This window comes from Rhodococcus sp. NPDC079359 (assembly GCF_040702585.1).
In the GTDB taxonomy this organism is placed as follows: domain Bacteria; phylum Actinomycetota; class Actinomycetes; order Mycobacteriales; family Mycobacteriaceae; genus Rhodococcoides.
In genome coordinates, this window is the sequence record NZ_JBFBLH010000011.1 from 1 (window position 1) to 55,519 (window position 55,519).

Sequence of the window (55,519 nt, forward strand, 5' to 3'; positions counted from 1 at the left end):
CACTACGCGATGGCCCACCCACAACACGGGTACGACACGCCCGAGCTGCGGCTACGCCGCCTCACCGAATGTCCACCACCCCACGGGACTTACCCCGTACCGGCGAACTGGTTACCGACATCGTCAGTTACGAGCGGTCCGAACTTGCAACGATGAACGTTGACGGCTCCGATCAGATTCGGCTGACTCCGCAATCGATCACAGCGCAGGACGCGAGCTTTGGCGGAGGAAGGCCCTGACGGCATGTTGCTTGCGCGACGCGGACCGGCACTAGGGCTGTTGTCGGCTTTCCGTTTGGGACACTGTTCTCGTGAACGATGCGGACCTCGAACAGCGGAGATGAAACACTCCTGCCCGACTTCAGCGCCGCGGAGGTCGAGCGGCTCCTGAATGCAACCGGTCCATGGTCCGTGACTAGCCAATGGGAGCGGCTGTCACGGTTTCTGACAGCGAATCTGAAGGTCGAGAATTTCGGTGTCTCCGACAAAGCGATCACAGAAGCCGAGCTCGCGATGTGCCCGTTGACCGAAGAAGTACGGGAACTCTACCGATGTGTCGAACGAGTTGATGACCGCCGGGGCATGCTGCTCTTTCCTCCCAGTTTCGAGCTGTTGCCCGTTTCGCAGGCCACCGATCTGGCGGTCGATAAGCGCGATGCTCGAAGACTTGACCCTCTCGCTCGGTGGCCGACGTTGGTGTATCGACCAGAATGAAAAGTATGGCGCAATACTGGAGCGAGTATCCGTTGTCCGAGGTAGACGAACGGGTGCCTAGCGAGCTACCCGCGGGGCGCTACGTCAGCGTCATATCGAACGGTCACGGCGCGTTGACCGCGTGGGTTGCTGGACCGGGCCGGTGCTACCGCACGCCCTATCCAGCATCCGCTCATCCGCCAGTGCGGGTCACTCGCGGTGACCCGAGCAAAGAACCCGAGGAAGTCTGGTTCGAGCCCTTCACCGAGTCGGACCTTCGGATGGTGAACGACGACGTCAACTCCTACCTCGCAGACGCCGGCGTTCGCCTGCAGCCACAGGGATACAAATGGCACGTGCTGGTGCCTGAGAACATCCGCGACGGTCGTGAGTTGGACAACGCGATGCGAGAGAAGAACCAGTGGATCGAGCCAGCAGAGGTCCTGAAGGCAATACAACGGTTGTACGAATCAGTGGTGGGCCAAGCGCCGCCGCCATCGTGACAGCGCCGGCTGTGTCTGCATCGGTTGGTCTTGTGCTGGTCAACGGCCTACCGAGTCTGCTGGTGACCGTGCTGCACAACGGCAATCTGCGATCACAACCACAGGGCTGAAACCGTTACGACGCGAATACCTTGCCCGGGTTCAGGATTCCGTGGGGATCGAGCGCCTTTTTCACCGCGCGGTGCAGGTCCAACACCACCGGATCGAGTTCTTGCACCAGACCGTCCATCTTGAGCAGTCCGACTCCATGCTCGCCGGTGACGGTGCCACCGAGTTCCAATGCCGCGTCGATGATTTCGGCGAAGGCGGCCTGAGCCCGCTCCCGAGCCGGGAGGTCGTCGTGCGGCGTGATGAGCAATGGGTGCAGGTTTCCGTCGCCTGCGTGGGCGATGTTGGCGATCGTCGTCTCGTAGCGCAGGCCGATCTGCTCGATACGCGAGAGCATCTCGGGCACATGCTTCTTCGGCACGCACACGTCCTCGGTCAACACCGGACCCAGGCGTTCCATCGCCGGATACGCCAACCGTCGGGCAGCGAACAGCGCGTCGGCCTCCTCCTGATCCGTCGAGACCGCGGACCACGTGGCCCCGGCCTCCTCGAAGCACGAGAGCATCTTCTCGGCTTCCTGGTCTCCGATGAGTCCGGGATCGTCGATCCGTCCGAGCAACACCACATTCGCCTCCACCGACAGCCCCATGTTCTTCCAGGCGTCGACGGCGATAAGGCACTGCTTGTCGATCAGCTCCAGCGCGGACGGCGTCAATCCGGCGGCGGCCACCGCTGCGACGGCACGCCCGGCGTCGACGATCGAATCGAAGTAGCCGGCGACGGTCCGCTGCGGATCCTGGAGCGGACGGAGCTTGAGCGTCACCTCCGTGATGATGCCGAGCGTGCCTTCCGATCCGACCATCAGGCCCGCAAGATCGTATCCGGCAACACCTTTGGCGGTCTTACGTCCGAGCCTCACCAGCTCTCCGGTTCCGGTGACCACCTGCATGCCCATGACGTAATCGCGGGTGACGCCGTACTTCACGCAGCACAATCCGCCGGCATTGGTGGCGACGTTGCCGCCGATGGTCGACCACGGCGCGCTGGCCGGATCCGGGGGATACCAGAGACCCTGTTCGGCGACCGCTGCCCGCAAGTGGTCGTTGACCACCCCCGGTTCGACGACGGCGTAGCGCTCGAGCGGGTCGATCTCCTTGATCGCGTCCATGCCGTCGAGGGCGAGCACGACGCATCCCTCGGTGGCATTCGCACCACCGGACAGTCCGGTGCCCGCCCCGCGAGTGACAATGGGCGCGCCGTGAGCGAGGCATGCGCGAACGACGGCCTGCACTTCCTCAGCGGTGCGGGGCCGAACGACCGCGATCGGGACCGAATACGGTGCCCACTCTGCCTCGTCGTGCTGGTACGACGCGATGACGTCGGGATCGACAACGATCCGATCCGTGGGGAGCGAGTTCGACAACCGATCGACGAGCGACATGTCTCGACTGTAGCTATGCGATGTCCGATAGCGTCGGGTCATGGCAGTCGACTTCTCGTGGTCTCAGTTTCTGTGGATTGTCTTCGTTTTCGTCGGTGTTCCGTCGACGTTCTGGGCTCTTGTTCTGTGGGCCATCTTCTCGAAGCGCCGAGAGACTGCGGGGACCGGCCCGCTTGGCTTGTGGGCCACCGGATCGACTGCTGCCGCATCGGGTTTCGTAGCGTGTGCGGGCTGGTTGAGCTGGTCTGCCGATCAACGGGGCGAGTTCCGCGGACCGGGTCTCCCAGCTCCCAACGCGTTCCCGTCATGGCAGGTGGCGGCGTGCGGTGCGACGGTGGTGTTGCTGTGCCTGCTGGCCGCGCACCTGTCACGATGGCCGAAGACCGGCGGACACGTTGCTGCGTTGGGCCTGACGGCGGGCTTCTCGACGGCGTTCTGCATCGAAGCGAGCACCGATGTCACCGGGCAGTCGGGCGTGGGTGTCATTCTGTGCATGCTCGGCTGGGGATTCAGCTTGACCCTGCTGATCCTCATTCGAAACGCGGTCGTTGGGCGGAAACAGCCTGCACGCGAGCCGTGAACGACGTCAGATCTCGATACCCGTTGCCTCGACCACGCTGGCCCACAGGGCATCTCGCACGCGAGGTGAATCACCCCGCCACGACGGGTAGTGCGTCGGACGCGGGGCTCGGTCGTGCCAGAACGTGCCGGTACTGGTCAACGCCTGGTCGGATGCGACGAGCCAGACGATGGTGTCGGCCCCGTTGTCGGCACTGCGCAGAATCGGCTTCATCACCGAACCGAACAGTGGCATCGATCCGGTGACGCCGGGTGTCGCCGCCCAGCCGGGATGCATGCTGTGCACCACCGGATCGTCTTCGAGTGAGAACCGCTCGGCCAGTTGCTCGGTTACCACCACCTGCATGCGCTTGGTCCTGGCGTACGCCGTCATACCGGAGTATTTGCCGTTCTCGTACTCGAAGTCGGCGGACTGCAGCGGCACCGGGTACATGCCGCCGCTGGAGACGAACACGACCCGCGATCCGGCGTCGAACAGCTCGCGCAGTCCCACCGTCAGCGCGACCGGTCCCAGAACGTGGGTGGCGAAAGCAGATTCGTGACCTTGCGCGGACAGGTGCCGCCCGTCCGGCATGACCCCGGCGCAGTGCACGAGCGCGTGCACCGCGGTGAGTTCCGACGCCAATGCCGCGATCAATTCGGCAACGGAATCGAGATTGCTGATATCGCACTCGCGCACCACGAGCGAGGCGTCGGGCACCTCGGCTCGGATGGCGGCGGCCGCGGACTCCAGCCGATCGGCCGACCTGCCGACCAGGTGCACCCGTGCCCCCAACCTGGCCAGTTCCTTCGCCGTAGCTGCGCCCAAGCCGGACGACGCGCCGGTCACCACCATGTCTATGGGGGAGGGGAACGGCGTCGGATCCGCGGCCCAGAATCGGCGACGCACCGTGGCACCGATGCGGGAGTATCCGGGAACGACTGCTCTGTCGAGGATCGTGTCCAGCGTGCGGGTCAGCAATGACATGGGCCTCTGATACCCCGCGGTAACCGGATGTATGCGCGGCCGCACGCTGGGGTCGATGCCAGAATGTGTCCATGGTTCACCCCGCCGTCTCCGACGACACCCGAGGCATCCTCGCCGAACTTCCCGCCCACCGACGCGAGACGTTCGAGTTGCGTCTCGAGCAGTGGTTTCCCGATCTGCACGACGCGGTCACCGCCGTATACCCCGATCCCGATGCCGTGGCGGCCACCCTCGTGGAGATCGCTGCGCGCGCCTATGCCGCCCGCCCGGAGGATCTGCACCGGCTCGATCAACGCCGTTTGCTCGAACCGGACTGGTTTCAGCAGCCGGACATGTTCGGTTACGCCTGTTACGTCGACCGGTACGGCCGAACCCTGCGCGGGGTGGGGGAGCGGCTCGACCATCTGACCGATCTGGGTGTCACCTACCTGCACCTGATGCCGCTGCTGCAACCGCGGCCCGGCGACAACGACGGCGGCTACGCGGTGATGGACTACCGAGCGGTGCGCGAGGATCTCGGTACCAACGAAGACTTACGGGCACTCGCGGAGACGCTACGCGGCCGCGGCATCAGTCTAGTGGTCGATCTGGTGCTCAATCACGTTGCTCGCGAACACGAATGGGCAGAGAAGGCGCGCGCAGGCGATCCGAAGTATCGAGACTACTTCCTGATCTATCCCGATCGCACCACCCCGGACTCGTACGAGCGCACTCTCCCCGAGGTGTTTCCCGATTTCGCGCCCGGCAGCTTCACCTTCGACGACACCCTCGGCGAGTGGGTGTGGACGACGTTCAACGAATGGCAGTGGGATCTGAACTGGGCCAATCCCGCTGTGCTGCAGGAGTTCGCGAGTATCGTGCTGCACCTGGCAAACCTCGGGGTGGAAGTGCTGCGCCTCGATGCGATCGCATTCCTGTGGAAGCGGCTGGGAACCAACTGCCAGAACCAGCCCGAGGTGCACGCGGTCACCCAGGCCTTGCGCGCTACTGCTCGACTCGCTGCTCCGGCCACGTTGTTCAAGGCCGAGGCGATCGTCGGACCCCGGGATCTGTTGCCGTACCTGGGTCAGGGGCGGCACACCGGACGAGTCTCGGACATCGCCTACCACAACTCGCTGATGGTGCAGGTGTGGTCGATGTTGGCAACGGGCAGTACAGCATTGGCGCGACACGCGTTGGCGTCGTTGCCCCCGACGCCGCCGAGTGGCACCTGGGTGACCTACGTTCGCTGCCACGACGACATCGGCTGGGCCATCGACGACGGCGACGCGGCGTCTCTCGGACTCTCGGGCGCAGGGCATCGCCATTTCCTGGCCGACTGGTACTCCGGGGAATTCGACGGCTCCTGGGCCGAAGGCCTTGTATTCCAGTACAATCCGGACACCGGCGACCGCCGGATCAGCGGAACCGCAGCAGCGCTGACCGGTCTGGGCCCGTCCCGCCCGGATCCCGACGGCGCGTTCGGACGAATCTTCCTGGCGCACGCCGTCATTGCCGGATGGGGCGGAATTCCTGTCGTCTGGAGCGGCGACGAGCTCGGGTCCCCGGGCGATCCGAACTGGGCCGAGGAACCAGCTCATGCCGAGGACAACCGGTGGGTGCACCGACCCCGCGTGACCGACGCCGATCGCGCCGGCCGATTCCAGCAGGGGAGCGACGCGCAACGAGTGTTCGACGGGATCGCGCGGATCGCGAAGGTTCGCGCCGGACTACCGATGTTGCACGCCGAGGCACCGGTGGACGTACAGAGTGAGTCGGACGACGGTCTGCTCGTGGTGCGCAGACGGCATCCCAGCGGCACCCTCGTCGCCCTCTACAACGTCACCGCCGAACACCGGCCGTTCCCGCACGCGCAGCTGATCGAACTCGGAATTCCGGCCCCGGTCGAGGTTCTCTCGCAGCACGATCTGCAGGTCGACGACGCCGGTTCGGTGTGGTTGCCGCCGTATGCGGCGTGGTGGATCGTCGACAGCCCGCTGCGTTAGGAGAGGCGGAGCCGTGACCGGGCTGTTACCCTCCCCGAGACGGTCGGATGGATACGAACAAGGGGACAATGTTCATGCTGCATGGTCGGATACGAAGTCTGGTGCTCGCTGTAGTGGCGGTGTTGGTCGCCACGATGGCAACGGTGCTGATGGGGACCGGTGTGGCGAAGGCCGACTCCGAGCTCGTCTACGTCTACTCGCCGTCGATGGACAAGAACATTCCGGTCAAGGTGCTCAAAGCTGCGGGTGGGGGCCCGGCACCCACCCTGTATCTGCTCGACGGCCTGCGCGCGCCCGAGAACGACAACGGCTGGCTCATCGAGACCGACGTCGAGAGCTTCTTCGCCGACAAGCACGTCAACGTGGCCATCCCGTTCGGCGGCGGCGGCACCTTCTACTCCGACTGGCAGCGTGACGACCCCAAGCTCGGACGCGTGAAGTGGGAAACCTTCCTCACCCAGGAGCTGCCTCCGTTCATGGCCGATCGCTTCGGCAGCGACAACGTCAACAACGCGGTGGCCGGACTGTCGATGAGCGGAACCTCGGCGCTCAACCTGGCCGCCCATCACCCCGACTTCTACAAGGCCGTCGCCTCGTTCAGCGGCTACCCGACCGCCAGCAGCCCCGGATTCGCGCAGGGCATTGCCGTCGCCGTCGGCGAGATGGGCGGCAACGCTCGCAACATGTGGGGTACCTGGCCGTCTGCGGACTGGATCCGCAACGATCCGTCCCTCAACGTCGGTGCGCTGCGCAACACGGCAGTCTTCGTCTCCTCGGGAAGTGGCTCACCGGCCACGGACCCTGTGTTCAACCCGGCCAGCAGCAGCTTCGACCCGGTCAGGTTCGCGCAGATGGTGCCGCTCGAAACAGCCGCAGGCATGAGCAGCCGGGCATTCGTCCCGCTGCTGCAGGCTGTCGGTGGTCGACCCAACGTCAAGATCACCGGTACCGGTGTGCACTGGTGGAACCACTGGGAGCAGCACCTGCACGACGCATGGTTCGAGACAATCGCCCCTGCCGTCGGAGGCTGACAGCTACTCTTTCCGCCATGACGCCACCGCGGATCACCGTCGACTACACGGTGCTCGATTGCCCGGATCCAGCAGCGCTTGCCCGCTTCTACAGCACAATTCTCGGCTGGGAGCATGCCGGCGACGACGGGGACTGGGTGGTGGTGCACGGCCCGGGCGAACTGCGGCTCGCCTTCCAGAAGGCGCCGGACTTCACCCCCATCGACTGGCCGAGCGAGGGCATCAAGATTCACCTCGATCTGGTGGTGGACGACATGGAACAGGCCAGGGACTTCGTCGTCGACGCCGGGGCCGAACTCATCGACCACGCGCAGCCCTCGTTCTGGGTGTACCGCGATCCCGCGGGGCACATCTTCTGCCTGTGCAAAAGAAAATGAAGGAACCGTCATGGTCAGCGAAACCCACCCGGTACTCGTCGAGCGATCGGCCCTCGTCCGGGCGGACGCCGCCACCGTGCACGCTCTGATCGACAACTTTCACCATTGGAAGCAATGGTCGCCCTACGAGGGACTCGACCCTGGTTTGCAGCGCACCTACACCGGTCCCGACGCCGGAGTGGGGGCGTCGTACTCGTGGTCGGGTAACCGCAAGGCCGGCGCGGGGACGATGACCATCACCGAGTCGATTCCCGAAGAACTGATCGTGCTCGACCTCGCGTTCACCAAGCCGTTCAAGAATCGGAACGTCACGGCGTTCCTGCTCGAGCCCGTCGCCGACGGGACCCGGGTGACCTGGCGTATGTCGGGAAAACAGAACAAGCTCTTCGCTCTGATCGGAAAAGTGTTCTCGATGGACAAGCTCGTCGGACCGGATTTCGAGAAGGGGCTCAGGCAGCTCGCCGTTGTGGCCCAGAAGGGCTGAGTCGGTTCTCCCGTAGATCCGCCTGCTCGCCGAGCCAGCGGGCGAGAACCTGGCAGCCGGTGAGGCCGTCTGCATAATCCTCGCGCGCATACGCGATGTGTCGGCCACCGCCGGGGTTCGACCACTCGAATCGACGCCAGCGCATCGACTGCGGCAGATACCCGCCCAATTCTGCGGCCGCGGTGCGGAGGCGTCGAACATCCTTCGCCCACTGCGAGGGTCGAAGGCGCGTCCGGGTCGCGTTTTGGAAGCTGTTGCTGCGCAGTAGTTTCAGTAGTTCACGCAGCCAGATTTTCGGGGTGCGAAACGACATCCATCGGGTCAGGTCGGCAACGTCGCGGATGAGACTGTCGTCGCTTGCGTTGCAGATCATGTCCGAGGCGAGGCCGATCCACCGGACCGGAATCGACTCGGGCAGAGCCGGACCCGCACCGGCGACGCCACGTCCGGTGCAGCCGTCGACGGCACCCACCGGCTGCTGAGGATCCGACACCAGACCAGCGGCAACGATGCGGCTGCCGTCGATCGTCCCGTCGTGGACGAGACCGAGGACCTCGCGCACCACCGTCGCTCCCTGGGAGTATCCGATCAGCGCAATCGGCCCGGCAGTGCTCTCGAGTGTGCGGCGTAGACGCCGGACACCGATGTCTGCGCTGTGCCGAAAGCAGAGTCCACCGAGCGCGACCGGACCGTACGACGCCGGATAGCCGACCCAGCGGCCGACGAAGCGGTCGTCGAGCTCGCGGGTGACGCAGGCCAGCAGGCCCGTCACTCGCGTCCGGTGGTCGGACGGATGTGATTCACCGGTACCTCCGACGGCGAGTACGGTGACCGTTTCGTGGCTCATGGCTGTCAGTCTGGTCGGGGAACCTGAGCCCGACGCCCGACAAATGCTGAGAACTGTCTGGCAGTTCGGTCCCGGTCAGGTCAGAGCAGTGCGGACCTTGTCGAGGGCGTCGCGAAGGAGTGCCTCGTACAGATCCGGGTCGGGTACGGCTGCGCTGTTCGACGTGATTCCGATGGTGACGGTATCGCCGATGCCGTGGACTCCGTGGGTCAGGCTCATGGCGGGGGACAGGGCCGGAAAACCTGCGGTGAATCGGACGCGGCCGCCGCCGAGCGTCAGGTCTGCAGCACCGCGCGAAACACTGGACACGACGGTGTTCCCGGTGACCATCGGAGGGGCTGCGGTCGGATCGAACTGTGCGACGCCCCATTCGGCCAGAAACGCGGGCACGTGTGCTTCGACGTCGTCCTGTGATGCGCGGGCTGCCTGCGACAGCGGATGATTCGCGCGAGCTCGGCGCGCAGCCAGATCGGCGGCGACGAGCTGACTGCGAGTACGGATGTCCGGTTCGGCGGGAAACAGTCCGACGCCGACGTTGCCGAAATTGTTTCGCGCGGCGGCTCGCTCATCCCTGGCGACGGTGACCTCGGCGGCCAGATCCGGACCGTCGCCGAGAAGCCGTTGCAGTGCAACGGATACTGCAGTCAGCACGAACGTGGTGACGGTGGTCCCGCCGGACTGCAGCTCGGTTTTCGGAAGCACGATGGTCCGCACCGACGTCCGGCCGGTGGGCGGCACGTCGAGGGCGGTCGGAGCGCGCGAATGTGCGGGCGGGGGAATGTCGCCCGAATCGGTACCTCGCCCGAGGCTCAGCGCGTCGCGTCGGGCGCGGACACCGCCGCGAACCATCTGCGCCAGTCGAAGCGGAAGAGTTGCGGCGGCAACGATTGTGGATGCCGACTCGAACACCGCGCGAGGCTCTGCTCGGACGCAGGCAGGCGGGAGCGGATGCGTGCCGAACAGCTCTCGAGCAGTGCGAGCGGCCAGTGTTCCGTCGGCCGCCGCGTGCGAAAGCTGCAGCACAGCAACGAGGGCCGTGCCGCCGGGAGCGTCGACGATGTTCGGATACAGGTGCAGGTGCCACACGGACACTCGGGGGTCGACCTGACGTGCGAACGATGCGGCGATCGCATCGAGGCACTCCGACCACGTGCTCGTTTTTCGGTGCACGGAGATCGCGTCGGAGCGCGGGCCCGCCTCGGTCCAACGGGGATAGTCGAGGCCGCACGCGACGTCGCTGATGCGTCGACTCAGGACCTCGATGCGGCTGCTGCGCTCGTGCAATCGGGCCACCTCGGAATCGAGGTCTCCCGATTCGCTGGCGAAGCAGTACAGCAGAAACTGGTCACTCGGAATCTTCGATGCCATCCAGTACGCACGCGCGTCGGTCGGATGCAGGCGGGTCGATCCGGGGCGGCTGTGGGCGGCTCGAACGCGGGGCACTCGTCGAGCCTATGCGTCCCTGCGTGAACCGGAAATCCACAGACTGGCCGGTCCCATTCTGTGAACTGTCACCAGGATGGGCCGAGGACTTCTTCGATTGCCTGGAGGTCTACCGGCATCATGGGCGCTAGCCTGATCCAATGCATCGACCAGCACTGTGGCCGCGACGCCGCGGCGGCACCCAACGGCGGGTGTCGTGACGCCCAGAGTTGCCTCGGGTTATCGGGCTGGACTGCGTTCCTCGACCAATGCCGCCGCATCGGCCGACTTCGTCACCGACATCTCCTACACCGAGTACGGCTCCGCCGCCTGCACCCTCGGGGTCGCGGCGGACAACACCGTGTTCGTCGCGCCCGCGTTCACCGTAGACGGCATCGGGGTACTGCGCTCGTCCGATTTCGGAAAGTCATGGCGCGCATCGGTTCCCGAGGGCGTGCAACAGAGTCGGAATCGTCCGTATCTGTATTTCGACGACGTCGACGAGCGTCTGTTTCTCCACGCCGGACGATTCGACGCGGTACCGCCCCATCAGTTGCGAACGGGCTTCACCCTGGGAGTCAGTGACGATCGGGGCGAAACCTGGCGCACGCGCACAGTGGCATCGAAAGCCAGGATGGATGCCAAAGTCTTTGCCGGTCCGAGCAATTCACGGACCGGAAGGGTTACGTACCTGTCCGCGCCCACGCCGTTCGCAGTACGTGTGAGGCCACTGATCAACGTCACCCGTCAGGTCATCTGGCGGTCCTTCGACGGCGGGGTGAAGTGGGAGGTAGCCGGTGGTTTCGACATCGATTCGAAGAACATCCCCGGATTGCCGAGTCGGGAGTACGTCGCGTTCGGTAAGGGTGTCGTCGGTCCGGACGGCACCGTCTACATCGGTGGCCGCTACGGTCGACGGTTCGCTGTGGCGGTCAGTCGCGACGAGGGCCTGACGTGGGACGTACGGATGGTCCCGGGATCGGCGCTGGCGAAGTACCACAACGCAGTGCATTTTCTGCTGCTCGGTTCGCGCTATCTGCTGCCGGAGTCGATGGCCGTCGACGACGACGGAAACGTGTACGCGGTGTGGCCGGACCGCGACGGATTGCTGCATGCTGCCTGGTCCTCGGACGGCGCGGTGAATTGGTCGAGGCCGGTGGTGGTGTCGGCACCGGGAGTGCGCGACGCCCGCTTCGGCGCGATCACCGCCACCGGGTCCGGGCGGGTGGGCATCGCATACTACGGACGCGAGAAGGGGCGTGCCTTCCACGGCTTCATCGCGCAGTGCCGCGACTTCCGTACCAGCAGCCCGGTGTTCGTCGGCGGTAAGTACAACGAACCCGATGCACCGCTGTTTCCCTACGGATTCTGCAGTGGCGTTGCGGGTTTCGGTTTGGGCCGTTCACTCAACGAGATAGTCCGCGTGCATTTCGCCCCCAACGGTGACCTCGTGACCGGGGCCGCGATGCAGATGCGGGGACGAAACAGGCAACGCCCCTGGGCGGCGCGCTCGCAACACACCGAGATGCAGGCGGTCCTGGGACGGCTGGGTCGAATCGTCAGGGCATAGACGAAGGGCCCTGCAGCAGAGCGCTGCAGGGCCCTTCGTGGTCTTGCTTACCTACTAGGCGACGTTGATCATGCCGACTGTGGGGAAGAAGAAGCAGCTCTTGTCCGAACCGTCAAGGGCCTTGTGGTTCACCGTGCCGAACACCGCGGCCAGAACGGTTCCCGATCCGGTTTCGACGGGTACGGCGCGGGCACCGGCGGCAGGCAGCGAGTCGATCGCTCCGATGACGAACGGCCGAACGATGTCCTTCGCGGCGTCGGGCACACCGGAATTGGTGAGGATCGAATCGGCGAGAGTGGTTGCCAGGCCGCCGAAGTCGGCGAATCCGCCCTGCAGGGTGTTGACGTTGAACCAGGCGACCTGCATCCCGGTCTTGTTCTCGGAATCGTTCACGATTCCGGCCGGGACGAACGCGAACATCGTCTCGCCCTTGTCGACTGCATTGAGCTCGGGAATCTGGATGGACGGCAGGAACGGCAACGTGGGGATGGCGGGCGCGGTCAGCTGCGGCCACGGTCCTGCCGCTCCGCCTGCGACACCGGGAACGATGCCGAGGGGCGAGCTCGCCGTTGCGGAGCAGTTGATGGCTGCGGTGGGGTAGAAGAACGGCGTGATGCCGAAGTCGGTGAGGGCTTTGTTGGCTGCGTTCAGTGCGGCGAAGGGATCGACGTTCGCATCCTCGGCGACCGGGGTGCGTGAGTCGGCGATCGCGGTCGCGGCGTCGAGCGAGGCACCACCCTGTCCCTGCAGTGCGGCGATCGCCTGCGCCAGCGGATCGGCCGGTGCCGGATCCGCTGCGGCAGTGGCGGGAACAGCGAGCAATGCCGCGCAGGAGAGCGCGAGCGCGCCCGCCAGACGGCTGAGGCGACGAGACATGTGTGACTCCTGTGACTGATGTGGCTTATGTTGCGGTTGCGCTGATATCACCACACATCATCTCGACGTCACAAGCTCAGAAAGATTCCGTTGTTCAATCGAGACGGTCCCAACGAGCCGGGGTGTGACTGCCGTCACCCCACGTCGATGCCGAAGTCGCGCACGATTCCCTCCAGCCCCGAGGCGTAGCCCTGGCCGATGGCGCGAAATTTCCATTCGGCCCCGCGTCGGTACAGCTCGCCGAACACCATCGCGGTTTCGGTTGAGGCGTCTTCGCTGAGGTCGAAACGGGCGAGTTCGCGCCCATCGGACTTGTCGACCACGCGAATGAAGGCGTTGACGACCTGACCGAAGTTCTGGCCCAGGGCGTCGGCGTTGTGAATGGACACGGGGAAGACGATGGAGTCCACTTCCGGGGTCAGGGCAGCCAGGTCGACATCGATGCTCTCGTCGTCACCTTCGCCCTCGCCGGTCCGGTTGTCGCCGGTGTGCTCGATGGCACCGTCGGGGGAGCGCAGGTTGTTGTAGAAGACGAAGTAGCTGTCGCTCAGTGCCTTCTTCGTGGTGCGAAGTCCGATGGCGCTGGCGTCGAGATCGAAGTCACCGCCGGTGGTGGCGCGGACATCCCAGCCGAGTCCCACGCTCACAGCCGTCAGATTAGGTGCTTCTTTGGTCAGCGAGACATTTCCACCCTTGGCAAGCGTTACGCCCATGTCCATCCACTCCTCAGCGCGTTCGTCCGTGCGTCGTCCCCTCCACCATATTCATGTTCGTTATCTGGGTGCGCGAGGTGCTCGTGTGAAGCTGGAGGGGAACGGGGTGGGTGTGAGCAGTGGGGCTGGCGGTACCGATGGGATTGTGGTGGGATACGACAAACGATGGAAGATAGCAGTGGTTGTGCGATTTCTCGGGTAGGCGCGCCGCCGCGATCGAACGACGATGGAGATTTTTGTGCAGGTTTCGCGACGTGAACTGTTCAAGTACGCCGCCGCGGGGTCCGCGGCCGCCGTCGGATTGGTTGCGTTGGGCTCTGCGACCGCGCACGCCGACGCTGGGCTCGGCACACTCGTCGACTATTCGGGTGGGGTGCCATCGGCATCCGCGATCAAGAATGCCGGTCACCTCGGAGCTGTCCGCTACGTTTCCGATCGGCGACCGGATGCGAACTGGATGATCGGGAAGCCGATGCGCAAGTCCGAGGCCGATGCCTTGACATCCGCAGGCCTGGAAGTGGTCTCGAACTATCAATTCGGCAAGGGGACCACGTCCGACTGGCGTGGCGGGTACGCAGCGGGCGTGAAGCACGCAGAGCGAGGCCTCGAGCTCCACCTCGCCGCCGGAGGTCCGGCAGACCGCCCGATCTACGCGTCGATCGACGACAACCCCACCGCAGTGGAGTTCGCAACCCTGATCGCGCCGTACATCCTGGGCTGGCAATCGGTGATCGGAGCCGAGAACACGGGAATCTACGCCAATTCACCGACCATCGAATTGGCCTCGGTCGCCGCCCTCGGCCGGTGGTATTGGCAGCACAATTGGGGAACGCCGAAGGGCTTCGTTCATCCCGACGCGCACATTCATCAGATCCGAATCGACAAGGATTTCGTAGGCGGAGTCAAAGTCGACATCAACAATATTCTGAAGGCCGATTACGGGCAGTGGTCGAAATCTGCCGCTGACATTCTCTGAAATACCAACGATGTAATTCATCCGACAATCTCCGAATGCAGCACGGCATTCGGAGAACCCGTGCACATTCTTTCCGAATTCACCCCACAAACAGTTCGCCCCCGGCTTCTCACGGAAGCCGGGGGCGAACTGCGTCAGTAGTGCAGATACGAGCTACGGGACGTAGACCGTACCGATGGTGGGCAGGAAGGTGCAGCTGCGCGGTGCTGCCGCCGGGTCTTCCTTCGACTGCGTGGTGATCGAACCGGAGACGACCGAGAGAACGCGTCCGGGTCCGGTGTCGGCGATCGCGGACAGCGTCGCCGGACCGTCGGTGTTGATCATGGATGCGCCGGTGAGATCCTGGGTGCCCGAGCGACGGTTGTCGATGTTGAGCCAGGTCACCGTCAGGGGAGCTGCCTGCTCGGCGGCGATCGGGGCGGTGCCGAGAGCAGTGAAGACGAAGCCGGCCTGGCCTGCGCCGGGTCCGGGAGGCGGCAGGGTGGCTGGGCCGGGTACGGCCAAGGCGGTTCCGACGGAATCGGCGGTGTCGGAGATGCATCCCACGCCGAGCGTCGGGTACAGGAACTGGGCGATGACGGGTCCGTCGGCCGGCAGTTCCGGTCCGCCGCCGCCGGAGCCGTCCAGGAACGTGATGACCCGTTCGAGCAGGGACTTGACCTGGTCCGGCAGCTGCGCCGTCTCGAGCAGCGCGCGGGCCTGCCCCAGCAGGTCGGCGGCCGGGGCGGCACCCACGTCGGCAGGTCCGGCTGCGGCACCGACGATGGCCGGTGCGAACGCGGCGAGTGCCTCCACCTCGGCCAGGTTGGGCATCGGCTCACCGGGGGCGGGAAGGAACTGAGCAATCAGAGCAGCGGGATCGGCCGGTGCTGCGGGCAGATCTGCCGGTGCCATCGGCACCAACGGCTGTGCGGATGCGCTGGTCGGCACGACTAGTGCGGCGGCTGCGGCTACGGCGAAAGCTGTAACTACGCGACGCGTTCCGCGGGTACGAAGCACGGTGATATTCCCCATTCTGATCATGACGCGGGCCCACGGCGACAGCCGGTGCTCGAGGGGTCACTCTATGTAGCGCAATCCCCGATGTACAGCTGTTGTCGATAGAGCCCTCCCCCGTCGCATCTATGCCAGGGCAGTCTATTGGTCACACGCTGCGAATTCTCCGCAGACGCACACGATAACCTGTTACTGAAGTTGTCAGTGTGAAAGGTGATGCAAATGTTACTCGGGCACATCTGTGGTTGGGGCGTATGAGCTGAGCCCTATAAGCTCGACGATCGATACACGGCATCGATACCGAACGGAACCGCACGCACAGTGAACCGACTTGTTCGGCTGGCCCCCGTTCTGCTCGCGGTCTCGGTGATCAGCCGATTCGTCTGGGCCTTCGCGACGCCCAACGGAATGAACCTCGTGGACCTCCACGTCTACGTCGACGGCTCCGCGACACTTCTCGGCGGCAATCTGTACGACTACACGTACTCGGTGCAGACCCCGGACTTCCCGCTCCCGTTCACGTACCCGCCTTTCGCCGCGCTCGTGTTCTTTCCGCTGCACTATCTGCCGTTCACGCTGGTCGGAGTGCTCTGGCAGGCCGCGACCATGATCGCGCTGTTCGCCGTGGTGAAGCTGACGCTGTCGATGGTTCTCGGCGACGAGCGCGCCGCCGAGCCGCGCTGGGTGCGTATCGCGATGCTGTGGACCGCGCTGGGTCTGTGGTCCGAACCCGTGCGAACGACGCTGGACTACGGCCAGGTCAACGTGTTCCTGGTGCTGCTGGCGATTGTCGCGGTACGCAGCAGCAAGTGGTGGGTGGCAGGCGGGCTGGTCGGGTTCGCTGCCGGAATCAAGCTGACCCCGGCCATCACCGGCCTGTACTTCCTGGCCACTCGGCGGTGGAAGGCAGCGGCGTTCTCGGCAGTGGCCTTCGCCCTCACCGTCGCGGTCAGCTACGCGGCACTCGGACACCAGGCGGCCACCTACTTCACCACGCTGCTCGGCGATGCCGACCGAATCGGCCCCGTCGGCTCGGTCTGGAATCAGTCCCTGCGGGGCGCGCTCAGCCGGATCGCGGGGGAGGACGTCGGGCAGGGGCCGGTGTGGATCGCCGCCGCCGTACTCGCGACAGGACTTGCGATCGCGGCATGGCGGGCGATCGGACGCGAGGACCATCTGGGCACGCTGGTGATCGTGCAGCTCCTCGGTCTGCTGATCTCGCCCATCTCGTGGTCCCATCACTGGATCTGGGTGATCCCGATGGTGATCTGGCTGGTGCACGGGCCGCTACGCGACGTCGCCGGGTCGAAGATCGTCGCGGGCTACTGGTTGGTGACGGTCACCGTGGGGGTCCCGTGGCTGCTCAGTTTCTTCCAGGAATCGATCTGGACCATTCCCCGTCCCGGCCTCGAGGCGTGGGCCGGTGCCGTGGACGTCGTCGGAGCTGCCCTGTTCCTGGGCTGGGTCGTCTATGCCGGACGACTCAAGAAATCGCGACCAGTGAGTCGATCCGACGCGCCAGATCCACATCCTTCTGTGTGAGGCCGCCGGCGCTGTGCGTCGAGAGCGTGAACGTGAGCGTCCGCCATCTGATGTCGATGTCGGGGTGATGGTCCGCCTCTTCCGCGGCCTCGGCCACGCGGTTCACCGCCTCGATCGCCGCTGGAAACGACACCAGTTCGACGGTGCGCGTCAGCGATTTCCCGTCCACGGTCCATTCGGCGAGTCGGGCGTCCTCGATGTCACGGTCGGTCAGCAGTTCGGTCATAGAAAGATGGTGGCATGTCCGGTACCCCCGCCGCTGTGGTTGTCGCAGCCGCATTGACGCACCAGGGCAGGCTGCTGCTCGCCCAACGAACTCGTCCGCCCGAGCTGGCCGGCCGGTGGGAACTGCCCGGCGGCAAGGTGGAGCCGGGGGAGTCGGAGGACGCTGCCCTGGTGCGCGAGCTGCGTGAGGAACTGGGCGTGGAGTGCTCGATCGGCGCGGCGCTCTCCGGCGACGTCGACCTGCCCGGCGGTCTCGTGCTCCGCGCCTACCGGGCCTGCCTCATCTCGGGAGTTCCTGCAGCACTTGAACATTCGGCTCTACGGTGGGTGGACGCAGAAACCTTGCCGACGATGGATCTGGTCGATGCCGACCGACTCTGGATGCCCGAGTTGCAGGACATTCTGCTCACTTCGCCCGGGCGGTCTTCAGACCTTTCTTGAGGTCTTTCTTGGTCGCCCCCGCGGATTCCAGCTTCTTCATTCGCATGATCACGACGGGGCATTTGATGCAACGAACCTTCTTGCGGCAGCATTTTTTCTTGGGCTTCATCCCCGAGACATCTGCGGCCTTTATCTTGCCCATGAGCACCAAGACTAATGGGTGGCGCAGGTCACAGACCTGAGGGTGGCGCGGGGCACTGCCGGACTACGGGTAAACTCGATCAGTCGCGAGAACCTCGCGGTGCAGCGCGCTTCTCTAGCGACATAAGCCCGCTAGCGAACAAGAGCCCGCATTCGACTCCAGGAGAATTTTTCGCGTGAGCGCCCCAAGCAGTGCAGACAACATCGACAGCACCACCACTTTCCGCAACGTCGCCATCGTTGCACACGTCGACCACGGCAAGACCACCCTGGTCGACGCCATGCTTCGACAGTCAGGCGCGTTCGAGGAACGTGCCGAAGCGATCGACCGCGTCATGGACTCGGGTGACCTCGAAAAAGAAAAAGGCATCACGATCCTGGCCAAGAACACGGCCGTCCACAAGCGCAATGCCGACGGCACCATCACCGTCATCAACGTGATCGACACCCCCGGCCACGCCGACTTCGGCGGAGAGGTCGAGCGCGGCCTGTCCATGGTCGACGGTGTCGTCCTCCTCGTCGACGCATCCGAGGGCCCGCTTCCGCAGACCCGCTTCGTGCTCCGCAAGGCGCTCGCCGCCTCGCTGCCGGTGATCCTGGTCGTGAACAAGACCGACCGTCCCGACGCGCGTATCGAAGAGGTCGTCTCGGAGAGCCACGATCTGCTCCTCGACCTCGCGTCCGACCTGGACGACGAGGCATCCGAAGCCGCCGAGCTGGCGCTGGACCTTCCGGTTCTCTACGCCTCCGGCCGTGAAGGCAAGGCATCGAAGGTTCAGCCCGAGAACGGCCACGCCCCCGACGCCGAGAACCTCGACGAGCTCTTCGAGGTTCTGCTCAGCTACGTCCCCGCGCCCAAGGGCAACGTCGACGCTCCGCTGCAAGCGCACGTCACCAACCTCGACGCGTCGGCCTTCCTCGGCCGTCTCGCCCTGGTCCGTATCCACAACGGACAGCTCTCCAAGGGCCAGACCGTGAGCTGGATGCGTGAGGTCGACGGCGAGCCCGTCGTCCAGAAGGCCAAGATCACCGAGCTGCTCAACACCATCGGCGTCGAGCGCGTGCCCGGCGAGAAGGGTGTTGCAGGAGACATCGTCGCCGTCGCAGGCTTCCCGGACATCATGATCGGCGACACCCTCGCCGACCTCGAGAACCCGGTTGCCCTGCCGCGCATCACCGTCGACCAGCCGGCCATCTCGGTCACCATCGGCACCAACACGAGCCCGCTCGTCGGACGCGTCAGCGGCCACAAGCTGACCTCGCGCATGGTCAAGAGCCGTCTGGACCAGGAGCTCATCGGTAACGTCTCGCTCAAGGTCCTCGACATCGGTCGCCCCGATGCCTGGGAGGTCCAGGGTCGTGGCGAGCTCGCACTCGCCATCCTCGTCGAGCAGATGCGTCGTGAGGGCTTCGAGCTCACCGTCGGCAAGCCCCAGGTGGTCACCCAGACGGTCGACGGCAAACTGCACGAGCCCTTCGAAGAGCTCATGGTCGACACACCGGAGGAGTACCTCGGTGCCGTCACTCAGCTGCTCGCCGCACGCAAGGGCAAGATGGTCCAGATGACGAACCACGGCGCAGGCTGGGTTCGCATGGAATTCATCGTTCCTTCGCGTGGCCTGATCGGTTTCCGCACCGAGTTCCTCACGGACACTCGCGGTACCGGTATCGCCAACGCCGTCTTCCACGGGTACGCACCGTGGGCCGGTGAGATCCGCGCGCGCCACACCGGCTCGCTCGTGTCGGACCGTCACGGCACCGTCACTCCGTTCGCGATGATCCAGCTGGCCGATCGCGGCACGTTCTTCGTCGAGCCGGGCGCAGACACCTACGAGGGCATGGTCGTGGGCATCAACCCGCGTCAGGAAGACCTCGACATCAACGTCACCCGCGAGAAGAAGCTGACCAACATGCGTCAGTCCTCCGCAGACGTCATGGAGACCCTGGCCAAGCCCAAGAAGCTGGACCTGGAAATGGCCATGGAGTTCTGTGCAGGCGACGAGTGCGTCGAGGTGACCCCCGAGGTCGTCCGCGTCCGCAAGGTGCACCTCGATTCCAACGAGCGCGCTCGTGAGCGTTCGCGGAGCAAGACCCGCGACAAGGCTGCTCTGTAAGACTCACTTCGTGCGGCAGAAGCGACGTGTCACCCTTGTGGGGCGCGTCGCTTCTGTCGCACAAGGTAGCCGACTACGAAGGAGATCCTCGTTGCGCAAGGTGCTGATGCCGACGGTTCTGGTTTCTGCCATCGCTTTGGTACTCACCGCGTGCACTGCGGATCCCCCGCCCCCGATCGAGAGCATCGAGACCACGGTCAGCACCACGATGGTGCCGGCGAAGACCGGTGACCCGGTCGTCGTCGCCATCGACGATGTCGGCATCGGCTTCAACCCCCATCTTCTGGCAGATCAGTCGCCTGCCACTGCCGCGGTCGGTTCACTGGTACTGCCCAGCCCGTTCCGTCCCTCGCGCGACCCGGACACCGGGGTGACGACCTGGGAACCGGACCTGTCGTTGTTGATCTCGGCCGAGGTGACGTCGCAATCGCCGTTCACCATTCGCTATCAGCTGCGCAACGAAGCCCAGTGGTCCGACAGCGCGCCGATCGCCGCCGAGGATTTCCGCTACCTGTGGCAGCAGATGACCACTCAACCCGGTGTCGTCGATCCGGCGGGGTACGCCTTGATCGACGACGTCGCATCCTCGGGCGGTGGCAAGACGGTCGACGTGACGCTCTCGTCGCCGTACCCGGCCTGGCAGCGACTGTTCGCCGATCTGGTGCCCTCGCATCTGCTCAAGGACTCACCCGGCGGTTTTCAAGGCGGCCTGACGGACAATGTGCCGGTCTCCGGTTCTCGGTTCAACATCAAGACCGTCGACCGGGGTCGGGACGAGATTCTGCTCGAACGCAACGACCGATTCTGGGGCGAGCCCGCATCACCCGACCAGATCCTGATCCGCCGCGGGGGCACCTCCGCGCAGCTGGCCGATTCACTGCGGTCCAGTGACGCTCAGATCGCCCAGGTTCGTGGCGACTCGGCCCTGCGAGCCCAACTCTCGGCGATTCCCGGCGTGCGGACCGACACCATCCGACAATCCCGCGTGCTGTCGATGACGGTCAACGGGCGAGCGCCGAACATGTCGAATTCGGTTGTGCGACAGGGGATATTGGGTCTACTCGACCCCGATCTACTGGCGACGGTCGGAGCCGGCGGTGGCGCGACGGATCGCCGGGCTGCAGCGCAGCTGTCCTCGCCGTCCGACCCCGGATACACCGCGACGGCACCGGCCCCCATCGGCAGAACAGCTGCTCTCCAACTGCTCGAACGGGCCGGGTTCGTACCGACACCCGATGCCGTGGTCACATCGACCCCGAACCCGAGCGCACCGACCACCGCCGCTCCGACGACGAGTCCCGACCCGACCTCCACGAGCGCTCCGGGCCCGAGTGTCACCAAGCTTGCGGACCCGACCGGCACAGCGTTGCGGTTCGTGATCGGTGCCGTCGAGAACGACGACATCGCGCTCGCGGTCGCCGGAACGGCCGCAGACGAACTCGTCGGCGCAGGCATCGATGCGACCGTGACCCCACTTCCCGCCGACGAGCTGTACTCGACGGCGTTGATAGACGGAACCGTCGATGCGGTGGTCGGATGGACCAGCGCGGGAGTCGACCCCGCCACGGCCCTCGCCTCCCGGTTCGGTTGCGTCGACGAGCCGGCCGACAGCGGCGGCGACGGCGTCGAGATACCGCGAAATCTGTCCGGCCTGTGTGTTCCGGAACTGCAACCGACGATCGACAGGGCACTGGTGAGCGGTCTCGAGTCCTCCGTGGCCACCAACGACATCGAGCCGAGGCTGTGGTCGCTGGCGTCGACGCTGCCGATCATGCAGGACGCATCCGTGGTGGCCGCCGTACCCGGCATCACCGGCGTCTCGCTGACCGGCCCGGTCGAGGTCGGGATCTTCGCCGACGCGCCGCAGTGGATGCGGACGCCCCGGTGACTCGCATCGATCGCCCCGCCGTCATCGTGTTCGACGTGAACGAGACGTTGTCCGACATGTCCACGATGCCGGCACGGTTCGCCGACGTGGGCGCTCCGCCGCACTTGTTCGCGACGTGGTTCGCGGGCCTGCTCCGGGACGGATTCGCGTTGGCAGCAGCGGATGCTGCCCAGCCCTTCGCCGTCATCGGTTCCGGTTCACTTCGTACGCTGCTGTTCGACACCGCCTCGAACCCGGATCTGGACGCCGCGGTGGACCACATCATGGGTGGTTTCGCGGAGCTCGACGTTCATTCCGATGTCGTCGAGGGAGTGACCGCCCTGGCAGCACTCGGCATCCGGCTGATCACTCTGAGCAACGGTTCGGTCCAGGTGGCACAGACCCTGCTGGACAAGGCCGGAGTGCGCGAGAGTTTCGAGTCGTTGCTGTCGGTGGAGGCCGCCGGTCGATGGAAGCCGCACGCGGACTCCTACCGCTACGCACTCGAGCAGTGCGGCGCGAAGCCGGAGGACGTCATGCTCGTCGCGGTTCATCCCTGGGACATCGACGGCGCGCACCGTGCAGGCTTGGCGACCGCCTGGATCCATCGCGACGGCGGGCCCTACCCGGATTACCTTGCTGCGCCCGACGTGACGGCACGATCGCTACCGCATCTGGCGCAGCTGCTCGGCCGATGACAGCAGTGATGCCGATGCCGGCAGTGATACGGACGACAGAACGAACGGCGAGTAACCAGCGATGACAGGGCAGGCAATGACGGATCAGGCGATGACGGAGCCACAGCGGTTGCTCCTGGTGCACGCGCATCCGGACGACGAAACCATCACCACCGGCGGCACCATCGCGCATTACGTCCGCGCCGGGGCCGAGGTCACGGTGCTCACCTGCTCGCTCGGCGAGGAGGGAGAAGTGATCGGTGAGACGTGGGCCGATCTGGTGGTCGATCGCGCTGATCAGCTCGGCGGCTACCGGATCCTGGAATTGCACCGCGCGCTCGCTGCCCTGGGCTGCAACCCGCCGCGCTTTCTCGGCGGCGCCGGACGCTGGCGGGACTCCGGGATGGCGGGGACGTCGGCGGCTCGCAAACCGCGCGCATTCGTCAACGCGGACCGTGACGAGGCCCTCGGAGCGCTCGTGACGGTCATACGTGAGCTCCGGCCGCAGGTCGTCGTCGGATACGACCCCGAGGGCGGGTACGGCCACCCCGATCACCAGCAGGTGCACTCGCTGGTGACCGAGGCCGTCGAGGTCTGCGGAACCGAGGTCTACCCCGATGCCGGAGCGACGTGGGAGGTGTCGAAGTTCTACTGGACCGTCACCGGACACGATCAACTGCAGTCGGGTCTCGCCGCGATCGACGAGCTTCCGGCCGGATGGCGACTGCCGGTCGACGGTGAGCTGCCCAGCGTCCCCGAAAGCACGATCACCACCAGCATCGACATTCGGGGCGTGCTCGACGCCAAGCGAGAAGCACTGCGCGCACATGCGACTCAGGTGACCGTCGCGCCGTCGGGCAACGAGTACGCACTGTCCAACGACATCGCCCAGCCGATATTGCTCGACGAGCAGTACGTGCTCGTGCGGGGCGAGCCCGGCGGCGATGCGACGGGCAGGGAGACGGACCTTTTCGCAGGCGTACTAGGCTGTGCTTCGCATCACTGAATGACCACAGGGTCGATCTCACCACAGCAGGGGCGGAACACACATGTACAACTGGGTAGTGCAGGACGCCATCGTCGCGTTCGTCGATTCTCTCAAGCCGCAGTTCGGCGCACAGGCAGATCTGTACCAGTACGTTCTGGGTCAGATCGCCATGGGTGCGAGCAATCTGCTCACCTCTCTCGGGTACCCGCCGGTTTCCTGAGTGCCGGCGCACTGAAACAACCAGGGTCAAGGCAGTATTGGGCGCATGATCTCGAAAGCTGCATCCAATACTGTCGCCCTGGTGTCCTGGGCGACGGTCGCAGTGCTGGTGTTCGACGGCTTTCTGTCCGGAATTCTGTCGGTCTTCTTTCTCCCGACCTACCTCGGTTCGGTGCAATTCCCCGTCAGTGCACTGCTCGGCGGAGTTGCCAACGTCGCGTTGATCCTGGCGGCGCGCAAGGTCGCCGAGCGGCCGCTCTGGGTGGCGTCACCCTTGATCGGATGGTTCGCCGCGGTTCTGCTGTGCATGTTCGGCGGGCCCGGCGGCGACGTTCTCCTGCTCGCCGATTGGCGCACCATGCTGCTGATCGTTGCCGGAGCGGGCCCCGCGGGAGTGCTGCTGTTCATGTTCCGGATGAAGGCGATCACAGCAAGCGTGCATGCCGACCCGCATCCCGCAGTACGTCCTCGATCATCGTCGGAGTCAACAGTCCGGTGAAGGTGTTTCGCTGGCTGACGTGATAGCTGGCGAACACGGTGATCGAGCCCAGATCGAGCTTGGCTCCATGGCCGAACTTCGGTGCAGGCCTTGGTATCTCCCATCCATTGGCCGCCAGTATGGGCAACAGGGACTGCCAGCCGAAGGCGCCGAGAACGAGCACCGACCGTAGCGTCGGGCGCAGCAACCGCAATTCGTCGTCCAGCCAGGGCCTGCATGCATCTCGCTCGGCGGGAGTCGGCTTGTTCTGCGGTGGAGCGCAGTGCACCGGCGCGGCAATCCGAACTCCGTTGAGCGTCAACCCGTCTCCGATATGTGTCGCGGTGGGTTGGTTGGCCAAACCGACCGCATGCATCGCGCGATAGAGAACGTCTCCGCTTCGGTCTCCGGTGAACATCCGACCGGTGCGGTTGCCACCGTGCGCTGCCGGGGCGAGCCCGACGATCAGCATGGCCGCGTCGGCGGGTCCGAAGCTGGGAACCGCTCTACCCCAATATGTTTCGTTCGCAAAAGCGGCTCGCTTCTCGAGCGCGACCTGCTCGCGCCATTGCACGAGACGCGGGCAGGCGCGGCATTCCGACACTGCGAGGTCGAGTTCCTCGATGCTCTGCGGCCGCGTCATGTCAGGTTCGGTGCAGCCAGATGTCTCCGGCTCCAGGGGTGACGGCGTCGATCATCGCCCACGCGTTCTCGATGGGGATGTCGATCACCTCGTAGTGACCTACGCCGGCCGGAGTAGCGGCGACGATGGTGGCCACCCCGGCGCGACGCTGGAAGAACGTCTGCCGCACCGTCCAGCCGATGATGCCTGCGGCCTCGAGGCTGTGCCGACTCCTGTCGAGCGAGCCGTGTCGGGTGATGAGCCAACCGGGCAGTACCGCGTGGCCGAGGCCACGGAAGCGATCGTGCGCGAGCCCGAAGGCGGCGAGGAACAACACCCCGAGCGCGATCCAGGCGAGTATCGGGATGGGCGCGCCGAAGTACTGCGCGATTCCCAGGCCGGCCGCGATGACCAACACCGGCAGCACCGCCCGGGTGTAGCGGCGACGCCGCGCCGCGGGTCCGTGTTGCAGCAGGGGGCGGTCGGCACCGCCGTGCAAACCGGCGTCGCCGAGGACCGTGGTCATCATCCGTAGTGCCTCGGCGCGCGGGGCCTGGGGGAGCAGCAGGGACGATTCCTTCTTCTCGGCGCTGACGCCGGTCATGATGGCGTCGAGCCTGGCGCCTTTCACCGCGCGCAGCAGCAGTGGTTCGGACAGTGACGTGCCGCGCAGCCGCTTGCGATCGAGTGTCGACTGGCGGGTCCGCAGCAGTCCATGACTGACGTGCAGCGTGCGCCCCTGATCGGTGACCGTCAGATTGGCGTAGGTCAACAGGTAGCGAACGCACGCGAAGATGCTCGACACGACCAGTAGCGCAATCAGAGCCACGACCACGAACAACGCGATTCCCAGTTGCTCTGCGGAATCGATGCTGTTGGAGACCACCGAAGATTCGGCCAATGTTCGCCCGAGTCCGTACTGGAACAGCACACCGACGGCCGCGGCGATGGTGACGATGCCGGTGATGGAGAACGGCGCGAACCGTACCCACGAGAACTGCCAGTGAGCGATCTCCACTTCGGGTTCCGATGCCGCCGTTGGCATCCCGTCGGACGTCGGTATCTGTCCCGAGACCCGCTGCAGCAGATCCCCACGAAGCGCAGGCACCAGTGACGTGTCGAGTGCGTTGAGCTCGAAGGCCTCGCCGTTGCCTGCTTGTCGGCCGGTGCCGATACGCAGGATGGACAGCCCGAGCACCCGGTGCAGAACGTTCGCCTCCACGTCGACCGACCGAATCCTGTTGCGCGGAATGGACAGAACTTTCTTCTGCAGCACCCCGCTGCGCAGCTGCACGTGCACCGGACCGATCCGGTAACTGGTGGTGAACCACCGCAGGATCGCGAACACCACGACGACCACGAGAATGCCGAGACTCCAGTAGTGGTTGCCGCTCTGGCTGCCGACGAAGAACGAGATCAGCAATACGGGCAGGAGCTTGATGCCCTCGTTCACCGGATGTACCAACAACATTCGCTTGTCCAGGCGCAGCCACGGCTGCTCCTCCTCGACGGCCAGCAGTTCTGCCTGATCCTGCGGGTCCCCGACGGTCACGTTGCGTCTCCGACGGTACGGCCGGCGATGTCGGTGAGTCGCGCGACCGTCTTGTCCGCGACTTCCTGGTCGAGCGCCGTGATCTTCACCGCGCCGGCAGAGGACGCCGTCGTGACCGTGACCGTGGCCAACCCCAGCAGGCGATCGAGAGGTCCACGCTCGGTGTCGACGGTCTGTACCCGCGAGATCGGTGCGATGCGTCGCTCCTGGCTCAGCCAGCCGGTGCGGGTGTAGACCGCGGTGTCGCTGATCTCCCAGCGATGCACGCGATACCGCCACTGGGGCACGATCGCGATGTGCAGCACAGCGAGCACCACCGAGGCGACGAGGACGGCCACATGCGGCCAGGTCGTCCAATTCGAGTCGACGATGGCCCACACGATCTGGGCGACGAAGATCGGTACCCACAGCAGACCGGCACTCAGAGCCCAGAGCAGACGTGCGCGCGGAGACGGTTGCCACTGTGGATCGGTCATCGTTGTCACGGTTGCAAACCTAGCCGTCTGTTCGTGCCGCGGTCGTGACGACGCGGTGCACGAACCGCAACTTCTCGTGCACGGGTTGCGCAATGGTGAATGGATAGAGGTCGCCCTTGCCCATCGACCTGTTGACCCTGTTGAACACTCCCGACAGGATCTGCCAGTCCTCGAGGATGTCGTCGATGTCCGCGTCGTGATAGCTCGTTCGAGGAGCGACATCGTCTCGCATTGCCCAGGCCGCCAGGTCGGCGCGCAACACCACTCCGGACTCGGCGGCTGTGGCCAGTGTGTCGGTGATGTGCAGGTAGTGCGCAAAGCATTCCGCGAAGTCCTCCCACGGATGCATCGTGGCGTACTCCGAGATGAAACTCTGCTGCCAGTCCTCGGGTGCACCGAACTTGTAATGACGTGCGATCGAATCCGAGTAACTTGCGCGTTCATCGCCGAACAGCACTCGACAGTCGTCGATGAGCGGACCGTTCTCGACGAGGATGTTCTCGTAGTAGTGGCCGACCTCGTGCCGCAGATGACCCAGCATGGTCCGATACGGTTCACGAAGCCGCACCCTCAGGGCCTCGCGATGTGCGTCGAGTGACTCCGCCAGGTCGATGGTGATGACACCGTTGGCATGACCGATGGTGATCTGCTGACCGGAGGTCCGGGAAGACAGTAGGTCGAAAGCGAGCCCGCCGTCACGTTGTCGGTACGAATCGACGGGTAGGCCCAGATCCAGCAACTGGAAGAGAAGCTGACGCAGGGAAGCGGATGCGTCGGCCAGCTTTTCCAGTGCGATCGTGTCGTCGCTCTCGGGCCTGCGGCGAATGAGGCGGCCCGCCGCACACTGCCCGCTGCCGGAGTCCTCGGGAACCAGCCAGTTGCAGTGCCACGACCAATTGACGCAACGGTGCCAGCGAACTCCGTCGACGACGATCTCGTCGCCCGGGATCGCGACCAAGGTTCTGGACGGGAGATGAAGGCCGAGCAGGATCGAGCACGATGGGCAGCTCTGCGACTCGAAAGGGGCGAGTCGGCCGCAGGCCGGGCAGGCGAAAGCGCGCATGAACAGGAGCTTCCCACGATGGCGTGCGCTTTCCCGTCCGTACGAACGGCGGCATCCCGAGTCGTTACCGAATGGCGACGCACGGATCGGCGAAGGACTACCGACCCCTGCGGTGGCACGTGCGTACCAGGAAGGCGCATGATCGACTGGTGACTTCGTTGCCTGACACCGCTCCAGCTGCTTCTGCCATGCGCCGCGTACTGCGTCGTGCCCGGGACGGAGTCTCGTTGAACGTCGACGAGGCGACGGTTCTGCTGCATGCGCGTGGGGACGATCTGGTAGATCTGATGGCGTCGGCTGCGCGGGTTCGTGATGCGGGGCTCGAGTCGGCCGGGCGTCCGAAGACGGTGTCGTACTCGCGAAAGGTGTTCGTACCCATCACCCGGTTGTGCCGCGACAAGTGCCACTACTGCACGTTCGTCACGGTCCCGGGCAAGCTCAATGCTTCCGGGCACGGGATGTTCATGGATCCCGACGAGATCATCGACGTCGCCCGCAAGGGTGCCGCGCTGGGCTGCAAGGAGGCGCTGTTCACTCTCGGCGACCGGCCGGAGGAGCGGTGGCCGGAGGCCAAGGCGTGGCTCGACTCCCGCGGCTACGATTCCACGCTCGACTACGTGCGTGCGATGTCGATCAGGGTGCTCGAGGAGACAGGTTTGCTGCCGCACCTCAATCCCGGTGTGATGTCGTGGCAGGAACTCTCGCGCCTCAAGCCGGTCGCTCCGTCGATGGGGATGATGCTCGAGACCACGTCGCGTCGGTTGTTCGAGGAGAAGGGGCAGGCGCACTACGGCAGTCCGGACAAGGATCCCGAGGTTCGTCTGCGCACGCTGACCGACGCGGGACGGCTCAACATTCCGTTCACGACGGGAATCCTGGTGGGAATCGGCGAGACGCTGCGCGACCGCGCCGAGTCGATCATGGCAATTCGCAAGGTGCACAAGTCTTTCGGGCACGTGCAGGAAATCATCGTGCAGAACTTCCTGGCCAAGTCCGATACCGCGATGCGGTCCGTTCCCGACGCCGGTCTCGAGGAATTCCTGGCGACGATCGCGGTGACGCGCATGGTGGTCGGCCCGTCGATGCGAATCCAGGCTCCGCCGAACCTGGTGGCAGTGGAGGAGACCGCAGCGTTGCTGGGCGCAGGCGTCGACGATTGGGGCGGGGTCTCGCCGCTGACCCCCGATCACGTCAATCCCGAGCGGCCGTGGCCGAACCTCGACACCCTGGCGGAACTGTCGGACAAGGCGGGCTACCGCTTGGTGGAACGTGTTGCAGCGCAGCCGCAGTACGTCCTCGCCGGTGCTCCGTGGATCGATCCGCGGATCTCGGCGCACGTTCGGGCGCTGGCCGATCCCGAGACCGGCATGGCGCGCGAGAACGTGAACCCGACGGGTCTGCCGTGGCAGGAGCCGGACGAGGAATGGGAGTCCTCGGGCCGTGTCGACCTGAACACCGAGATCGACACCCAGGGGCGTAATACCGAAACGCGTTCAGATCTGGCGAATGCGTTCGGTGACTGGGATTCGATCCGCGAGCAGGTGCGTGATCTCGCCGGCCTCGAACGGGTGGACCGGGACCTGGTCTCGGCGTTGACAGCTGCGGAGAAGGACCCGGCCGGGTTGTCCGACGAGCAGTACCTCGCGCTCGCGACCGCCGAGGGCCCGGGCATGGACGCCGTCGCTGCCCTCGCCGACGATCTGCGCAAGCAGGTCAACGGAGACACCGTCACCTACGTGGTGAACCGGAACATCAACTTCACCAACATCTGCTACACCGGCTGCCGCTTCTGCGCGTTCGCTCAGCGCAAGGGTGACGCCGACGCATTCACGTTGTCCACCACCGAGGTCGCCGATCGGGCATGGGAAGCGCACGTCGTCGGGGCCACCGAGGTGTGCATGCAGGGCGGGATCGACCCCGAACTGCCGGTGACGGGTTACGCCGACCTGGTCCGCGCGGTCAAGGCCAAGGTGCCGTCGATGCACGTGCACGCCTTCTCTCCGATGGAGATCGTCAACGGGGCATCGCGGGGCGGTCAGTCGATCCGTGAGTGGCTGACCGAGCTCCGGGCCGCCGGGCTGGACTCGATCCCGGGAACGGCTGCGGAAATTCTCGACGACGAGGTCCGCTGGGTACTCACCAAGGGCAAGCTGCCCGCGGCCGAGTGGATCGAAGTGATCACCACCGCGCACGAGGTGGGCCTGCGGTCGAGCTCGACGATGATGTACGGCCACGTCGACAATCCGTCGCACTGGGTCGGTCACCTGAACGTGCTCAAGAAGATCCAGGACAAGACCGGTGGGTTCACCGAGTTCGTGCCGCTGCCGTTCGTGCACCAGTCCTCGCCGCTGTACCTGGCCGGGGCCTCGCGACCCGGCCCGACCAACCGGGACAACCGCGCCGTGCATGCTCTTGCCCGGATCATGCTGCACGGCCGAATCGACAATATTCAGACCTCATGGGTGAAATTGGGAATCACGGGTACACAGGCGATGCTGAACGGGGGCGCGAACGATCTGGGCGGGACCCTGATGGAGGAGACGATCTCACGCATGGCGGGTTCGCAGAACGGTTCGGAGAAGACCGTTGCGGAACTGCACGAGATCGCCGACGGCATCGGACGACCGGTTCGTCAGCGCACCACCACGTACGGCCCGGCTCCGGCGGTGTCCGTTGCCGGCCTGATCTGACCCTCGGGGTCACTCTCGAAATGGAGCTTGTCTGACATGGACGACCGTCGCGTCGCCGCGGTGCTGAGCAGTGCCGTCGCCATCATTCATCCCGTGCTCGACATCCTCGCGACACGCGACCCGATAGGGCTCAAGGGCAGGACGTTCCGCGAGTCCTCCGCGGATGATTCGACCCTCGACAACGTCATCGATTTCCTGGCGAAAGCCTTCGACACCACCGACTTCCCGGGCACCGCAGGCTGGGAGAAGCTCGGCAGTGACGCTCGGTCGCAGTGGTGGGTCAATCGCATCGGAGCTCTCAACACCGTTGCCGTCGCGTTTCCCGGCGTGTTCGGCATCCTGGTCAACCGCCTGCCGATCCAGGATCTGCTCGGGTTCGCCAACCAGGCGATGGTGCTGGTCGCCGTGGCCCGCGAATCAGGGGTGACCGACCGCGAGACGCATGTGGCGCTACTCGGCTCGGTGTTGTGCAAGCGCGACCTGACGTCCCTGGCCGACAGTGCTCCGGCGAAGAAGGAAGAGTCCCCCAAGTCGGGTCCGTTCGCGCTGCTGCGCGGCATGTGGCAGATCGCCAACGTGCTGCGCGACGTCGCAGGCGAGTTGGAGAAGCGTCCGCATCCTCGCGGCATCTACCGCGTGCTCGGTGCCATCCCGGTCGTCGGTGGCGTCGCCGGCTACTTCGGCGAGCGCGGCGCGCTCTCGCGCGCCGCCAAGCAGGGACGCAAGTGGCTCGCGGCCCACAAGAAGGCCTCGGCGCTCGGTGCAGACTCACCGGCAAAGCAGCTGCGGCGATAGCCAACCGGGGCAGGTGAGGCCACCCTGGTCGGTTTGCCCCATGTTCGGACCGCGATACTAGGATGCTCAGGGCGCGCGAGCGCCCACGATCGATACAGGAGGGGAGAGCAGCAGTGACCTACTCGATTGCAGAACCGTGCGTAGATGTACTGGACAAAGCGTGCATCGAAGAGTGCCCGGTGGATTGCATCTACGAGGGTAACCGAATGCTGTACATCCACCCCGACGAATGCGTCGACTGCGGAGCCTGCGAGCCCGTGTGCCCCGTCGAGGCCATTTTTTACGAGGACGACGTGCCCGAGCAGTGGAGCGCATACGTCGGTGCCAACGTCGACTTCTTCGACGACCTGGGATCTCCGGGCGGCGCTGCGAAGCTCGGCAAGACCGACTACGACCCGCCGTTCATCAAGGCTCTGCCTCCCATGGGCGAGAACTGACGCCTTGGCACGCAGAGCGGTGGCAGCGGCGCTGCCCGATTTTCCATGGGACTCGCTGACCGCTGCCAAGGACAAGGCGTCGGCGCACCCGGGCGGCATCGTCAACCTGTCGGTGGGTACACCGGTGGATCCGGTTGCGCAGGTGATCCGCACGGCCTTGAATTCCGTTGCGGGCGAGCCCGGTTACCCCACCACGGTCGGTACCGCCGCATTGCGCGAGGCCGCGGTGGCCGCGCTCGAGCGTCGGTATTCGATCACCGGTCTCTCGCCCGACGCGGTGCTCCCGGCCATCGGCACCAAGGAAATGATCGCCTGGCTGCCGACGCTGCTCGGCCTGGGAGCTGACGACCTGGTTGTCATCCCCGAATTGGCTTACCCCACTTACGAAGTGGGGGCACTGCTGGCGGGTGCGCGAATTCTGCGGGCCGACGGGTTGTCGCGTTTGGGCCCCGAGCGGGCGTCGCTGATCTTCGTCAATTCACCGTCCAACCCGTCCGGCAAGGTGCTCGGAGTCGAGCATCTCCGCAAAGTCGTCGACTGGGCCCGCGAGCGTGACGCCATCGTCGTGTCGGACGAGTGCTACTTGGGTCTGACCTGGGAAGCCGAAGCGGTCTCTGTGCTGGATCCGCGCGTGTGCGACGGCGATCACACCAATCTGCTTGCGGTGCACTCGCTTTCGAAGACCTCGAACCTGGCCAGCTACCGCGCCGGCTTCGTCACCGGCGACGCATCCCTGGTTGCCGAGCTGCTCGAGGTACGCAAGCACGCCGGCATGATGGTGCCGCTGCCGATCCAGGCCGCCATGACCGCCGCACTCGCCGACGACGAGCACGAGAGCATTCAGCGCGAGCGGTACCGATCACGCAGGACTGTATTGAAGGAAGCCGTCGAAGCAGCCGGATTCACCGTCGACCACTCCGAGGCCGGGCTGTACCTGTGGGCTACGCGGGGTGAACCGTGCCGCGACACCGTCGACTGGCTCGCCGAACGCGGCATCCTCGCTGCCCCGGGAGAGTTCTACGGACCGAACGGTGGACAGCACGTGCGCATCGCACTCACGGCCACGGACGAACGCATCGAGGCTGCGGCGGCTCGCCTGCGCGGGTAGTCGGGTTTCTCTGGTGCGCTGAGCGTCCACTATTCGACTTCGCGAGCGGGATTCCGTCGCTGGACGTGAATTGTGGACACTCACGTCAGTTGGCTGGCGTACGACCGCGCGAATCCTCGTCTCGGCTGACGTTGGTGCGCTGAGTGTCCACAATTTCCCACGGCTGACGGGATCCCGCCTGCCGACGTGAATTGTGGACACTCACGTCAGTTGGACCCAGCTCGGACCGGGTGTTCTCATGTACCCATGACCCTCAGCCTGCTGCTCAGCTTCGCCGGTGTGTGCTTTCTGCTGGCGATTCTGCCCGGGCCCGATTCGTTTCTGGTGCTGCGGTACAGCATCGGCGGTCTCAAGCCCGGGATCGCGGCGGCGATGGGCGTCGCGATCGGTGGACTGTTCTGGGCCGTGCTGGTAGCCGTCGGGCTGGCGGCGATCGTCGAGCAATCCGCGACGGCGTATCGCGTCGTCAAGATCCTCGGTGGGCTGTATCTGCTGTACCTGGGCGTGAAGGCTTTCGGGGCGCGACGCAAGAACAAGGTGGCCGGTGAGCCGCTGGTGCCTGTCGCTGCGTCTGCGTGGTCGGCGTTCGGTGCGGGTGTTCTTTCGTGCGCGCTCAATCCCAAGGTCGGACTGTTCTACCTTGCGGTGGTGCCGCAGTTCCTGACCGTGGTCACCTTCGCCGGTGCCATGACGCTCGGGCTGGTCGAGGTGGTTGTCGCCGCGCTGGTGATGGGAGTGTTCTCCGTTCTCGCCTCACGTGCGGTGGCTTTGCTGAGCAGGCCCGCGGTGACCGACTGGCTGGACCGAATCAGCGCTGGATTCCTGGTTGCGCTCGGCGTCGGAACTGTCGGGTCCGCCGCCTAGCGGAGCGCGCCGATCACGGCTCGAGTACCGGCTCGATCCCATCCCAGCCGCCGCGTCGGATGCGCAGGATGTAGACCAGTTCGTTGCTGCCGAACGCCTCGACGGTGGTGAAGCGTTTGGGTTCGGTGTTGACCTCGGGATTGCGTGCGTGCGCTTCCTCGTAGAGCTGAGTGGCTCGAAGATCGGCCAACTCCACCCGGGTCCAGAAGTCGTCGGACTGCACCGAGTAGACCAGCCTGGGCGCGCCGTCGGTGACGTGCGCGATGTCGATGTCGTCATCGTCGGAATCGGAGTCCTCGAGGTCCAGGTCGAGGTCGTCCTCGGAATCGGTGTCCTGCTCGGCGTCGGTTCCGATCAGATAGACACCCGCCTGCAGGTCACCGGCGGCGACCGTCATGTACTCGGCGTAGTCGCCGGTGTCGATTCCGTCCACGTCCATGTATGTACGGTAGCCATGTGCTGCTTCGTTCACTGAACCCACTCGCCGTTGCGCGGGGAGACGATATTCCCGACGCCATCACCATCGACGGTGTCTCGCTTTCCCGTGCCGACATCCTGGGTGCGGCGACCTCGGTTGCCGAACGCATCTCGCGAGCCGACCGCCTCGCGATCTACGCGACGCCGTCGGTCAAGACGGTGCTCGCGGTCGTGGGCGCGCTGATCGCCGGAGTCACCGTGGTGCCGGTTCCGCCGGACGCAGGGATCGCCGAACGCGAGCACATCCTTCGCGACTCGGGTGCCCAGGCATGGCTCGGTGAGGCACCGTCGGACACCTCCGGGCTGGAGGTCCTGCCGGTGCGTCAGCACGCACGCTCGTGGCACAGCTACGCCGAACCGCAGCCGTCCTCGGTCGCGTTCGTCCTCTACACCTCCGGTACCACCGGCCCACCCAAAGGCGTACTGATCTCGCGCAGTGCCATCGCCGCCGGCCTGGACGCGTTGGCGCAGGCGTGGGCATGGACTTCGAGAGACACTGTGGTGCACGGACTTCCGTTGTTCCACGTCCACGGTCTCATCCTCGGTGTCCTCGGCCCACTGCGTGTGGGCAGCCCGCTGATCCACACCGGTAAGCCGACGCCGGAGCTCTACGCGGCCGCGCGTGGATCCTTGTACTTCGGAGTGCCGACCGTGTGGTCGCGCATCGCCGCGGACGAGACGTCCGCCCGCGCCCTGGCCCACGCCCGACTGCTGGTGTCCGGCAGTGCGCCGCTCCCGGTTCCGGTGTTCGAGAAGCTGCGTGAACTCACCGGGCAGGCGCCGATCGAGCGATACGGCATGAGCGAAACCCTCATCACCATCAGCACCCGCGCCGACGGGGAGCGGCGCGCTGGCTCGGTGGGACTGCCGGTCGCGGGCGTCGAGACACGGTTGCGCGGTGAGAAGGGCGAAATCCTGCCGCACGACGGCGAATCCATCGGCGCGCTGCAGATCCGCTGCCCCATGCTGTTCGACGGTTACCTGAACAACCCCGACGCGACAGCGAAGACCTTCACCGAGGACGGCTGGTTCGATACCGGAGACGTCGCCCTCATCGAGCCGGACGGCTTCCACCGCATCGTCGGGCGAGCGTCGACGGACCTGATCAAATCCGGCGGCTATCGCGTCGGCGCGGGGGAGATCGAGACCGTGTTGCTGGGCCACCCGAGCGTCGACGAGGTGGCCGTGGTCGGTATGCCCGACGCCGATCTCGGTCAGCGCATCGTGGCGTTTGTCGTCGGTACCGATGTGGAGGATCGGGTGCTGATCGATCTGGTGGCCACCGAGCTGTCGATTCACAAGCGGCCCCGCGAGATTCGAGTGGTCGACTCCCTCCCGCGCAATGCCATGGGCAAAGTTCAGAAGAAGCTGCTCGGCTGACATCCTCTTGACGACCTAGGTTAGGCATGCCTACTATTCCGGGTCATGACCGCACCTGCGCCTGCATTCGCTATCGGGGAAACCCAGTTCGAGACAAACACGATCGAGGCGGCGACGCGTCGTGAGTTCCTCATCGGCAGCGTCGCGCTTGCGGCCTTGCTGGCCGGATGCGGGAGCGGTGAGGAGCAGCCGTCGGGCGACGGGACTGCAGGGGACGGCTATCCCCGTACGATCGTCGACGATGCCGGTGAGTCCGTCGTGATCGACCGTCGGCCGCAGCGGGTGGCGTGTGTGGCCAACCTGTGGGACCTCGACACGGTGCTCGCGCTGGGCGTCGTTCCCGTGCAGTTCGGGGTGCGCGAGGGCTTCGCCGAGATGATCGGCGCACCGAACAGGTCCTGGGAGTGGCACGAGAACGCCCTCATCGAACTCGGCGGGTCGAGTGAGCGGATCTCCCTCGGCGAGTCGATCGACACCGAGCGCATCGCCGCAGCCGAACCGGATCTCATCATCGGAGACGACGGGGTGGCCGATTCTCGTTCTCAGCTCGAATCGCTCGCCTCCGTTGTCCAGATCGCGTCGTTCGACTGGCGGCGCAACCTCGAGATGATCGGCGACGCACTCGATCGGCGAGATCGCGCCGACGAACTCATCGCGGACACCGAGGCGCGAATGTCCGCCGCGCTCGACGGGCTCGACGTCGGCGGTGCCACGGTCGGTTTGATCGCCGCCTACGACACGTCGATGTTCTACGGGCTGGGGCACGAGTCCATCCCCGCCGTGGATCTGTTCCGACGAGCCGGGTTCACGACGGTCGCCGCTCTGTCCGACGGAGCGACCGCGGACGCCCCGCGCCCCGAGTTCTCCACTGAGAACGCCGACGTTCTCGCCGATGCCGACGTACTCGTCGTGTTCGACTTCGGCTCGGCCGGGATCGTCGATACCGGACTGTTCACCTCGTTGCCGAGCGTCGCGGCGGGCCGGGTGGTGGTGCTCGAGCAAGGCGAAGTGGCTCAAGGCTTCTCGACGTTGAGCCCGCTCAATCTCGACATCTGCATCGATGTGGTCCGCCGCGCAGCCGAACTGCTCTGATGAACGCCGTCGTCAGCGGGGGTGTGAGGTGGCCGTTAGCCTCGAAAGTATGACGACACTCGACGGTGCACGCATTCTCGTATTCGGTGCCAGTGGCGGTCTCGGCGGACCGATCGTCGAGCAGCTCGCGCAGGCCGGTGCTCGGTTGACCGTGAGCGGCCGGAGCATCGAGTCGGACCATCACACGGTCGATGCCGATCTGACGCTTCCGGATTCGGCTCGCTCGGTGGTCGCGGAGGCCGTCGAACACCACGGTGGCTTGGACGGGATCGTCATCGCCGCAGGTGTCGTGGCGTTCGGTCCGGTGACCGAAGTGGACGACGACACCGTCGACGAATTGCTGCTGCTGAACTATCTGGCACCGCTGCGGGTGCTTCGCGAAGCGCTGACCACCCTGGGTCAGGGCGGGTTCGTGCTCAACATCAGCGCCGTCGTGGCCGACAAGCCGATGCCGAACATGGGTGCCTACTCGGCGACCAAGGCCGCGGTGAGCGCATTGCTGAAAAGCGTTCGTACAGAGGCACGTAAGTCGAAGATCCGAATCGTGGACGTGCGTCCGCCGCACACCGAGACGGGACTGGCGACACGGCCGATCGCCGGGCAGGCACCGAAACTACCGCAGGGTCTGACTCCGGATGCGGTGGCCGCACGTATCGTCGCGGCGATCGTCGACGATGAGACGGACGTCGGCGCGGATCAGTTCTCGTAGGCTATTGTCGGCATCGTGACCGAGACACACGTGATCGACGCAGCCAGAAGGCTCGTGCGTCGTCGCACCATCGACTTCGGTCTCGTCTGCACTTCTTCCTGTTCGTAACTGTCGATCGAACCCATCCCCGACGAGCATTTCGCGCTTCTCGGGTCGTTCCGGCAACCCTCGAATCGAACAGGAATTTCCCATGACCACATCTGTGTCTCATCTCGGCGGCGTCATCGCTGCCACCGACGATGCCGTGCAGGCCGATCCGAAGAACGCGCAGGCAGTCTTCCGGGCTTCGGTCACCGCGCACGACGCTGTTGCCAGCACCGTCACCTTGGGCAAGTACACCGTCGAGGTCGACGAGCCCCCTGCCCTCGGCGGTGAGAACAAGGCGGCCAACCCGGTCGAGTACTACCTGGCGTCGCTGCTGTCCTGCCAGGTGGTCACCTACCGCGTCTGGGCGGAGAAGCTCGGGATCGTCGTCGACGACATCAAGGCCAAGGCCGAGGGTGACCTCGACGTTCGCGGCTTCTTCGGTTTCGACGACGACGTTCGTCCCGGGTTCGGTGAGGTGCGCGTCGTCGTGACCGTCTCCGGTCCCGAGTCACGGGAGCGGTACGAGGAGCTGCAGAAGGCCGTCGACGACCACTGCCCCGTGCTGGATCTGACGCGCAATCCCACTCCGATCCACACCGTTCTCGAAACGGCCTGACGTCATGAGCGAACGGACATTCGGCCTGCGTACCAGAGCAATTCACGCCGGAGCGAGGCCGGATCCTTCCACCGGTTCGCGTGCGGTGCCGATCTACCAGACGGCGAGCTACGTGTTCGAGAATTCTGCGGACGCAGGCGATCTGTTCGCTCTGCAGAAGTACGGCAATGTCTACAGTCGTATCGGTAACCCCACCGTCGCCGCCTTCGAGGAGCGCATTGCGAGCCTCGAAGGCGGCATCGGAGCGGTTGCGTTCGCCAGTGGGTTGGCGGCCGAGTTCGCAGTGTTCGCTGCGCTTGCCGGCACCGGAGACCACATCGTTGCCGCGGCCGGGCTGTACGGCGGCACGGTGACCCAGCTGGACGTCACGCTCCGTCGCTTCGGCGTCGAGACCACGTTCGTTCCCGGCACCGATCCGTCGGATTACGCAGCAGCGGTGACGGGTTCGACCAAACTGATCTACGCGGAGATCATCGGTAACCCGTCGGGGGAGATCGCCGACCTCGAGGGTCTCGCCGCCGTCGCCCACGATCACGGAATTCCGCTGGTGATCGACGCGACGATGGCGACGCCGTGGCTCAGCCGGCCTATCGAATTCGGTGCCGACATCGTGATTCACTCGGCGACGAAGTTTCTCGGCGGGCACGGTTCGACGCTGGGGGGAGTGGTGGTCGAGTCCGGACGATTCGACTGGGGCTCAGGCAAATTCCCGCAAATGACAGAACCGGTGGCCTCCTACGGCGGGCTGTCGTGGTGGGGAAACTTCGGCGAGTACGGCTTTCTGACCAAACTGCGCAGTGAGCAACTGCGCGACATCGGGGGCGCGTTGGCACCGCAATCGGCGTTCACCTTGATCCAGGGGGTGGAAACGTTGCCGCAGCGCATGGACGCGCATGTCGGCAATGCCCGAGTGGTCGCCGAATGGCTCGAAGCAGATTCCCGGATCGAGTACGTGAGATGGGCTGGGCTGGAGGGGCATCCGCATCACGACCGCGCAGCGAAGTACCTACCCGCCGGCCCTGGTGCGGTATTCGCTTTCGGAATCGACGGTGGCCGCGAGGCCGGTCAGGCGTTCGTCGAGAGCGTTCAGGTCGCCAGCCATGTCGCCAATATCGGTGACGTGCGCACGCTGGTGATCCACCCGGGCAGCACCACCCACCGACAACTGAGTGACGAGCAACTCCGCGGAGCAGGTGTCGGCCCAGAGCTGATACGCATCAGCGTCGGACTCGAAGATGCCGAGGACATTCTGTGGGACCTGGATCAGGCCCTGACACTGGCAACAGGAAAGGCGCGGTCATGAGCGAACGCACCTGGCAGGGCCCGTCCGCGCCGCAGCGGCAACGCATCCTGCGTGAGACGAAGACCGTCGCGATCGTCGGTGCGTCCAAGAATCCCTCGCGGGCAAGCTACTTCGTCAACCGGTATCTGTCGTCGACGAGCAACTACGAGATATTTCTCGTGAATCCGACGGTTGCCGACATCGAGGGCACGCCCGTGTACCCGACGCTCGCCGATCTCCCGAAGAGACCGGACATGGTGGACGTGTTCCGCAAGTACGACGACTTGCCCGACGTTCTCTCCGAAACCATTGCAGTGCAGGCGAAGACGATCTGGTTGCAGCTGGGACTGTGGCACGAGCAGGTGGCCCACGACGCCGAAGCAGCCGGATTGAACGTCGTCATGGATCGGTGCCTCAAGATCGAACACGCCCGATTCCACGGAGGGTTGCATCTGGCCGGATTCGATACGGGAGTGATCGATTCGCGTCGTACGCGCGGTTAGCGGTTCAGGCCTTCAGCAGGCGACCGCTGATCTTCGCGGCCAGTGAACGTGGGGCCAAACGCACACCGCCGGCGCTGATCTTGTTGGACAGGCCGGATACGACGCTGGCGGGGGTGCGGCGAGAATCCAACGCGCGCATAGCCGTCGAGACCACCTGCTCGGAGGTCTGGTAGTTACCCACCGCGGCGTCGCCGGTTCCGACGACGTCGAAGAACTCGGTGCGGGTGGGGCCGGGGGAGAGCGCGAGAATCTTCAGCGACGAGGTGCGGTGCTCGAATGCCAGCGCTTCGGTGAAGTTGAGGACGAAGGCCTTCGTGGCACCGTAGACGGCCATGTTGGGGGTGGGTTGGTACGCAGCAGTACTCGCGATGTTGATCAACGCGCCGGTGAGGTTCGGCAGAAATGCGTGCGTCAGGTCGACCAGGGCGCTCACGTTCAGTGCGATCTCGGCGGCGATGCGCGCAGGATCCTCGTCGGTGAACTTTCCGTGCGTCCCGAAGCCTGCATTGTTGACGAGGGTTGTGGGGGTGATTCCCTTGTCCACCAGCGTGGTTCGCAGGGCTGCGCCGACACCGGGCGCGCCCAGGTCCATGACCACGACGGTGGCCGTCACGCCGTGCTCGGTTTCGATGCGCCGCGCCAGGGTGTTCAACCGATCGGCGCGTCGTGCCACGAGGACGACGTTCTCGCCGCGTGCGGCGAAGCGGGTGGCGAATTCCTCGCCGAGGCCCGAGCTTGCTCCGGTGATGAGCGCTGTGGAAGTCATGGCAGCCAATGTAGGCAGTGTCAGCATTGTTGTCAACGCCAACATCACCTAGGGTGAATGCATGGCAACGCAGCGCTACCACCACGGCGACCTGCGCGCGGTGTTGCTCGACGAGGCCGAACGGAGCATCGCGCACGGCGGAGTCGAGGCGTTGTCGCTTCGGCAGCTGGCCAGAGATGTCGGCGTCAGTCACGGTGCCCCGGCGCGCCACTTCCGCGACAAGCAAGCGCTCCTGGATGCGCTGGCGCTGCACGGTTTCGAGGAACTGAACCGCCGGATGGTCACAGCGGCAACGGGGCCCGGTGAGCTGATGGCTCGGTTCCGTGGAGTTGCCCGCGCCTACGTGGGATTCGCCGTCGAACACCCGGAGTTGCTGGACGTCATGTACAGCACCAAGCATCATCCCGACGCCAGCGAGAAGCTGAAAAGTGTTGCGCACGAAAGTATGACCGCTACCGAGGCATTGCTCGGCGAAGCCATAGCAGCCGGTGTGATCACCGAGGCTCCAACGGAGATCCTCGCGCGAGTGGCATTCGCGAGCGTGCACGGACTCGCGATGCTGGCCACCGGCGACCTGCTCGACGGCGTCCCGACCGAGGATCTGCTCGACGCCACCGTCGACACACTGCTGCGCGGGTTCACCTAGGTTGAACGGCATGACCGAATACGACCTGCAACGCTTCGTCGACGCTCAGGATCCCGTCTGGACTGTGGTGACGCGGGAGCTGAAAGCGGGACGGAAACAGACGCACTGGATGTGGTTCGTGTTCCCGCAGTTGGCCGGCTTGGGGCGTAGTGCGACCGCTCAGCACTTCGGCATCGCGGATCTGACCGAGGCGGAACTGTATCTGTCGCACGAAGTGCTTGGGCCTCGCCTGAAGAAGGCGGCACGGCTTGTGGTGGCTGTCGAAGGACGGACGGTCGACGACATCTTCGGCTATCCCGACAACCTGAAGCTGCATTCGTCCATGACGCTGTTCGCCGAAGCTACCGGGGGTCCGTCCGTATTCGGCGAAGTGTTGCAGAAGTACTTCGTCGGTGAATTCGATGGCCCGACACTCGACTTGCTCGACGAGCGATACCGCTAGCATCGCACCCATGACCACTCCACTCGCCGGATCCATTGCCTTCGTCCACGCCAGCTGGCACCTGGACATCGTCGATCGCGCGCGAGTGGGATTCGCCGCCGAGCTGAAGGAGCTCGGTCGGGGCGAGACGCCCATCGACGTGTTCGAGGTGCCCGGGGCATTCGAGATCCCGCTGCACGCACAGCGGCTCGCCAAGACCGGAAAGTACTCGGCGATCGTTGCCGCCGCGCTGGTGGTGGACGGCGGAATCTATCGACACGACTTCGTCGAAACGGCGGTCATAGACGGCCTGATGCGAGTGCAGCTGGACACCGACGTGCCGGTGTTCTCCGTGGTGCTGACGCCACACCACTTCCACGAACACGCTGACCACAAGGCCTTCTTCACCGCGCACCTGGAGACGAAGGGTGCCGAGGCGGCGCGGGCGGTTGTCAAAACTCTGGCGTCACTGGGGACCATTACATAACGGTTCAATCCCTCACACGGTATCGGTTGTGGATACTCGATGCTGCGAGCGAGCCCGACTACGACGGATCCCCGGAACTGGTACTGGCCGAGCTCGAAAGACGGGAACCGATCTTCCACCGCCGCGAGTTCGGTACCACGCGCGAGGACTTCGATCGGCTCACGGATGCGAACTTCTGGGAGACCGGTGCCTCCGGTCGTCGCTACAGTCGCGAACACGTCTGGGCTGTTCTTGCGCAGCGATATGCGTCCGACCCCACCGGTCGGCACGACTCCGACTGGACTGCCAGTGAGTTCGAGCTCCGCGAGATCGCCCCGAACGCTTATCTACTGACCTACTCGCTCGAACAGCACAATAGATTCACCCGCAGAATGACGTTGTGGCAGCGACGCGAGGGTGATTGGAGAATCCTCTATCACCAGGGAACGCCCGTAGCCGGGTCCGTCGCCGATACCACACCCCACTGACAGGTTCTGCATAGTGAATAGTTAAGCAGGGCAACAGTTTTCGATTCAACGATGGTTGCTAGTCGAACGCACGTTCGATACACTTGCTTCCATGACCACGGAGATCTGGCAACTGAGCGAGAGCGAACTGCTCGCCGACGCCGCCACGGTCTCCCACCAAATTCAGTTGTTGGAGGCCCGACGCATCGCCCTCGTCGCCGAGATCGACACCCGCGTGAGCCGCGAAAAGCTCGGATTTCCCGGACCCGCCGGCTGGCTGACCTCCACCACCCTGCTCTCACCGTCCAAGGCCACCAAGATCGTCGCCCTCGCCCGCGGCATGAAGAACTTCCCCGACATCGCCGACGCCGTCAACACCGGCAGCATCTCCATCGACCACGCCGCCCTCATCCTCACCTTCGCCGAAACCCCACCGAAGGACCTCCCGGAAGAGGGCCGCGATATGGCCCGCACCGCGCTGATCGCCGCCGCGACCGGGCCCGAAGCGCGCACCGGCCGGATCCGGGCAGCGATCACCAAGCTCGAGGACGAGTTCGGCGGCAAGACCCCACCACCCGAGAACACCGACCGCAACGAACTGTTCGCCTCGACAACCTTGAACGGACGTCTGGTGGCGAAGATGGATGTCGACGCTGTCACCGGAGAAAAACTCCTCACCGCACTCTCACCGCTGACCGAACCGCAACCCGCCGCAGACGGCACCCCAGATGACCGCAGCCCCGCCAAACGGCGCGCCGACGCCTTCGGGCACATCCTCGACCAATACCTCGCCTCGAGCAATCGACCCATCGAAGGCGGTGAACGCCCGCACCTGAATCTGCACATCAGCCTGCGCGATCTCACCGACCTCCGCGACAGCGCCGACACCGCCGACACCGCCGACACTGCCGACACTGCCGACGCCGACGACATCGCAGACGACGAAACTGCACGCGCAGCAACCGAATCCGACACTGTCGATCCGGTCGACATCAACACCGGACACCCGATCACGCCCGATGCTGAAGAGAAGTCGGATGACGACACAGGCAGTGGCTGCGGAAGCGACGCTGCCCCGGATCGTGGTGCCTATCGGGACCTGTTCGGCGACGGCACGTCAGTCGGCTGGCTGCCGTGGATGGGACCACTCTCCCGCAATGCTTCCCGCCAACTCGCCTGCGACTGTGTTCTCACCGCCATCGTGATGGACGAGGACGGTAACCCGCTCAACCTCGCCCGCACCGCCCGCACCGTCACCGCCAAACAACGAAAAGCCCTCACCGCCCGCGATCACGGCTGCGCGTTCCCCGGCTGCGGAAAACCCGCCGCCTGGACCGAAGGACATCACATCTGGCACTGGGCCGACGGCGGCCCCACCGACATGGACAACCTGGTCCTACTGTGCGGATTCCACCACCGCCTGATGCACCACAGTGACTGGGAAGTGTTCATCGGCACCGACAACCACCCCTGGTTCGTCCCACCCGCCACCGTCGACCCTTACCGACAACCGCGACAATCCCACGCCCGCGCAGGCCCCCACATCGCCTGACCCCCAAGAAAAGCTCCAGCCCCGCACCGAGAACACGGTGCGGGGCTGGAAGAGGTTGTTCAACAGAATGATTCGAGTGAATCGAACTCTCAGTCGTTGGCGTGCAATGCCGCGTTCAGTTCGACGCCGGTACCCTTCCACGGCACCACCTCGACAGCACCCGACAGCGAGTTGCGACGGAACAGCAGGTTGGACTTGCCGGACAATGTCGCCGCCTTCACCACAGTTCCATCCGGACCACTGACCTTCGTTCCGGCGGTGATGTACAGCCCCGCCTCGACGACGCAGTCGTCACCGAGTGAAATGCCGAGCCCGGAGTTCGCACCGAGCAGGCAGCTCTTGCCGACGGAGATGACGTTCTTGCCACCGCCGGAGAGGGTGCCCATGATCGACGCACCGCCGCCGACGTCGGAACCGTCGCCCACCACGACGCCCGCCGAGATGCGGCCCTCCACCATCGAGTTGCCGAGCGTGCCGGCATTGAAGTTGACGAAGCCCTCGTGCATGACCGTCGTTCCACTGGCCAGATGAGCACCGAGACGAACGCGATCGGCGTCGGCGATACGAACGCCGGTGGGAACGACGTAGTCGACCAGACGCGGGAATTTGTCGACGCCGTACACCGTCACGTGGCCGCGGGCGCGAAGCTTCGCGCGCACCGTCTCGAAGCCGTCGACCGCCGCGGGGCCGAAGTTGGTCCATACGACATTGGCGAGGAGGCCGAACACTCCGTCGAGGTTCTGCCCGTGCGGCCGAACCAGCCGGTGCGAGAGCAGATGCAGTCGCAGATATGCATCGTGCGCGTCGATCGGGGCGTCGTCGAGCGAGGCGATGCTGGTGCGCACTGCGACTACCTCGACGCCGCGCGCCTCGTCCGGTCCGACGAGAGCGGCCAGCTCCTCGGGGACATCCGAACCCTCGAGTCGGGTGGTGCCGGCCTCGAAGCCCGACCCGAGCTCAGGGCTCGGAAACCAGGTGTCCAGAACGACACCCGACGTCGTGATGTTGGCAATTCCTACTGCTGATGCTCCCTGTGCGCTCACGGCAGGAAGAATACGCGGTGGGTTTCGCGCGCGGGTTCACCCGTCATCGCGGGTACTCGGACTGTTTCCGGATTCCGATCCTGATGCCGCGTCGGTTCGTTACCGATTCGACTGCCGAGTGTGATCGCATCGGGATGCCGGTGGACGGGTAGGGGGCGGGGGAGCTGACAGAGTTTCACCGGTGATCACCCGTACCGGCTCGCGCAGCCGAGGAGCCGCAGCAGTGATGATGGACGGCGTCTCCTTCACCGGATTGGTGACGACGCTGGCCGCGACGATCATCCTCGGAGTCGCTTTCGGTTTGGTTGTCGCCGAGGCGTGGTAGACATGCCCATCGGCTGACAGGGGGTCGCCGTAGGCGGGGGATGTCATGAGTTCGAGCAGGTCAATAGCCATGCGTTCGATAATTTCGGTGATCGCTGCATCACTTCTGACGGTGACCGGCGTGGTTGCCGGTTCCGGTGCCGCAGCTGCCGCACCCAACTGCGTCGGAGTCGGCGGGAAGTCGGCAGTGGTCGCAAGAATTCCGGGGGCTGCACTGGAGGGCCTTGCCGTCGACGCGTCGGGTCGCGCCTACGTCACCGACATCGTGTCCGGCCGGGTGTACCGCATCGACGCGCCGGGCCGGCCCGCGTACCCCATCGCCAAGGTCCCCAGCGGCGGCGGCGGAGCTCTGGCATGGATGCCCGACGGCACCCTGCTGGTCGGCTACGGAGCCGACCCTCGCGTCTTCGTCGGCGACGTCGTCAAGTCCGCGGGGATCGTTCGACTCGACGTCGACACCCTTGCCGTCACTCCCTTCGCGAAGGGTCTCAGTGCGGCGAACGGACTTGCCGTCGCCGCCGACGGAACGGTGTACGCCACCAACGACTTCGGCTCGCTCATCGGCCGGATCGGCCCCGACGGCGCGGTCGACCCAGCATGGGCGCGCTTCCCCAGCGCCAACGGCGCAGTGCTCGACGCCGCCGATCGGTACCTGTACGTCTCGCGAACATTCGTGAACCCAGGGGTCAGCCGAATTCCGATCGCCAACCCCTCGGCACCGGAAAGCGTGCTCGACCTGTCGGGTCTCGACAGCTTCGCGGCCCCGGACGGGCTGACCCTCGACGATGCCGGACGCCCGGTGGTGCCGCTCAACGCAGGCGGCTCCGTCGTCCGCATCGATGCGCCGGGGGCGACGTGTGTCATCGGCACCGGTACACGGTTGACCAGCGTCGTAACGTACGGACGCTCCGACCAGGGATTCTCGAGCGGAAGATTGTTCGGTGCCGGCTTCGACGGCGTGGTCCGCGAGATTCCGGGATCCACGGCCTAGAGTTTTCTCCCGTGACGCTCGAACTGCATGCCGACCCGATAGACCTCACCGCGGCACTGGTGGACATCCCCAGTGTCAGTGAGGACGAATCGCGCATCGCCGACGAGGTGGAGCAGGCGCTCCGCGAGCAGACCACGGGCTTCGAGATCATCCGCAGCGGCAACGCAGTTCTGGCCCGAACCAATCGAGGACTCGGGTCGCGGGTGATGCTCGCCGGGCATCTCGACACGGTTCCCATCGCGGACAACGTGCCGTCGAGGCGTGAGCACGACAGCGCCGAGGGCGACATCCTGCACGGGTGCGGAACCGTCGACATGAAGTCGGGCGACGCGGTGTTCCTGCACCTCGCCGCGACGATCGACAATCCTGCGCACGATCTGACTCTGGTGTTCTACGACTGCGAGGAGATCGCCGCCGCTCGCAACGGACTGGGCCGCATCGAACGCGAACTTCCCGACTGGCTCGCTGCCGACGTCGCGATCCTCGGCGAACCGTCCGGCGGGTTCATCGAGGCCGGGTGCCAAGGGACGCTGCGGGTTCGACTGACGGCGTCGGGAACACGGGCGCACAGTGCTCGTTCCTGGCTGGGAGACAATGCAATTCACAAGTTCGGTGCGGTCCTGAACCGACTCGCGGCGTATCGCGCACGCACCGTCGATATCGACGGCTGCGTGTATCGGGAAGGGCTGCAAGCAGTCCGGATCTCCGGTGGGGTCGCGGGCAACGTCGTCCCCGATGCGGCCGAACTCGATGTCAATTTTCGCTTCGCGCCTGACCGCAACGTCGACGACGCCGTCGAACACGTTCGTGAGGTGGTCGAGGGACTGGATCTCGGCTTCGAGGTCACCGACTCGTCGCCCGGAGCGCTTCCGGGTTTGAACCGACCTGCAGCAGCCGCTCTCATCGAGGCCGCGGGCGGACAGTTCCGGGCCAAGTACGGCTGGACGGATGTCTCCCGGTTCTCGGCGCTCGGGATCCCGGCGGTCAACTACGGACCCGGCGACCCCAATCTCGCCCACAAGCGCGACGAACGCGTACCCGTCGAGCAGATCACTCACGTCACACAGGTTCTCCGGAGCTATCTCTCTGCCGGATAGCCTGAACGCCATGAACAGCGACCAGGGGCCAGATAGTTTCGATGAATTCGGCAGTTCCGACGGCCACAGCACCGAGAAGTCGGCCAAGCACAAGGGATCCGTCGTACTGCGTCGTGGCCGGAACACCGAGACGTCCACCTCGGATCAACGACTGCTCGACGAGCGAGGACCAGGGAACTGGATTCACTCCGACACCTGGCGCGTACTGCGTATACAGAGCGAATTCGTCGAGGGATTCGGTGCGCTCGCCGAGGTCCCGAAGGCCGTGACGGTGTTCGGTTCGGCGCGCACCCCCGTCGACCATCCCGAGTACGCCCGAGCCCGGCAGCTCGGAGCCGCGCTCGCGAAGGAGGGCTTCGCCGTCATCACCGGCGGCGGACCCGGCGTGATGGAAGGGGCCAACCGAGGCGCGAGCGAGGCCGACGGGTACTCGATCGGCCTCGGGATCGAGCTACCGTTCGAGCAGGGCCTCAACGAGTGGGTCGATCTGGGCGTCAATTTCAGATATTTCTTCGTCCGCAAGACCATGTTCGTGAAGTACTCGCAGGCATTCGTGTGCCTTCCCGGCGGCTTCGGTACCCTCGACGAACTCTTCGAGGCGCTGACCCTGGTGCAGACAGCGAAGGTCACCAGGTTCCCGATCGTGTTGTTGGGCAAGGACTTCTGGTCAGGACTGCTCGACTGGATAAAGACGACTCTCGTGAAAGAAGGCAAGGTGTCCGAGAAGGACCTCGAACTGATCCACTGCACCGACAGCGTCGACGAGGCTGTCCGGATCGTCCGCGAGGCCCAGCAGTGAGCGATCGCGGCACGACCGAAGGCTTGCTCAGTGTCTGCGTCTACTGCGCGTCGGGTCCCGTCGACGCCTCGTTCATCGACCTGGCCGGCGAGGTCGGCACCGAGATCGGTCGACGAGGCTGGCAGCTGGTCTCGGGCGGCGGCAACGTCTCGATGATGGGCGCGGTCGCGACGGCGACGCGAGCAGCGGGCGGCAACACGGTCGGCGTGATTCCGAAAGCGCTCGTGCACCGCGAGGTCGCCGATGTCGACGCCGACGAGCTGATCGTCACCGACACCATGCGTGAGCGGAAGAAGATCATGGAGGACCGCGCCGACGCGTTCATCACCTTGCCGGGTGGGATCGGGACGTTGGAGGAACTGTTCGAGACATGGACGGCGGGCTACCTGGGCATGCACAGCAAGCCGATGGTGATGCTCGACCCATTCGGACATTTCGACGGCATGATGCAGTGGATAGACGGATTGCGTGAGACGGGATTCGTGCAGCAGCGCGCACTGGACGCCCTGGTCAGGACCACGACTGTCGCAGCAGCTCTGGACGCCTGCGCAACGTTGTGACAGGTCACCAAGCTCGGCCACGGAGTGAGGTGCTCAAAGTTGTTACTCTCAAGTAGGGTAAGGAATCTCACATCGTCTTCAAAGGGGAGTTCATGGCTGTCGATGCCCGTCAGAAAATCGGAGTGACCGACCTCGCGGTCGCGTTGCCGAAAATGGTGACGGAGGTGCCTAGTCTGCTCAAGGGCCTGGCGGGATTCACCCGCAAGCCCGACCACAAAGCGTCGATCGGTCAGATCTTCCAGGACGCCGCCGCGAAGAGCAGCGACCGTCCGTTCGTGCGGTTCGAGGGCGAGTCGATCACCTACCGGGACGCGAACGAGCTCGTCAACCAGTACGCGGCAGTGTTCGCCGACCACGGAGTGGAGCGCGGCGACGTCGTCGGCATCCTCAGCAAGAACCGTCCGGAGGCGCTGTTCGCCGCGCTCGCCGCCGTCAAGCTCGGTGCCACCGCGGGCATGCTGAACTACAACCAGCGCGGCGACGTGCTCGAGCACAGCCTCGGGATTCTCGACGCCAAGGTTCTCGTACTGGACGAGAACACGCAGGAAGCCCTCGATTCGCTGGACGCCGAGCCGAAGGTGGGAGCGGTTCTGCCACTGAAGAAGCTGGCCGAACTCGCGGCGACGGCGTCCACGGCCAACCCGAAGGTGACCGCGGAGATCCAGGCCAAGGAGAAGGCGTTCTACATCTTCACCTCGGGCACCACCGGCATGCCGAAGGCCAGCCTGATGAGCCATTTCCGCTGGCTCAAGTCGATGTCCGGGCTCGGCAACATGGGCGTCCGGCTGCGCAGTAACGACGTCATCTACTGCTGCCTGCCGCTGTACCACAACAACGCACTGACCGTAACGCTGTCGTCGGTGCTCGCAGGCGGCGCGACGATGGCCATCGGCAAGCAGTTCTCGGTCAGCAATTTCTGGGACGACGTCCGCGTCAACAAGGCCACTGCGTTCACGTACATCGGTGAACTGTGCCGTTACCTGCTGACGCAGCCGGAAAAGGCCTCCGACCGTGACAATTCGGTCAAGCTGATCGTCGGCAACGGACTGCGCCCGGAGATCTGGGAGGAGTTCACCGAGCGGTTCGGCATTTCCCGCGTCGCCGAGTTCTACGGTGCCAGCGAGTGCAACATCGCGTTCATCAACGCCCTCAACATGAAGAAGACCGCTGGTATCTGTCCACTGCCCTACGCCGTCGTCCAGTACGACGAGGAGTCCGGCAAGGCCAAGCGCGGTCACGACGGCAAGCTGCGCAAGGTCGGCAACGGCGAGGTGGGACTGCTGCTGTCCAAGATCACCGACCGGGCACCGTTCGACGGCTACTCCGACGACAATGCCACCGAGAAGAAGATGGTGCGCGACGGATTCAAGGACGGCGACGCGTGGTTCGACACCGGCGACCTGGTCCGCAAGCAGGGCTGGATGCACGTCGCGTTCGTCGACCGCCTCGGTGACACCTTCCGCTGGAAGGGTGAGAACGTGGCCACCACACAGGTCGAGGGTGCCCTCGGTGGGCACTCTTCGGTCGACGGTGCTGTCGTGTACGGCGTCGACATCGACGGAACCGACGGCAAGGCCGGCATGGCTGCGGTGACTCTGCGCGAGGGCGAGACCTTCGACGGCAAGTCCGTGGCCGAGCACCTGTACGACAAGCTGCCGACGTACGCGGTGCCGCTCTTCGTCAGGATCGTCGACACCCTCGAGCAGACGTCGACGTTCAAGAGCCAGAAGGTGGCCCTGCGCAAACTCGGCTACGAGGAAGACAATGACAGCGACCTGTACGTGCTACGCGGCAAGTCCGGTGGCTACGAGAAGGCGTACGACGGCTACGTCGACGAGGTCGCCGCAGGTAAGGCACCCAAGGGCTAGGCCCGTGCCACTATTGATTTCATGAGCACCCTCTGCGGCAAACCGGTCGCCGACGATCGCGCATTGGTCATGGCGATCGTCAATCGCACCCCCGATTCGTTCTACGACGGGGGTGCGAACTTCACCGACGACGCGGCGATGGCTTCGGTTCACCGGGCTGTCGCAGAGGGTGCCGACATGGTCGACATCGGCGGAGTGAAGGCCGGTCCCGGCGACGTCGTCGATGCCGAGGAAGAGATTCGCCGTGTCGTTCCGTTCGTCGAGGCGATTCGGGACGCCTACCCGGAGCTGCTGATCAGTGTGGACACCTGGCGCAGCGAGGTCGCTCGCCTGGCCTGCGGCGTCGGGGCGGATCTGATCAACGACACGTGGGCCGGGGCCGACCCCGAACTGGTGCGCGTCGCTGCCGCCGAGGGCGTCGGCATCGTCTGCTCGCACACCGGCGGAGCGGTACCTCGCACGCGCCCGTTTCGGGTTCGGTACGCCGATGTGGTGGCCGACGTCATCGCCGAAGTCACCGCCGCCGCCGAGAACGCAGTCGCGGAGGGGGTGAAAAAGGATTCGATTCTCATCGATCCGACACACGATTTCGGGAAAAACACCTATCACGGGCTCGAGTTGTTGCGTCGCGTGGACGATCTTGTAAACACCGGGTGGCCTGTGCTCATGGCGCTGAGCAACAAGGACTTCGTAGGCGAGACTCTAGGGGTAGAACTCGCCGACCGGTTGGAGGGAACATTGGCAGCGACAGCATTGGCCGCAGCAGGCGGAGCCCGAATGTTCCGGGTGCACGAGGTGGCGTCGACCAGAAGAGTCGTCGACATGGTGGCAGCGATCCAGGGGCTGAGAACCCCGGCGCGGACGGTCAGGGGTCTGGCATGACACTCGCGGATCGAACGGACGTGACCCGGGCGTGGTCCGAGACCAACAGCTGGGACACCCCGCAATGGACCATCGCCGAGCTCGAAGCCGCGAAGGCGGGCCGCACGGTCTCGGTGGTACTACCGGCACTCAACGAGGAACAGACTGTTGCTGCCGTAATCGATACGATCCACCCGCTGCTCGGTGGCCTCGTCGACGAGCTGATCGTGCTCGACTCCGGTTCCACGGACGAGACAGCTGTGCGGGCGACGGCGGCCGGCGCGCGGGTCATCAGCCGTGAAGAAGCTGTACCCGGCGTCGACCCGGTACCGGGCAAGGGCGAAGTGCTGTGGCGATCCGTCGCCGCGTCGACCGGTGACCTCATCGCGTTCGTCGATTCCGACCTGATCAACCCCGATCCGGCCTTCGTGCCCAAGTTGCTGGGCCCACTGCTGATGGGCGACGGTATCCATCTGGTCAAGGGCTACTATCGCCGTCCGCTGCGGACCAGTGGAACCGAGGACGCCAACGGCGGTGGACGTGTCACCGAGCTCGTGGCCAGGCCGCTGCTCGCTGCGCTGCGACCGGAGTTGACCGGTGTCATTCAGCCCCTCGGCGGCGAGTACGCCGGTACCCGCGAGCTTCTGTCCGCGGTGCCGTTCGCACCCGGCTACGGAGTGGAGATTGGGCTGCTGCTCGATACCTACGACAGGCTCGGGCTGCGGGCGATAGGCCAGGTCAATCTGGGTGTACGCAAGCACCGCAATCGCCCGCTGGTCGAACTCGGGGCAATGAGCAGACAGATCGTCGGGACCATGCTCAATCGGTGCGGGATGGTCGACTCCGGGGCCGGTCTGATGCAGTTCCGCGTCGACGGTGACTCGTTCGAGCCGTTCTCGACCGAGGTGTCGCTGCAGGACCGACCGGCGATGAACTCGCTGACCTAGCGTGTCGGACGGTCTGACAAGATCGTGGCATGTTGACGCTGCTGATCTACGTCGTCGTCATCGCCGTCGTCGCCGCTGCACTGTTCTTCGTGGCATCGGTGGTGTTCGGTCGCGGTGAGGAACTGGGCCCGTTGCCCGAGGGAACCACCGCGACCGTGCTCCCCGCCGAGGGCGTCACCGGAGCCGACGTGAACTCGCTGAAGTTCCAGCAGACCCTGCGGGGATACAAGCCCAGCGAGGTCGATTGGGCGCTCGAGCGACTCGGCGGCGAAATAGACATGCTGCGGTCGCGACTGTCCGCGGCACAGCAGTCGCAGGACACCATCACCCCGTCCCCGGTCGAGGCAGGACCGGACGAGCGGTGAGCGCGGTCGCCGGACCGGACGGTCGTCTGCGCTGCCCCTGGGGTGCCACCGACGACGACGTGTATCGCAACTATCACGACGTCGAATGGGGGCAGCCGCTGCACGGCCGCAACGAGCTTTACGAGCGGCTCTGTCTCGAAGCGTTCCAGTCGGGCCTGTCGTGGATCACGATCCTGCGCAAGCGTGACAGTTTCCGCACCGCCTTCGCCGGTTTCGATCCGGAGCTGGTGGCCCGGTTCGGCGAGGCCGATGTCGAACGACTGATGAACGACGCGTCCATCGTGCGCAATCGGCTCAAGATCGACGCAGCGGTGAGCAACGCGCGCGCCATCGTCGATCTCGAGGACACGGACCTCGACTCCTTGCTGTGGTCTTTCGCGCCCCAACCCAGGTCGGCTCGCCTGACGGAGTTCTCCGATGTGCCCGGCTCGACCCCGGAATCGACGGCTCTGGCCAAGGAACTGAAGCGGCGGGGCCTGCGGTTCGTAGGTCCGACAACCGCCTACGCCTTGATGCAGGCCACCGGAATGGTCGACGATCACCTGTCGGGGTGCTGGGTGCAGGTCGCGAATACCGACTCCGTTTCCCGGTATCGACGGCGATAGGGAAGAATAGGTGTCAACACCCGTCGCCCCGCGACGAATTTATCTTTTAGGCCTAGGCGCCGAGCTGGTGGGCGCAGATCTGGAGGGAGCAGAGGATGGCGGCGATGAAGCCCCGGACCGGGGACGGTCCCCTCGAAGCAACCAAAGAGGGACGAGGAATCGTCATGCGTGTCCCGCTCGAGGGGGGCGGCCGTTTGGTCGTCGAATTGACCCCTGACGAGGCCGCGGCACTCGGTGACGAATTGAAGGGTGTCACCGGCTGATAGCTCTGTCGATCGATCATCGCTCAGCCCCGCTCGCCGCCACGGCAAGCGGGGCTTTGTGTTGTCTCGACGAGTGTGGGTGCTTTCGATGTGAGAGGGGTGTTCGGTGCTGACCGACGTCGTCGACGCGTTGGTGTGCCCGCAGTGTCGAGCACGCGAGCTCGACTCGGGGCTCGGTGTGGGCGACACCGATCGAACGCTGTGGTGCGATCGAGGGCATTCGTTCGATGTCGCCCGGCAGGGCTACGTCAGTTTGCTCACCGGCGACGGTGGCAAGTTCAGCGGCGACTCGGCCGAGATGATCGCGGCGCGTGAGGTGTTCCTGGGGGAGGGGCATTTCGATCCGATCGCGGCAGCGGTCTCGGCGGGTGTCCCGGAGGGCAGTGACGTCGTGCTCGACGTCGGGGTCGGCACCGGTCACTACCTCGCGGCTGTGCTCGACGCCCACGCCGATGCGCGGGGGATAGGCGTCGACGTGTCGAAGTTCGCGGCCAGGCGTGCCGCACGGTCCCATCCGCGGCTGGGGTCCGTGGTCGCGGACATCTGGAGTGGCCTACCTGTGCGGTCGGGCGCACTGTCCGCGGTGACGTGCGTGTTCGCGCCGCGCAACGCCGGTGAACTGAATCGAGTCCTCGTCGACGACGGCGTGTTGGTGGTCGTCACACCCACGTCGCGACACCAGCGTGAGTTGCGTGGACCGCTGGGTCTCATCGGCGTCGAGGAAGACAAGACACGTCGCCTCGGCGAATCGCTGTCCGGTCTGTTCGAGCCGGTGGCCGAATCCCCGCTCGAGTACTCGATGATGCTCTCGCGCAACGACATCGACGCGCTGATCGGCATGGGGCCGTCGGCGCGGCACGGCGACCCCGTTGCTCGGGCAGCTGCGCTGGCGCAGTTTCCCGACACCACCGAGGTCACCGCGTCGGTGACGGTGTCGATCTATCGAGCGACGAATCAGCCGCGCCGCGCCAGCGCGTCGTTGTAGACGGCGAGAGTCTGCTTCGCGATCGATGCCCAGGAGAATTCGGCGACCGCTCGCTCGCGGCCGGCCTTGCCCATCGCTTCCGCGAGTGCGGGGTCGAGGGCTACCTCGTTGACGGTGTCCGCCAGGTTCCGCTCGAAGGCATCGGGTTCGTAGGAGTTGTAATGCACCAGGCGACCGGTGCGGCCCTCGTCGACGACCTCGGGGATGCCGCCGACATCCGACGCCACGACCGCGGTTTCGCAGGCCATCGCCTCGAGATTGACGATGCCGAGTGGCTCGTACACCGATGGGCAGACGAACACAGCTGCGGCAGAGAGAATCTCGCGAATCTTGTCGGTGGGCAGCATGTCCTTGACCCAGAACACGCCGCTGCGCTGCTGGGCCAGCAACGCCACCGCTCGCTCGGTTTCCGCGGCGATCTCCGGAGTGTCGGGTGCGCCCGCGCACAGTACGAGCTGGATCGACGGATCGAAGTGGTGGGCGGCAGCAATCAGGTGACCCACACCCTTCTGCCGGGTGATGCGGCCGACGAACGCGACGA

General features: G+C 65.2%; 62 protein-coding genes (1 of these 62 cut by a window edge). 45 read left to right on the forward strand and 17 right to left on the reverse strand.

Features of this window, described 5'->3' with window-relative positions; translation table 11 throughout:
- Positions 1-317 precede the first annotated feature (317 nt).
- Positions 318-713, forward strand: coding sequence for a hypothetical protein (locus AB0362_RS21680; RefSeq protein ID WP_317533291.1), 396 nt, complete (start codon positions 318-320; stop codon positions 711-713).
- A gap of 5 nt (positions 714-718) precedes the next feature.
- Positions 719-1,195: a DUF5956 family protein gene (locus tag AB0362_RS21685; RefSeq protein WP_317533290.1), complete on the forward strand. Its 477-nt coding sequence runs from the start codon at positions 719-721 to the stop codon at positions 1,193-1,195.
- Between the two features lie 115 nt (positions 1,196-1,310).
- Here AB0362_RS21685 and AB0362_RS21690 read toward each other — a convergent pair whose 3' ends face one another.
- Positions 1,311-2,684, reverse strand: a complete 1,374-nt coding sequence (locus AB0362_RS21690) for an FAD-linked oxidase C-terminal domain-containing protein (protein WP_317810606.1) — start codon at positions 2,682-2,684, stop codon at positions 1,311-1,313.
- A gap of 40 nt (positions 2,685-2,724) precedes the next feature.
- On the opposite strand from AB0362_RS21690, the gene AB0362_RS21695 reads away from it, so the two are divergent.
- A complete protein-coding gene (locus tag AB0362_RS21695; RefSeq protein ID WP_317533288.1) occupies positions 2,725-3,264 on the forward strand; it encodes a hypothetical protein in 540 nt (179 codons plus the stop codon).
- Positions 3,265-3,270: 6 nt separating this feature from the next.
- Here AB0362_RS21695 and AB0362_RS21700 read toward each other — a convergent pair whose 3' ends face one another.
- Positions 3,271-4,230 carry an SDR family NAD(P)-dependent oxidoreductase gene (locus tag AB0362_RS21700; RefSeq protein ID WP_317533287.1) on the reverse strand — a complete coding sequence of 320 codons (960 nt, stop codon included), beginning with the start codon at positions 4,228-4,230 and terminating at the stop codon, positions 3,271-3,273.
- Between the two features lie 71 nt (positions 4,231-4,301).
- Here AB0362_RS21700 and AB0362_RS21705 point away from each other — a divergent pair, with 71 nt between their 5' ends.
- From AB0362_RS21705 to AB0362_RS21720, 4 genes are all read left to right on the forward strand, one after another.
- Complete coding sequence (locus tag AB0362_RS21705) at positions 4,302-6,215, forward strand: alpha-amylase family protein (RefSeq protein ID WP_317533286.1); 1,914 nt, start codon at positions 4,302-4,304, stop codon at positions 6,213-6,215.
- A gap of 74 nt (positions 6,216-6,289) precedes the next feature.
- Positions 6,290-7,246, forward strand: a complete 957-nt coding sequence (locus AB0362_RS21710; RefSeq protein ID WP_094641227.1) for an alpha/beta hydrolase family protein — start codon at positions 6,290-6,292, stop codon at positions 7,244-7,246.
- A 17-nt stretch (positions 7,247-7,263) separates the two neighbouring features.
- Positions 7,264-7,623, forward strand: a complete 360-nt coding sequence (locus AB0362_RS21715; protein ID WP_317533285.1) for a VOC family protein — start codon at positions 7,264-7,266, stop codon at positions 7,621-7,623.
- 10 nt (positions 7,624-7,633) lie between these two features.
- Positions 7,634-8,107 carry an SRPBCC family protein gene (locus tag AB0362_RS21720; protein ID WP_317533284.1) on the forward strand — a complete coding sequence of 158 codons (474 nt, stop codon included), beginning with the start codon at positions 7,634-7,636 and terminating at the stop codon, positions 8,105-8,107.
- On the opposite strand, the gene AB0362_RS21725 is transcribed toward AB0362_RS21720, so the two are convergent.
- Together AB0362_RS21725 and AB0362_RS21730 are read right to left on the reverse strand one after the other, a co-directional pair.
- On the reverse strand, positions 8,073-8,954 hold the full coding sequence (locus tag AB0362_RS21725; RefSeq protein ID WP_317533283.1) for a PE-PPE domain-containing protein: 882 nt from the start codon (positions 8,952-8,954) through the stop codon (positions 8,073-8,075). The two genes, AB0362_RS21720 and AB0362_RS21725, sit on opposite strands and share 35 nt — an antisense overlap.
- Positions 8,955-9,029: 75 nt before the next feature.
- Entirely contained in the window at positions 9,030-10,397 is a 1,368-nt protein-coding gene (locus tag AB0362_RS21730) for a WS/DGAT domain-containing protein (RefSeq protein WP_317533282.1), read from the reverse strand.
- A gap of 196 nt (positions 10,398-10,593) precedes the next feature.
- Here AB0362_RS21730 and AB0362_RS21735 point away from each other — a divergent pair, with 196 nt between their 5' ends.
- Positions 10,594-11,946 carry a sialidase family protein gene (locus AB0362_RS21735; protein WP_317533281.1) on the forward strand — a complete coding sequence of 451 codons (1,353 nt, stop codon included), beginning with the start codon at positions 10,594-10,596 and terminating at the stop codon, positions 11,944-11,946.
- Between the two features lie 54 nt (positions 11,947-12,000).
- Here the strand turns inward: AB0362_RS21735 and AB0362_RS21740 are convergent, their stop codons facing one another.
- Both AB0362_RS21740 and AB0362_RS21745 read right to left on the reverse strand, forming a co-directional pair.
- A complete protein-coding gene (locus AB0362_RS21740) occupies positions 12,001-12,822 on the reverse strand; it encodes a hypothetical protein (protein ID WP_149407578.1) in 822 nt (273 codons plus the stop codon).
- A gap of 134 nt (positions 12,823-12,956) precedes the next feature.
- Positions 12,957-13,535 carry a TerD family protein gene (locus AB0362_RS21745; protein WP_068052993.1) on the reverse strand — a complete coding sequence of 193 codons (579 nt, stop codon included), beginning with the start codon at positions 13,533-13,535 and terminating at the stop codon, positions 12,957-12,959.
- A 226-nt stretch (positions 13,536-13,761) separates the two neighbouring features.
- On the opposite strand from AB0362_RS21745, the gene AB0362_RS21750 reads away from it, so the two are divergent.
- Positions 13,762-14,511, forward strand: a complete 750-nt coding sequence (locus AB0362_RS21750; RefSeq protein ID WP_317533280.1) for a DUF1906 domain-containing protein — start codon at positions 13,762-13,764, stop codon at positions 14,509-14,511.
- 153 nt (positions 14,512-14,664) lie between these two features.
- Here the strand turns inward: AB0362_RS21750 and AB0362_RS21755 are convergent, their stop codons facing one another.
- Positions 14,665-15,525: a hypothetical protein gene (locus AB0362_RS21755; protein WP_317810604.1), complete on the reverse strand. Its 861-nt coding sequence runs from the start codon at positions 15,523-15,525 to the stop codon at positions 14,665-14,667.
- A gap of 279 nt (positions 15,526-15,804) precedes the next feature.
- Between AB0362_RS21755 and AB0362_RS21760 the strand changes: the two genes are divergently transcribed.
- A complete protein-coding gene (locus AB0362_RS21760) occupies positions 15,805-17,049 on the forward strand; it encodes a mannosyltransferase (RefSeq protein WP_317810612.1) in 1,245 nt (414 codons plus the stop codon).
- Here AB0362_RS21760 and AB0362_RS21765 read toward each other — a convergent pair.
- On the reverse strand, positions 16,991-17,275 hold the full coding sequence (locus AB0362_RS21765) for a 4a-hydroxytetrahydrobiopterin dehydratase (protein ID WP_317810603.1): 285 nt from the start codon (positions 17,273-17,275) through the stop codon (positions 16,991-16,993). The genes AB0362_RS21760 and AB0362_RS21765 overlap by 59 nt on opposite strands.
- 14 nt (positions 17,276-17,289) lie before the next feature.
- On the opposite strand from AB0362_RS21765, the gene AB0362_RS21770 reads away from it, so the two are divergent.
- Entirely contained in the window at positions 17,290-17,715 is a 426-nt protein-coding gene (locus tag AB0362_RS21770) for an NUDIX domain-containing protein (RefSeq protein ID WP_317810602.1), read from the forward strand.
- Here the strand turns inward: AB0362_RS21770 and AB0362_RS21775 are convergent.
- On the reverse strand, positions 17,681-17,857 hold the full coding sequence (locus tag AB0362_RS21775; RefSeq protein WP_094609726.1) for a hypothetical protein: 177 nt from the start codon (positions 17,855-17,857) through the stop codon (positions 17,681-17,683). The two genes, AB0362_RS21770 and AB0362_RS21775, sit on opposite strands and share 35 nt — an antisense overlap.
- A 175-nt stretch (positions 17,858-18,032) precedes the next feature.
- Between AB0362_RS21775 and typA the strand changes: the two genes are divergently transcribed.
- From typA to AB0362_RS21805, 6 genes are all read left to right on the forward strand, one after another.
- Entirely contained in the window at positions 18,033-19,970 is a 1,938-nt protein-coding gene (gene typA, locus AB0362_RS21780; protein ID WP_068052974.1) for a translational GTPase TypA, read from the forward strand.
- A 106-nt stretch (positions 19,971-20,076) separates the two neighbouring features.
- Complete coding sequence (locus AB0362_RS21785) at positions 20,077-21,858, forward strand: ABC transporter family substrate-binding protein (RefSeq protein ID WP_317533367.1); 1,782 nt, start codon at positions 20,077-20,079, stop codon at positions 21,856-21,858.
- The gene (locus AB0362_RS21790) at positions 21,855-22,535 is read left to right on the forward strand and encodes a haloacid dehalogenase type II (RefSeq protein ID WP_317533279.1); all 681 of its coding nucleotides are present in this window, start codon (positions 21,855-21,857) and stop codon (positions 22,533-22,535) included. Before AB0362_RS21785 ends, AB0362_RS21790 begins: the two co-directional genes overlap by 4 nt.
- Before the next feature lie 91 nt (positions 22,536-22,626).
- Positions 22,627-23,520 carry an N-acetyl-1-D-myo-inositol-2-amino-2-deoxy-alpha-D-glucopyranoside deacetylase gene (gene mshB, locus AB0362_RS21795; protein ID WP_317533278.1) on the forward strand — a complete coding sequence of 298 codons (894 nt, stop codon included), beginning with the start codon at positions 22,627-22,629 and terminating at the stop codon, positions 23,518-23,520.
- Between the two features lie 43 nt (positions 23,521-23,563).
- The gene (locus AB0362_RS21800; RefSeq protein ID WP_008714214.1) at positions 23,564-23,722 is read left to right on the forward strand and encodes a hypothetical protein; all 159 of its coding nucleotides are present in this window, start codon (positions 23,564-23,566) and stop codon (positions 23,720-23,722) included.
- A gap of 45 nt (positions 23,723-23,767) precedes the next feature.
- Positions 23,768-24,220 (forward strand): hypothetical protein, encoded by a 453-nt coding sequence (locus tag AB0362_RS21805; RefSeq protein WP_068052980.1) that lies wholly within the window; start codon positions 23,768-23,770, stop codon positions 24,218-24,220.
- On the opposite strand, the gene AB0362_RS21810 is transcribed toward AB0362_RS21805, so the two are convergent.
- From AB0362_RS21810 to AB0362_RS21825, 4 genes are all read right to left on the reverse strand, one after another.
- On the reverse strand, positions 24,147-24,842 hold the full coding sequence (locus tag AB0362_RS21810) for a uracil-DNA glycosylase (protein ID WP_269595299.1): 696 nt from the start codon (positions 24,840-24,842) through the stop codon (positions 24,147-24,149). The genes AB0362_RS21805 and AB0362_RS21810 overlap by 74 nt on opposite strands.
- A 1-nt stretch (position 24,843) precedes the next feature.
- Positions 24,844-26,292, reverse strand: a complete 1,449-nt coding sequence (locus AB0362_RS21815) for a PH domain-containing protein (protein ID WP_317810610.1) — start codon at positions 26,290-26,292, stop codon at positions 24,844-24,846.
- A 77-nt stretch (positions 26,293-26,369) separates the two neighbouring features.
- Complete coding sequence (locus tag AB0362_RS21820) at positions 26,370-26,849, reverse strand: PH domain-containing protein (protein WP_068052988.1); 480 nt, start codon at positions 26,847-26,849, stop codon at positions 26,370-26,372.
- A gap of 19 nt (positions 26,850-26,868) precedes the next feature.
- Entirely contained in the window at positions 26,869-27,912 is a 1,044-nt protein-coding gene (locus tag AB0362_RS21825; RefSeq protein WP_317810599.1) for a putative zinc-binding metallopeptidase, read from the reverse strand.
- 149 nt (positions 27,913-28,061) lie between these two features.
- Here AB0362_RS21825 and AB0362_RS21830 point away from each other — a divergent pair, with 149 nt between their 5' ends.
- The 5 genes from AB0362_RS21830 (at position 28,062) to AB0362_RS21850 (ending at position 33,806) form a co-directional block, all read left to right on the forward strand.
- Complete coding sequence (locus AB0362_RS21830) at positions 28,062-30,602, forward strand: bifunctional FO biosynthesis protein CofGH (RefSeq protein WP_317810598.1); 2,541 nt, start codon at positions 28,062-28,064, stop codon at positions 30,600-30,602.
- Positions 30,603-30,638: 36 nt separating this feature from the next.
- Complete coding sequence (locus tag AB0362_RS21835) at positions 30,639-31,397, forward strand: hypothetical protein (RefSeq protein WP_317533277.1); 759 nt, start codon at positions 30,639-30,641, stop codon at positions 31,395-31,397.
- Positions 31,398-31,510: 113 nt separating this feature from the next.
- The gene (gene fdxA / locus AB0362_RS21840) at positions 31,511-31,834 is read left to right on the forward strand and encodes a ferredoxin (RefSeq protein ID WP_008714223.1); all 324 of its coding nucleotides are present in this window, start codon (positions 31,511-31,513) and stop codon (positions 31,832-31,834) included.
- 4 nt (positions 31,835-31,838) lie between these two features.
- Positions 31,839-32,942 carry a succinyldiaminopimelate transaminase gene (gene dapC, locus AB0362_RS21845; protein WP_317533276.1) on the forward strand — a complete coding sequence of 368 codons (1,104 nt, stop codon included), beginning with the start codon at positions 31,839-31,841 and terminating at the stop codon, positions 32,940-32,942.
- Positions 32,943-33,188: 246 nt separating this feature from the next.
- The gene (locus tag AB0362_RS21850; RefSeq protein WP_317534011.1) at positions 33,189-33,806 is read left to right on the forward strand and encodes a LysE family translocator; all 618 of its coding nucleotides are present in this window, start codon (positions 33,189-33,191) and stop codon (positions 33,804-33,806) included.
- Between the two features lie 13 nt (positions 33,807-33,819).
- Here AB0362_RS21850 and AB0362_RS21855 read toward each other — a convergent pair whose 3' ends face one another.
- On the reverse strand, positions 33,820-34,245 hold the full coding sequence (locus AB0362_RS21855) for a hypothetical protein (RefSeq protein ID WP_149407913.1): 426 nt from the start codon (positions 34,243-34,245) through the stop codon (positions 33,820-33,822).
- Between the two features lie 2 nt (positions 34,246-34,247).
- Here AB0362_RS21855 and AB0362_RS21860 point away from each other — a divergent pair, with 2 nt between their 5' ends.
- The 6 genes from AB0362_RS21860 (at position 34,248) to AB0362_RS21885 (ending at position 39,952) form a co-directional block, all read left to right on the forward strand.
- Entirely contained in the window at positions 34,248-35,663 is a 1,416-nt protein-coding gene (locus tag AB0362_RS21860) for an acyl-CoA synthetase (RefSeq protein WP_243596825.1), read from the forward strand.
- 45 nt (positions 35,664-35,708) lie between these two features.
- The gene (locus AB0362_RS21865; protein WP_317534013.1) at positions 35,709-36,755 is read left to right on the forward strand and encodes an ABC transporter substrate-binding protein; all 1,047 of its coding nucleotides are present in this window, start codon (positions 35,709-35,711) and stop codon (positions 36,753-36,755) included.
- A 49-nt stretch (positions 36,756-36,804) separates the two neighbouring features.
- On the forward strand, positions 36,805-37,464 hold the full coding sequence (locus tag AB0362_RS21870; protein WP_317534014.1) for an SDR family oxidoreductase: 660 nt from the start codon (positions 36,805-36,807) through the stop codon (positions 37,462-37,464).
- A gap of 190 nt (positions 37,465-37,654) precedes the next feature.
- Positions 37,655-38,167, forward strand: a complete 513-nt coding sequence (locus AB0362_RS21875; protein WP_317534015.1) for an OsmC family protein — start codon at positions 37,655-37,657, stop codon at positions 38,165-38,167.
- A gap of 4 nt (positions 38,168-38,171) precedes the next feature.
- Positions 38,172-39,470, forward strand: a complete 1,299-nt coding sequence (locus AB0362_RS21880; protein WP_317534016.1) for an O-acetylhomoserine aminocarboxypropyltransferase/cysteine synthase family protein — start codon at positions 38,172-38,174, stop codon at positions 39,468-39,470.
- Positions 39,467-39,952, forward strand: a complete 486-nt coding sequence (locus tag AB0362_RS21885; protein ID WP_317534017.1) for a CoA-binding protein — start codon at positions 39,467-39,469, stop codon at positions 39,950-39,952. Before AB0362_RS21880 ends, AB0362_RS21885 begins: the two co-directional genes overlap by 4 nt.
- A 4-nt stretch (positions 39,953-39,956) precedes the next feature.
- Here the strand turns inward: AB0362_RS21885 and AB0362_RS21890 are convergent, their stop codons facing one another.
- Positions 39,957-40,718, reverse strand: a complete 762-nt coding sequence (locus AB0362_RS21890; RefSeq protein WP_243596831.1) for an SDR family oxidoreductase — start codon at positions 40,716-40,718, stop codon at positions 39,957-39,959.
- A 61-nt stretch (positions 40,719-40,779) separates the two neighbouring features.
- On the opposite strand from AB0362_RS21890, the gene AB0362_RS21895 reads away from it, so the two are divergent.
- The 5 genes from AB0362_RS21895 to AB0362_RS21915 all read left to right on the forward strand — a co-directional run bounded on the left by AB0362_RS21895 (position 40,780) and on the right by AB0362_RS21915 (position 44,270).
- Positions 40,780-41,364, forward strand: coding sequence for a TetR/AcrR family transcriptional regulator (locus tag AB0362_RS21895; protein ID WP_317534018.1), 585 nt, complete (start codon positions 40,780-40,782; stop codon positions 41,362-41,364).
- Between the two features lie 10 nt (positions 41,365-41,374).
- Complete coding sequence (locus AB0362_RS21900) at positions 41,375-41,806, forward strand: DUF1810 domain-containing protein (RefSeq protein ID WP_317534019.1); 432 nt, start codon at positions 41,375-41,377, stop codon at positions 41,804-41,806.
- Positions 41,807-41,816: 10 nt separating this feature from the next.
- On the forward strand, positions 41,817-42,272 hold the full coding sequence (locus AB0362_RS21905) for a 6,7-dimethyl-8-ribityllumazine synthase (protein WP_317534020.1): 456 nt from the start codon (positions 41,817-41,819) through the stop codon (positions 42,270-42,272).
- 26 nt (positions 42,273-42,298) lie between these two features.
- On the forward strand, positions 42,299-42,739 hold the full coding sequence (locus AB0362_RS21910; RefSeq protein ID WP_317534021.1) for a DUF4440 domain-containing protein: 441 nt from the start codon (positions 42,299-42,301) through the stop codon (positions 42,737-42,739).
- Between the two features lie 91 nt (positions 42,740-42,830).
- On the forward strand, positions 42,831-44,270 hold the full coding sequence (locus AB0362_RS21915) for a DUF222 domain-containing protein (RefSeq protein ID WP_317534022.1): 1,440 nt from the start codon (positions 42,831-42,833) through the stop codon (positions 44,268-44,270).
- 89 nt (positions 44,271-44,359) lie between these two features.
- Here AB0362_RS21915 and dapD read toward each other — a convergent pair whose 3' ends face one another.
- Entirely contained in the window at positions 44,360-45,313 is a 954-nt protein-coding gene (gene dapD, locus AB0362_RS21920) for a 2,3,4,5-tetrahydropyridine-2,6-dicarboxylate N-succinyltransferase (RefSeq protein WP_317534023.1), read from the reverse strand.
- Positions 45,314-45,494: 181 nt separating this feature from the next.
- Between dapD and AB0362_RS21925 the strand changes: the two genes are divergently transcribed.
- From AB0362_RS21925 to AB0362_RS21980, 12 genes are all read left to right on the forward strand, one after another.
- A complete protein-coding gene (locus tag AB0362_RS21925; protein ID WP_243596838.1) occupies positions 45,495-45,638 on the forward strand; it encodes a hypothetical protein in 144 nt (47 codons plus the stop codon).
- A gap of 69 nt (positions 45,639-45,707) precedes the next feature.
- Complete coding sequence (locus tag AB0362_RS21930; RefSeq protein ID WP_243596839.1) at positions 45,708-46,628, forward strand: hypothetical protein; 921 nt, start codon at positions 45,708-45,710, stop codon at positions 46,626-46,628.
- An 11-nt stretch (positions 46,629-46,639) separates the two neighbouring features.
- Positions 46,640-47,725: a succinyl-diaminopimelate desuccinylase gene (gene dapE / locus AB0362_RS21935; RefSeq protein ID WP_317534024.1), complete on the forward strand. Its 1,086-nt coding sequence runs from the start codon at positions 46,640-46,642 to the stop codon at positions 47,723-47,725.
- A gap of 10 nt (positions 47,726-47,735) precedes the next feature.
- Positions 47,736-48,524, forward strand: a complete 789-nt coding sequence (locus tag AB0362_RS21940; protein WP_243596841.1) for a TIGR00730 family Rossman fold protein — start codon at positions 47,736-47,738, stop codon at positions 48,522-48,524.
- On the forward strand, positions 48,521-49,084 hold the full coding sequence (locus AB0362_RS21945; RefSeq protein ID WP_317534025.1) for a TIGR00730 family Rossman fold protein: 564 nt from the start codon (positions 48,521-48,523) through the stop codon (positions 49,082-49,084). The genes AB0362_RS21940 and AB0362_RS21945 overlap by 4 nt, the downstream gene beginning before the upstream one ends.
- 92 nt (positions 49,085-49,176) lie before the next feature.
- Positions 49,177-50,952: a long-chain-acyl-CoA synthetase gene (locus AB0362_RS21950; protein ID WP_317534026.1), complete on the forward strand. Its 1,776-nt coding sequence runs from the start codon at positions 49,177-49,179 to the stop codon at positions 50,950-50,952.
- Positions 50,953-50,973: 21 nt separating this feature from the next.
- Positions 50,974-51,834 (forward strand): dihydropteroate synthase, encoded by an 861-nt coding sequence (gene folP, locus AB0362_RS21955; RefSeq protein WP_243610302.1) that lies wholly within the window; start codon positions 50,974-50,976, stop codon positions 51,832-51,834.
- Positions 51,831-52,760: a glucosyl-3-phosphoglycerate synthase gene (locus AB0362_RS21960; RefSeq protein ID WP_243596845.1), complete on the forward strand. Its 930-nt coding sequence runs from the start codon at positions 51,831-51,833 to the stop codon at positions 52,758-52,760. The genes folP and AB0362_RS21960 overlap by 4 nt, the downstream gene beginning before the upstream one ends.
- A gap of 29 nt (positions 52,761-52,789) precedes the next feature.
- Positions 52,790-53,125, forward strand: a complete 336-nt coding sequence (locus AB0362_RS21965; protein ID WP_243596846.1) for a DivIVA domain-containing protein — start codon at positions 52,790-52,792, stop codon at positions 53,123-53,125.
- A gap of 26 nt (positions 53,126-53,151) precedes the next feature.
- The gene (locus AB0362_RS21970; protein ID WP_243610364.1) at positions 53,152-53,730 is read left to right on the forward strand and encodes a DNA-3-methyladenine glycosylase I; all 579 of its coding nucleotides are present in this window, start codon (positions 53,152-53,154) and stop codon (positions 53,728-53,730) included.
- A 95-nt stretch (positions 53,731-53,825) separates the two neighbouring features.
- Positions 53,826-53,993 (forward strand): DUF3117 domain-containing protein, encoded by a 168-nt coding sequence (locus AB0362_RS21975; RefSeq protein WP_008714277.1) that lies wholly within the window; start codon positions 53,826-53,828, stop codon positions 53,991-53,993.
- A gap of 106 nt (positions 53,994-54,099) precedes the next feature.
- Positions 54,100-54,978 carry a methyltransferase domain-containing protein gene (locus AB0362_RS21980; protein ID WP_317534027.1) on the forward strand — a complete coding sequence of 293 codons (879 nt, stop codon included), beginning with the start codon at positions 54,100-54,102 and terminating at the stop codon, positions 54,976-54,978.
- On the opposite strand, the gene glgA is transcribed toward AB0362_RS21980, so the two are convergent.
- A protein-coding gene (gene glgA / locus AB0362_RS21985) for a glycogen synthase (RefSeq protein WP_243596848.1) crosses the window boundary here: on the reverse strand, positions 54,948-55,519 show its end. Its footprint extends 592 nt past the window's final position; the window shows 572 of its 1,164 coding nt (coding positions 593-1,164); its start codon lies off the right edge, out of view — the gene reads right to left on this strand; it ends in the stop codon at positions 54,948-54,950. The genes AB0362_RS21980 and glgA overlap by 31 nt on opposite strands.

Coding starts and splice junctions, on each gene's coding strand:
- AB0362_RS21680 (WP_317533291.1), top strand. CDS start 318: ATGCGGACCTCGAACAGCGGAGATGAAACACTCCTGCCCGACTTCAGC.
- AB0362_RS21685 (WP_317533290.1), top strand. CDS start 719: ATGGCGCAATACTGGAGCGAGTATCCGTTGTCCGAGGTAGACGAACGG.
- AB0362_RS21690 (WP_317810606.1), bottom strand. CDS start 2,684: ATGTCGCTCGTCGATCGGTTGTCGAACTCGCTCCCCACGGATCGGATC.
- AB0362_RS21695 (WP_317533288.1), top strand. CDS start 2,725: ATGGCAGTCGACTTCTCGTGGTCTCAGTTTCTGTGGATTGTCTTCGTT.
- AB0362_RS21700 (WP_317533287.1), bottom strand. CDS start 4,230: ATGTCATTGCTGACCCGCACGCTGGACACGATCCTCGACAGAGCAGTC.
- AB0362_RS21705 (WP_317533286.1), top strand. CDS start 4,302: ATGGTTCACCCCGCCGTCTCCGACGACACCCGAGGCATCCTCGCCGAA.
- AB0362_RS21710 (WP_094641227.1), top strand. CDS start 6,290: ATGCTGCATGGTCGGATACGAAGTCTGGTGCTCGCTGTAGTGGCGGTG.
- AB0362_RS21715 (WP_317533285.1), top strand. CDS start 7,264: ATGACGCCACCGCGGATCACCGTCGACTACACGGTGCTCGATTGCCCG.
- AB0362_RS21720 (WP_317533284.1), top strand. CDS start 7,634: ATGGTCAGCGAAACCCACCCGGTACTCGTCGAGCGATCGGCCCTCGTC.
- AB0362_RS21725 (WP_317533283.1), bottom strand. CDS start 8,954: ATGAGCCACGAAACGGTCACCGTACTCGCCGTCGGAGGTACCGGTGAA.
- AB0362_RS21740 (WP_149407578.1), bottom strand. CDS start 12,822: ATGTCTCGTCGCCTCAGCCGTCTGGCGGGCGCGCTCGCGCTCTCCTGC.
- AB0362_RS21745 (WP_068052993.1), bottom strand. CDS start 13,535: ATGGGCGTAACGCTTGCCAAGGGTGGAAATGTCTCGCTGACCAAAGAA.
- AB0362_RS21750 (WP_317533280.1), top strand. CDS start 13,762: ATGGAGATTTTTGTGCAGGTTTCGCGACGTGAACTGTTCAAGTACGCC.
- AB0362_RS21755 (WP_317810604.1), bottom strand. CDS start 15,525: ATGGGGAATATCACCGTGCTTCGTACCCGCGGAACGCGTCGCGTAGTT.
- AB0362_RS21765 (WP_317810603.1), bottom strand. CDS start 17,275: ATGACCGAACTGCTGACCGACCGTGACATCGAGGACGCCCGACTCGCC.
- AB0362_RS21770 (WP_317810602.1), top strand. CDS start 17,290: ATGTCCGGTACCCCCGCCGCTGTGGTTGTCGCAGCCGCATTGACGCAC.
- AB0362_RS21775 (WP_094609726.1), bottom strand. CDS start 17,857: ATGGGCAAGATAAAGGCCGCAGATGTCTCGGGGATGAAGCCCAAGAAA.
- AB0362_RS21785 (WP_317533367.1), top strand. CDS start 20,077: ATGCCGACGGTTCTGGTTTCTGCCATCGCTTTGGTACTCACCGCGTGC.
- mshB (WP_317533278.1), top strand. CDS start 22,627: ATGACGGAGCCACAGCGGTTGCTCCTGGTGCACGCGCATCCGGACGAC.
- AB0362_RS21800 (WP_008714214.1), top strand. CDS start 23,564: ATGTACAACTGGGTAGTGCAGGACGCCATCGTCGCGTTCGTCGATTCT.
- AB0362_RS21805 (WP_068052980.1), top strand. CDS start 23,768: ATGATCTCGAAAGCTGCATCCAATACTGTCGCCCTGGTGTCCTGGGCG.
- AB0362_RS21810 (WP_269595299.1), bottom strand. CDS start 24,842: ATGACGCGGCCGCAGAGCATCGAGGAACTCGACCTCGCAGTGTCGGAA.
- AB0362_RS21815 (WP_317810610.1), bottom strand. CDS start 26,292: ATGTTGTTGGTACATCCGGTGAACGAGGGCATCAAGCTCCTGCCCGTA.
- AB0362_RS21820 (WP_068052988.1), bottom strand. CDS start 26,849: ATGACCGATCCACAGTGGCAACCGTCTCCGCGCGCACGTCTGCTCTGG.
- AB0362_RS21825 (WP_317810599.1), bottom strand. CDS start 27,912: ATGCGCGCTTTCGCCTGCCCGGCCTGCGGCCGACTCGCCCCTTTCGAG.
- AB0362_RS21835 (WP_317533277.1), top strand. CDS start 30,639: ATGGACGACCGTCGCGTCGCCGCGGTGCTGAGCAGTGCCGTCGCCATC.
- AB0362_RS21850 (WP_317534011.1), top strand. CDS start 33,189: ATGACCCTCAGCCTGCTGCTCAGCTTCGCCGGTGTGTGCTTTCTGCTG.
- AB0362_RS21855 (WP_149407913.1), bottom strand. CDS start 34,245: ATGGACGTGGACGGAATCGACACCGGCGACTACGCCGAGTACATGACG.
- AB0362_RS21860 (WP_243596825.1), top strand. CDS start 34,248: ATGTACGGTAGCCATGTGCTGCTTCGTTCACTGAACCCACTCGCCGTT.
- AB0362_RS21865 (WP_317534013.1), top strand. CDS start 35,709: ATGACCGCACCTGCGCCTGCATTCGCTATCGGGGAAACCCAGTTCGAG.
- AB0362_RS21870 (WP_317534014.1), top strand. CDS start 36,805: ATGACGACACTCGACGGTGCACGCATTCTCGTATTCGGTGCCAGTGGC.
- AB0362_RS21875 (WP_317534015.1), top strand. CDS start 37,655: ATGACCACATCTGTGTCTCATCTCGGCGGCGTCATCGCTGCCACCGAC.
- AB0362_RS21880 (WP_317534016.1), top strand. CDS start 38,172: ATGAGCGAACGGACATTCGGCCTGCGTACCAGAGCAATTCACGCCGGA.
- AB0362_RS21885 (WP_317534017.1), top strand. CDS start 39,467: ATGAGCGAACGCACCTGGCAGGGCCCGTCCGCGCCGCAGCGGCAACGC.
- AB0362_RS21890 (WP_243596831.1), bottom strand. CDS start 40,718: ATGACTTCCACAGCGCTCATCACCGGAGCAAGCTCGGGCCTCGGCGAG.
- AB0362_RS21895 (WP_317534018.1), top strand. CDS start 40,780: ATGGCAACGCAGCGCTACCACCACGGCGACCTGCGCGCGGTGTTGCTC.
- AB0362_RS21900 (WP_317534019.1), top strand. CDS start 41,375: ATGACCGAATACGACCTGCAACGCTTCGTCGACGCTCAGGATCCCGTC.
- AB0362_RS21905 (WP_317534020.1), top strand. CDS start 41,817: ATGACCACTCCACTCGCCGGATCCATTGCCTTCGTCCACGCCAGCTGG.
- AB0362_RS21915 (WP_317534022.1), top strand. CDS start 42,831: ATGACCACGGAGATCTGGCAACTGAGCGAGAGCGAACTGCTCGCCGAC.
- AB0362_RS21930 (WP_243596839.1), top strand. CDS start 45,708: ATGCGTTCGATAATTTCGGTGATCGCTGCATCACTTCTGACGGTGACC.
- AB0362_RS21940 (WP_243596841.1), top strand. CDS start 47,736: ATGAACAGCGACCAGGGGCCAGATAGTTTCGATGAATTCGGCAGTTCC.
- AB0362_RS21950 (WP_317534026.1), top strand. CDS start 49,177: ATGGCTGTCGATGCCCGTCAGAAAATCGGAGTGACCGACCTCGCGGTC.
- folP (WP_243610302.1), top strand. CDS start 50,974: ATGAGCACCCTCTGCGGCAAACCGGTCGCCGACGATCGCGCATTGGTC.
- AB0362_RS21960 (WP_243596845.1), top strand. CDS start 51,831: ATGACACTCGCGGATCGAACGGACGTGACCCGGGCGTGGTCCGAGACC.
- AB0362_RS21965 (WP_243596846.1), top strand. CDS start 52,790: ATGTTGACGCTGCTGATCTACGTCGTCGTCATCGCCGTCGTCGCCGCT.
- AB0362_RS21975 (WP_008714277.1), top strand. CDS start 53,826: ATGGCGGCGATGAAGCCCCGGACCGGGGACGGTCCCCTCGAAGCAACC.